The organism is Streptomyces sp. NPDC032745 (genome assembly GCF_055579465.1).
In genome coordinates, this window is the sequence record NZ_JBVING010000018.1 from 69,749 (window position 1) to 126,496 (window position 56,748).

The 56,748-nt window shown below is 69.7% G+C and carries 46 protein-coding genes, 1 tRNA gene and 8 pseudogenes (1 of these 55 running past the window's edge); 24 read left to right on the forward strand and 31 right to left on the reverse strand.

What is annotated here, in order from left to right; translation table 11 throughout:
- Both ACZ5WG_RS34790 and ACZ5WG_RS34795 read left to right on the forward strand, forming a co-directional pair.
- Positions 1–741 (forward strand): tetratricopeptide repeat protein (locus ACZ5WG_RS34790; protein WP_468728472.1); only part of this gene is annotated, 741 nt, incomplete at its 5' end.
- Between the two features lie 929 nt (positions 742–1,670).
- A pseudogene (locus ACZ5WG_RS34795) lies at positions 1,671–1,883 on the forward strand (pentapeptide repeat-containing protein); the annotation flags it as partial.
- Between the two features lie 737 nt (positions 1,884–2,620).
- Here ACZ5WG_RS34795 and ACZ5WG_RS34800 read toward each other — a convergent pair.
- Entirely contained in the window at positions 2,621–4,168 is a 1,548-nt protein-coding gene (locus ACZ5WG_RS34800; RefSeq protein ID WP_468728474.1) for a protein kinase domain-containing protein, read from the reverse strand.
- Positions 4,169–4,439: 271 nt separating this feature from the next.
- Here ACZ5WG_RS34800 and ACZ5WG_RS34805 point away from each other — a divergent pair, with 271 nt between their 5' ends.
- Positions 4,440–4,826: a hypothetical protein gene (locus ACZ5WG_RS34805; protein ID WP_468728476.1), complete on the forward strand. Its 387-nt coding sequence runs from the start codon at positions 4,440–4,442 to the stop codon at positions 4,824–4,826.
- Positions 4,827–4,863: 37 nt separating this feature from the next.
- Here ACZ5WG_RS34805 and ACZ5WG_RS34810 read toward each other — a convergent pair whose 3' ends face one another.
- Positions 4,864–5,160 carry a DUF6247 family protein gene (locus ACZ5WG_RS34810; protein WP_468728478.1) on the reverse strand — a complete coding sequence of 99 codons (297 nt, stop codon included), beginning with the start codon at positions 5,158–5,160 and terminating at the stop codon, positions 4,864–4,866.
- Positions 5,161–5,313: 153 nt separating this feature from the next.
- On the opposite strand from ACZ5WG_RS34810, the pseudogene ACZ5WG_RS34815 reads away from it, so the two are divergent.
- Positions 5,314–5,511: pseudogene (locus ACZ5WG_RS34815) on the forward strand (TIGR03842 family LLM class F420-dependent oxidoreductase); the annotation flags it as partial.
- Positions 5,512–5,521: 10 nt separating this feature from the next.
- On the opposite strand, the gene ACZ5WG_RS34820 reads toward ACZ5WG_RS34815, so the two are convergent.
- Positions 5,522–7,054 (reverse strand): serine/threonine-protein kinase, encoded by a 1,533-nt coding sequence (locus ACZ5WG_RS34820; protein ID WP_468728480.1) that lies wholly within the window; start codon positions 7,052–7,054, stop codon positions 5,522–5,524.
- A 170-nt stretch (positions 7,055–7,224) separates the two neighbouring features.
- Between ACZ5WG_RS34820 and ACZ5WG_RS34825 the strand changes: the two genes are divergently transcribed.
- Positions 7,225–9,123, forward strand: a complete 1,899-nt coding sequence (locus ACZ5WG_RS34825) for an FHA domain-containing protein (protein ID WP_468728481.1) — start codon at positions 7,225–7,227, stop codon at positions 9,121–9,123.
- 242 nt (positions 9,124–9,365) lie between these two features.
- Here the strand turns inward: ACZ5WG_RS34825 and ACZ5WG_RS34830 are convergent, their stop codons facing one another.
- Positions 9,366–9,536, reverse strand: coding sequence for a hypothetical protein (locus ACZ5WG_RS34830; RefSeq protein WP_468728483.1), 171 nt, complete (start codon positions 9,534–9,536; stop codon positions 9,366–9,368).
- Between the two features lie 388 nt (positions 9,537–9,924).
- Here ACZ5WG_RS34830 and ACZ5WG_RS34835 point away from each other — a divergent pair, with 388 nt between their 5' ends.
- Entirely contained in the window at positions 9,925–10,590 is a 666-nt protein-coding gene (locus ACZ5WG_RS34835) for a lysophospholipid acyltransferase family protein (protein WP_468728484.1), read from the forward strand.
- A 23-nt stretch (positions 10,591–10,613) separates the two neighbouring features.
- Here the strand turns inward: ACZ5WG_RS34835 and ACZ5WG_RS34840 are convergent, their stop codons facing one another.
- The 3 genes from ACZ5WG_RS34840 to ACZ5WG_RS34850 all read right to left on the reverse strand — a co-directional run bounded on the left by ACZ5WG_RS34840 (position 10,614) and on the right by ACZ5WG_RS34850 (position 11,822).
- Positions 10,614–10,922: a hypothetical protein gene (locus tag ACZ5WG_RS34840; RefSeq protein WP_468728485.1), complete on the reverse strand. Its 309-nt coding sequence runs from the start codon at positions 10,920–10,922 to the stop codon at positions 10,614–10,616.
- Between the two features lie 169 nt (positions 10,923–11,091).
- A complete protein-coding gene (locus ACZ5WG_RS34845; RefSeq protein ID WP_468728487.1) occupies positions 11,092–11,589 on the reverse strand; it encodes a hypothetical protein in 498 nt (165 codons plus the stop codon).
- The gene (locus ACZ5WG_RS34850; protein ID WP_468728489.1) at positions 11,586–11,822 is read right to left on the reverse strand and encodes a hypothetical protein; all 237 of its coding nucleotides are present in this window, start codon (positions 11,820–11,822) and stop codon (positions 11,586–11,588) included. The genes ACZ5WG_RS34845 and ACZ5WG_RS34850 overlap by 4 nt, the downstream gene beginning before the upstream one ends.
- A 211-nt stretch (positions 11,823–12,033) precedes the next feature.
- Here ACZ5WG_RS34850 and ACZ5WG_RS34855 point away from each other — a divergent pair.
- Positions 12,034–12,107 (forward strand) — tRNA-Met (locus ACZ5WG_RS34855).
- A 286-nt stretch (positions 12,108–12,393) separates the two neighbouring features.
- On the opposite strand, the pseudogene ACZ5WG_RS34860 reads toward ACZ5WG_RS34855, so the two are convergent.
- Positions 12,394–12,485 (reverse strand): annotated as a pseudogene (locus ACZ5WG_RS34860) (IS5/IS1182 family transposase); the annotation flags it as partial.
- A 29-nt stretch (positions 12,486–12,514) separates the two neighbouring features.
- Between ACZ5WG_RS34860 and ACZ5WG_RS34865 the strand changes: the two are divergent.
- Together ACZ5WG_RS34865 and ACZ5WG_RS34870 are read left to right on the forward strand one after the other, a co-directional pair.
- A complete protein-coding gene (locus ACZ5WG_RS34865; RefSeq protein ID WP_468728490.1) occupies positions 12,515–12,649 on the forward strand; it encodes a hypothetical protein in 135 nt (44 codons plus the stop codon).
- Positions 12,650–12,685: 36 nt separating this feature from the next.
- Positions 12,686–12,868 (forward strand): hypothetical protein, encoded by a 183-nt coding sequence (locus tag ACZ5WG_RS34870; protein WP_468728491.1) that lies wholly within the window; start codon positions 12,686–12,688, stop codon positions 12,866–12,868.
- A 269-nt stretch (positions 12,869–13,137) separates the two neighbouring features.
- Here ACZ5WG_RS34870 and ACZ5WG_RS34875 read toward each other — a convergent pair whose 3' ends face one another.
- Positions 13,138–13,365 (reverse strand): hypothetical protein, encoded by a 228-nt coding sequence (locus ACZ5WG_RS34875; protein WP_468728492.1) that lies wholly within the window; start codon positions 13,363–13,365, stop codon positions 13,138–13,140.
- Positions 13,366–13,822: 457 nt separating this feature from the next.
- On the opposite strand from ACZ5WG_RS34875, the pseudogene ACZ5WG_RS34880 reads away from it, so the two are divergent.
- A pseudogene (locus ACZ5WG_RS34880) lies at positions 13,823–13,963 on the forward strand (IS5/IS1182 family transposase); the annotation flags it as partial.
- A gap of 75 nt (positions 13,964–14,038) precedes the next feature.
- Here the strand turns inward: ACZ5WG_RS34880 and ACZ5WG_RS34885 are convergent.
- Positions 14,039–14,776, reverse strand: a complete 738-nt coding sequence (locus ACZ5WG_RS34885; protein ID WP_468728494.1) for a dienelactone hydrolase family protein — start codon at positions 14,774–14,776, stop codon at positions 14,039–14,041.
- A 576-nt stretch (positions 14,777–15,352) separates the two neighbouring features.
- Complete coding sequence (locus tag ACZ5WG_RS34890; RefSeq protein ID WP_468728495.1) at positions 15,353–16,084, reverse strand: SDR family NAD(P)-dependent oxidoreductase; 732 nt, start codon at positions 16,082–16,084, stop codon at positions 15,353–15,355.
- Between the two features lie 96 nt (positions 16,085–16,180).
- Between ACZ5WG_RS34890 and ACZ5WG_RS34895 the strand changes: the two genes are divergently transcribed.
- Complete coding sequence (locus tag ACZ5WG_RS34895; RefSeq protein ID WP_468728497.1) at positions 16,181–17,029, forward strand: LysR family transcriptional regulator; 849 nt, start codon at positions 16,181–16,183, stop codon at positions 17,027–17,029.
- Between the two features lie 382 nt (positions 17,030–17,411).
- On the opposite strand, the pseudogene ACZ5WG_RS34900 reads toward ACZ5WG_RS34895, so the two are convergent.
- The 3 genes and pseudogenes from ACZ5WG_RS34900 to ACZ5WG_RS34910 form a co-directional block, all read right to left on the reverse strand.
- Positions 17,412–17,784, reverse strand: a pseudogene (locus tag ACZ5WG_RS34900) (transposase); the annotation flags it as partial.
- A 169-nt stretch (positions 17,785–17,953) separates the two neighbouring features.
- Positions 17,954–18,988 (reverse strand): transposase, encoded by a 1,035-nt coding sequence (locus ACZ5WG_RS34905; RefSeq protein ID WP_468728499.1) that lies wholly within the window; start codon positions 18,986–18,988, stop codon positions 17,954–17,956.
- Between the two features lie 160 nt (positions 18,989–19,148).
- Complete coding sequence (locus tag ACZ5WG_RS34910) at positions 19,149–19,679, reverse strand: GNAT family N-acetyltransferase (RefSeq protein WP_468728500.1); 531 nt, start codon at positions 19,677–19,679, stop codon at positions 19,149–19,151.
- 266 nt (positions 19,680–19,945) lie between these two features.
- Here ACZ5WG_RS34910 and ACZ5WG_RS34915 point away from each other — a divergent pair, with 266 nt between their 5' ends.
- The gene (locus tag ACZ5WG_RS34915; protein ID WP_468728502.1) at positions 19,946–20,443 is read left to right on the forward strand and encodes a hypothetical protein; all 498 of its coding nucleotides are present in this window, start codon (positions 19,946–19,948) and stop codon (positions 20,441–20,443) included.
- A 741-nt stretch (positions 20,444–21,184) separates the two neighbouring features.
- Positions 21,185–21,817: an NAD(P)-dependent oxidoreductase gene (locus ACZ5WG_RS34920; RefSeq protein WP_468728503.1), complete on the forward strand. Its 633-nt coding sequence runs from the start codon at positions 21,185–21,187 to the stop codon at positions 21,815–21,817.
- A gap of 349 nt (positions 21,818–22,166) precedes the next feature.
- On the opposite strand, the gene ACZ5WG_RS34925 is transcribed toward ACZ5WG_RS34920, so the two are convergent.
- Positions 22,167–23,219, reverse strand: coding sequence for a serine hydrolase domain-containing protein (locus ACZ5WG_RS34925; protein ID WP_468728505.1), 1,053 nt, complete (start codon positions 23,217–23,219; stop codon positions 22,167–22,169).
- Positions 23,220–23,874: 655 nt separating this feature from the next.
- A complete protein-coding gene (locus tag ACZ5WG_RS34930) occupies positions 23,875–25,431 on the reverse strand; it encodes an alpha/beta fold hydrolase (protein ID WP_468728506.1) in 1,557 nt (518 codons plus the stop codon).
- A 352-nt stretch (positions 25,432–25,783) separates the two neighbouring features.
- Between ACZ5WG_RS34930 and ACZ5WG_RS34935 the strand changes: the two genes are divergently transcribed.
- From ACZ5WG_RS34935 to ACZ5WG_RS34945, 3 genes are all read left to right on the forward strand, one after another.
- Positions 25,784–26,599, forward strand: coding sequence for an SDR family NAD(P)-dependent oxidoreductase (locus ACZ5WG_RS34935; protein ID WP_468728507.1), 816 nt, complete (start codon positions 25,784–25,786; stop codon positions 26,597–26,599).
- 128 nt (positions 26,600–26,727) lie between these two features.
- Positions 26,728–27,141, forward strand: coding sequence for an SgcJ/EcaC family oxidoreductase (locus ACZ5WG_RS34940; protein WP_468728509.1), 414 nt, complete (start codon positions 26,728–26,730; stop codon positions 27,139–27,141).
- Between the two features lie 34 nt (positions 27,142–27,175).
- Positions 27,176–27,499 (forward strand): GNAT family N-acetyltransferase, encoded by a 324-nt coding sequence (locus ACZ5WG_RS34945; RefSeq protein WP_468728510.1) that lies wholly within the window; start codon positions 27,176–27,178, stop codon positions 27,497–27,499.
- 119 nt (positions 27,500–27,618) lie between these two features.
- Here ACZ5WG_RS34945 and ACZ5WG_RS34950 read toward each other — a convergent pair whose 3' ends face one another.
- The 6 genes and pseudogenes from ACZ5WG_RS34950 to ACZ5WG_RS34975 form a co-directional block, all read right to left on the reverse strand.
- Positions 27,619–29,256 (reverse strand): flavin monoamine oxidase family protein, encoded by a 1,638-nt coding sequence (locus tag ACZ5WG_RS34950; protein ID WP_468728512.1) that lies wholly within the window; start codon positions 29,254–29,256, stop codon positions 27,619–27,621.
- Between the two features lie 15 nt (positions 29,257–29,271).
- Positions 29,272–30,804 (reverse strand): APC family permease, encoded by a 1,533-nt coding sequence (locus ACZ5WG_RS34955; RefSeq protein ID WP_468728513.1) that lies wholly within the window; start codon positions 30,802–30,804, stop codon positions 29,272–29,274.
- A pseudogene (locus ACZ5WG_RS34960) lies at positions 30,801–31,175 on the reverse strand (hypothetical protein); the annotation flags it as partial. The gene ACZ5WG_RS34955 and the pseudogene ACZ5WG_RS34960, both read right to left, overlap by 4 nt.
- 35 nt (positions 31,176–31,210) lie before the next feature.
- Entirely contained in the window at positions 31,211–31,783 is a 573-nt protein-coding gene (locus ACZ5WG_RS34965) for a (2Fe-2S)-binding protein (protein ID WP_468728515.1), read from the reverse strand.
- Between the two features lie 444 nt (positions 31,784–32,227).
- On the reverse strand, positions 32,228–32,587 hold the full coding sequence (locus ACZ5WG_RS34970; RefSeq protein ID WP_468728516.1) for a nuclear transport factor 2 family protein: 360 nt from the start codon (positions 32,585–32,587) through the stop codon (positions 32,228–32,230).
- Positions 32,588–32,635: 48 nt separating this feature from the next.
- Complete coding sequence (locus tag ACZ5WG_RS34975) at positions 32,636–33,421, reverse strand: SDR family oxidoreductase (protein WP_468728517.1); 786 nt, start codon at positions 33,419–33,421, stop codon at positions 32,636–32,638.
- Positions 33,422–33,515: 94 nt separating this feature from the next.
- Between ACZ5WG_RS34975 and ACZ5WG_RS34980 the strand changes: the two genes are divergently transcribed.
- On the forward strand, positions 33,516–34,049 hold the full coding sequence (locus ACZ5WG_RS34980) for a winged helix-turn-helix transcriptional regulator (RefSeq protein WP_468728519.1): 534 nt from the start codon (positions 33,516–33,518) through the stop codon (positions 34,047–34,049).
- Positions 34,050–34,087: 38 nt separating this feature from the next.
- On the opposite strand, the pseudogene ACZ5WG_RS34985 reads toward ACZ5WG_RS34980, so the two are convergent.
- The 6 genes and pseudogenes from ACZ5WG_RS34985 to ACZ5WG_RS35010 form a co-directional block, all read right to left on the reverse strand.
- Positions 34,088–34,605 (reverse strand): annotated as a pseudogene (locus ACZ5WG_RS34985) (SDR family NAD(P)-dependent oxidoreductase); the annotation flags it as partial.
- Positions 34,606–34,897: 292 nt separating this feature from the next.
- Entirely contained in the window at positions 34,898–35,332 is a 435-nt protein-coding gene (locus ACZ5WG_RS34990) for a MauE/DoxX family redox-associated membrane protein (RefSeq protein WP_468728520.1), read from the reverse strand.
- A 180-nt stretch (positions 35,333–35,512) separates the two neighbouring features.
- Entirely contained in the window at positions 35,513–37,675 is a 2,163-nt protein-coding gene (locus ACZ5WG_RS34995) for a xanthine dehydrogenase family protein molybdopterin-binding subunit (protein ID WP_468728521.1), read from the reverse strand.
- A 29-nt stretch (positions 37,676–37,704) separates the two neighbouring features.
- A complete protein-coding gene (locus tag ACZ5WG_RS35000) occupies positions 37,705–38,715 on the reverse strand; it encodes an FAD binding domain-containing protein (RefSeq protein WP_468728522.1) in 1,011 nt (336 codons plus the stop codon).
- Positions 38,712–39,365, reverse strand: coding sequence for a 2Fe-2S iron-sulfur cluster-binding protein (locus tag ACZ5WG_RS35005; protein WP_468728524.1), 654 nt, complete (start codon positions 39,363–39,365; stop codon positions 38,712–38,714). The genes ACZ5WG_RS35000 and ACZ5WG_RS35005 overlap by 4 nt, the downstream gene beginning before the upstream one ends.
- A gap of 360 nt (positions 39,366–39,725) precedes the next feature.
- A complete protein-coding gene (locus ACZ5WG_RS35010; protein ID WP_468728525.1) occupies positions 39,726–40,388 on the reverse strand; it encodes a ribosome-inactivating family protein in 663 nt (220 codons plus the stop codon).
- A 380-nt stretch (positions 40,389–40,768) separates the two neighbouring features.
- On the opposite strand from ACZ5WG_RS35010, the gene ACZ5WG_RS35015 reads away from it, so the two are divergent.
- From ACZ5WG_RS35015 to ACZ5WG_RS35040, 6 genes are all read left to right on the forward strand, one after another.
- The gene (locus ACZ5WG_RS35015) at positions 40,769–41,032 is read left to right on the forward strand and encodes a hypothetical protein (protein WP_468728526.1); all 264 of its coding nucleotides are present in this window, start codon (positions 40,769–40,771) and stop codon (positions 41,030–41,032) included.
- Positions 41,033–41,464: 432 nt separating this feature from the next.
- Entirely contained in the window at positions 41,465–42,946 is a 1,482-nt protein-coding gene (locus ACZ5WG_RS35020; protein ID WP_468728527.1) for a xanthine dehydrogenase small subunit, read from the forward strand.
- Entirely contained in the window at positions 42,943–45,342 is a 2,400-nt protein-coding gene (xdhB, locus tag ACZ5WG_RS35025) for a xanthine dehydrogenase molybdopterin binding subunit (RefSeq protein WP_468728529.1), read from the forward strand. The genes ACZ5WG_RS35020 and xdhB overlap by 4 nt, the downstream gene beginning before the upstream one ends.
- A gap of 1 nt (position 45,343) precedes the next feature.
- Positions 45,344–46,228: a xanthine dehydrogenase accessory protein XdhC gene (gene xdhC / locus ACZ5WG_RS35030; RefSeq protein ID WP_468728639.1), complete on the forward strand. Its 885-nt coding sequence runs from the start codon at positions 45,344–45,346 to the stop codon at positions 46,226–46,228.
- Positions 46,229–46,400: 172 nt separating this feature from the next.
- The gene (locus ACZ5WG_RS35035; RefSeq protein ID WP_468728531.1) at positions 46,401–46,940 is read left to right on the forward strand and encodes a GNAT family N-acetyltransferase; all 540 of its coding nucleotides are present in this window, start codon (positions 46,401–46,403) and stop codon (positions 46,938–46,940) included.
- Between the two features lie 426 nt (positions 46,941–47,366).
- Positions 47,367–48,053 (forward strand): peptidoglycan recognition protein family protein, encoded by a 687-nt coding sequence (locus ACZ5WG_RS35040; RefSeq protein ID WP_468728533.1) that lies wholly within the window; start codon positions 47,367–47,369, stop codon positions 48,051–48,053.
- Between the two features lie 123 nt (positions 48,054–48,176).
- Here the strand turns inward: ACZ5WG_RS35040 and ACZ5WG_RS35045 are convergent, their stop codons facing one another.
- The 3 genes and pseudogenes from ACZ5WG_RS35045 to ACZ5WG_RS35055 all read right to left on the reverse strand — a co-directional run bounded on the left by ACZ5WG_RS35045 (position 48,177) and on the right by ACZ5WG_RS35055 (position 51,970).
- Complete coding sequence (locus ACZ5WG_RS35045; protein ID WP_468728640.1) at positions 48,177–49,235, reverse strand: CHAT domain-containing protein; 1,059 nt, start codon at positions 49,233–49,235, stop codon at positions 48,177–48,179.
- Positions 49,236–49,862: 627 nt separating this feature from the next.
- Positions 49,863–50,732, reverse strand: a pseudogene (locus ACZ5WG_RS35050) (alpha/beta fold hydrolase); the annotation flags it as partial.
- A 38-nt stretch (positions 50,733–50,770) separates the two neighbouring features.
- Entirely contained in the window at positions 50,771–51,970 is a 1,200-nt protein-coding gene (locus ACZ5WG_RS35055; RefSeq protein WP_468728534.1) for a hypothetical protein, read from the reverse strand.
- 268 nt (positions 51,971–52,238) lie between these two features.
- Between ACZ5WG_RS35055 and ACZ5WG_RS35060 the strand changes: the two genes are divergently transcribed.
- Positions 52,239–56,748, forward strand: partial view of a tetratricopeptide repeat protein gene (locus tag ACZ5WG_RS35060; RefSeq protein ID WP_468728535.1) — the 5' portion only. It continues 824 nt past the right edge of the window; the window shows 4,510 of its 5,334 coding nt (coding positions 1–4,510); the start codon lies at positions 52,239–52,241; its stop codon lies beyond the right edge, outside the window.

A 56,748-nucleotide genomic window follows, 5' to 3' on the forward strand; every position in this document is an offset into this window, starting at 1 on the left:
ATCACCGCCCTTGAGGAACTACTGCCCGACCAGGAGCGGGTGCTGGGGCACGACCACCCCGACACCCTCACCACCCGGAGTTACCTCGCGCAGTGGCGAGGACGGGCGGGTGATGCGGCCGGCGCCGTCACCGCCCTTGAGGAACTACTGCCCGACCAGGAGCGGGTGCTGGGGCCCGACCACCCCGACACCCTCACCACCCGGCACAACCTCGCCCGGTGGCGGGGGGAAACGGGAGATGCGGCCGGCGCCGTCACCGCCCTTGAGGAACTACTGCCCGACCGGAAGCGGGTGCTGGGATACGACCACCCCCACACCCTCACCACCCGGCACAACCTCGCCCGGTGGCGGGGGGAAACGGGAGATGCGGCCGGCGCCGTCACCGCCCTTGAGGAACTACTGGCCGACGAGGAGCGGGTGCTGGGGCACGACCACCCCGACACCCTCCTCACCCGGCACAACCTCGCCCGGTGGCGGGGGGAAGCGGGAGATGTGGCTGGCGCCGTCACCGCCCTTGAGGAACTACTGCCCGACGAGGAGCGGGTGCTGGGGCACGACCGCCCCCACACGCTCACCACCCGGCACGAGCTCGCCCGGTGGCGGGGGGAGGCGGGGGATGCGGCTGGCACCGTCACCGCCCTTGAGGAACTACTGCCCGACGAGGAGCGGGTGCTGGGGCACGACCACCCCGATACCCTCACCACCCGGCACGAGCTCGCCTACTGGCGAGGAATGCCGTAGATGCGGCCAATCATCAAGTCCCAGCGCTCATGCGAACGGCTCGGTATGGCACGAGGCACCCCTTCCCTTCCGGCTCGCCATCCCCGCCGTTATGGTTTTCGTGGCTCCGCAATGGGTGTTGGGCGACGCTGAAAATGCCGACGGGTCGGGCACTGAGGGTGCCGGTGATCGAATACAGGATCGCCCCGCTGGGGTGGTCCCAGCGGGGCGCTTGTCGGCAAGGTGTCACGGCCGTCGGCAAGGTGCCGGGACGTAATCAGATCACTCGGTTACGTCGCACATGCGGACTGTGCTACCCCTAAGGATCTTCGGCTCACCGATCCCCTTCAGGGCTCGCGGTGCGCGTACAGCCTGGTCCAGGCCGTGAAGATCCACCGACAACCGCACCGATCTGAAGACCGGGAAGGTCACCCGACAGACCGTCCGCGCCATCACCGACATGACATCGTCAGAGGCATCACCACAGCTCATCGGCCGCATCGCCAGGCCACAGTAGGGCATCCAGACCGTCCGCCACGTCCGGGACACGACGTTCGCCGAGGACGCCTCCAGGATCCGAACCGGACACGGACCGGAGAACATGGCCACGCTGCGGAACCTCGCGATCAGCACCCTCCGGGACGCCGGCCACCACAGCATCGCAGCGGGCCTCCGATAGCTCTCCTATACGCCATGCATCCGCCCGCTCGACCTGCTCGGACTTCCCCTGACCTGCAACGGGACGTGATCAGCCAGACTATGAACAAGCCCTGCTGGCCAGGGTGAGCCAGTGGCCGTGGTGGGCGGTCTTGCCAACGTCCAGGCCAAGCTGCTGCTCAAGCACGGCGACACCGACGGGGACGGGCAGGTCTCCCGGCAGGAGTTCATCGGCGTGATGGAGGCCAACGCCACCTCTCCTCCACCTCGCCGACGCATGGCTCCACGCAGCAGACCTCACCGGGGCCTGGATGGACGGAGTGAACCCCACCAAGTCCAACCTGGTTGGGGCAGCCCTTGCCGGGGCCGATCTATCTGACGCCGTCGGATTCACGCAGCTGCTCTCAGACGACCAAATCGATGAGAACACCGTCCTACCCGACGGAGGTGTGGAGGCCCGTGGCACGGTCGGCCCGCAAGTAGCCATCGAATCGTCGGGATCCTGAGCGCCCAATCCGCAATGACGGGATACTTGAATCTGGCTCTGGCCACAGTTCCGTGAAGCCGGTTCACCCCGCCGCGCCCACAGCGGATGCCCATTCTGGATCACCGATGCGCTATCCGAGTGCCTTCCGGACGTCCTGCGAGCGAGAGACGCGTGGTGGGGGTATGTCGTTTCGCGCGAGGCGGCCTTGGGATCCGTGAGGAGATCAGCTATGTACGCGGTGGTTCGACGGTATGAAGGGGTGACTGATCCTGCCGAGGCGGGACGCCGAGTGGACGAGGGATTCGTGCCTCTCCTCCGCCAAGTCCCCGGATTCGTAGCCTACTTCTGGATTGACGCGGGGGATGGAGTGATGGTTTCCACCAGCGTCTTTGAAGACCAAGCCGGGGCCGAAGAGTCGGTCAAGAGGGCGGCTGACTTTGTACGGGACAACCTCGCGTCACTGCTACCCGAACCTCCCCAGATCACGGCCGGCCAGGTCGTGGCTGCTGGGTAACGGCCTTCGGAGTGTTCTGGATCCCCGTACCCTCCATTCCGGTGTGCCCGAACGCGGCCAGACGGCCCGCCCGCACACCTGGCGGGGTCCGGCGGCGGATGTCCTGTGCCAGATGATCTTGACCGTTTGCCATGTGGGGTTGACCGCCGCAGCGCTGCTGCCAACAGGTCACATCCTGCTGCCCGGGAATCTCAGCGGCCCAAGCCGTGATGAGTGGCAACACCAACCGCAGGGTCGCAGGCTCAGCTGTCGGCTGCGGCGGACGCGGAGGACCTACGCTCGGCCCGTTCCTGCGTGATGATGCCGGCGGAAGCGATAAGCACTGCCGAGATGTACCCGATCTCTAAGAAACCAGCGGCGACTTGCCCTCTGAATGATGAAAAGACGGTAGCAAATGCCAGCCACAGCAGGCATATCGAGAGAGCAGGGTCGTGTCGGCGACGGACGAGGCTGGCGATAGCGAAGGGCACAAGTGCGAGGAACGGCAGCAAGTCCCAGGCCTGCAGCGCCACCATCCCCGCGTAGTACTCATCGAAGAAGAGCTTGGCGACGAACGCCCAGCTGACCGTGACGCTCAGCCGCGCCGACCAGGGCAGCACTACCAAGGAGAGAGCCACCGCGACCCAGGCAGAAGGAACGAGGGTGACAGGACCGGAGTCGGACAGCGTGACCCTGATCGTGTGCCACAACAGAAACCCCACTCCGAGGGCGGCGATCACCCCCGACTCGGTGACCCGGAAGCGGACCGCCCCCGCGGAACGGGTCCGCACGCCATCAGAGTGCTCGGCTCGGAGAACAGCAGCCGCCTCGGCGGTGTGCGGGCCGGCCTGACCGGGCGGCGCCGTTGCCTCGGCGGCAGCAGCCTGGCCCGGCGCCGGCTCCGAAGCCCCGTCCGGAAAACCCACCGTCGCCGAAACGGTCGGCTGAAAATGAAGGTCACGAGTCTCCGGGCCTCCTGCGCTCAGGAGACGCTGCAGGGATTCCAGCGCCGAACGGAACGCCGCCGCATCCGGGTACCGCTGATCAGGTGACTTGGCGAGCGCGTCCAGCGTGACCGTATCGACCCGGCCCGGCACCTCCCCGCGCACCGCCGACGGCGGCCGCGGGGCTTTGGTCAAATGCTGGTTCATCACCACGAACGGTGAGTCCCCGGTGAACGGCTGCTGCCCGGTGAGCAGTTCGTACAGCAGGCAGCCGAGCGAGTAGACGTCGGTGCGCCCGTCGACCGCCACGCCGTCGATCTGTTCGGGCGACAGGTAGGCGGGGGTGCCGACGATGAGCCCGGTTGCGGTTAGCCGCGTGGTCGTTGCCGCGAGTGCTCTGGCAATACCAAAGTCCAGCACTTTCACCGCGCCGGACTTTGTGACCATGACGTTCGACGGCTTGATGTCCCGGTGAATCAGGCCAAGGCCGTGGCTGTGCACCAGTGTGTCGGCTACGTCGCGGGCTATGGCAACCGCTCGCGCGATGGGCAGCGGCCCCGTCCGTAGAACGTCGGCCAGTGTTCGGCCGTCGATGTACTCCATGACAAGGAACGGGACGGCCTCAGGACCGTCGATGTCCTCGCCGACGTCGTAGAGCGTCGCCACGCCCTGGTGGGAGAGCGCCGCGCTGGTCCGTGCCTCGCGCCGGAACCGCTGTCGGAACTCGTCCTGGCGGGTGAGTTCGATGGGCAGTACCTTCACGGCCACGGTTCGGCCGAGTTCGCGGTCGATGCCCTTCCAGACCTCGCCCATGCCGCCCCTGCCCACTAACTGCAGCAGTTCGTACCGCCCCGCCAAGACGCGCATAACCGAGTGCTCCCCCGCCGATCGCCGCCCTTGCCGTAGCCACGGTACTCGTCTGCCAACCGAGCCGGGAGTGGCGGTCAGGTCCTGCCCGCACCGGGCCCACCTGTGCGCCGTTCTGGAGGCGATCTGGGACATGCAGTAGCGGATCGGTCAACACTGCGGTGGACGCGTCACCCGGGCGCGGGATGACCCCGTCCTGCCCAGGCAGACAGGATGAGACCCGAATCGTATGTACCTATGGAAAGGGGCCTGAATGCCTAGCTCCCGCGCCGTGTCGCGGCACCTGGCCCGTATCGTCGCGACCGCTTGTTGTGCCGCTGTCCTCGCCGTCGCGCAGACCGTGAACGCCTACGCGGCGAGCCGGACGGTCAACTTCAACTTCGAGCATCTGTGGCAGACGCCGGAGTTCAAAACCGGCGGCGATGCCATCAGCTTCAGAGTCGCCAAGTGCAACCGGCCAAAGGAAGACATGACGGTCGTGCTGTGGAACACCGACGGCTGGAACCAGGAGTTGGAGAGGGCGGTCATCAAATGCCGTCCCAATGCGAGTGCCAAGTTGGGGGCAGGGACGAAGCCTGGTCACTTCATGTTCGAGCTCGGCAAGCTCGACGACGGCAAGGCATTCAAGGGCACGGCCACGTACTCGTACCAGGGCTGATCCCGCTAGGACAGGCGCAGCGCCCATGGCTCACCGGTCACCGGCGGGCGCCGAGGATGTCGTCCAGGTCCACGAAGCCGGTCTCGTCGCGGCCGGAGTCCATGTACGTGTCGACGGCCGGGGCCGCGGCGACGCGCAGCTGCCAGGCGCGCACGACGTCGTGCAGCGGGGTGAGGCTGTAGCTGTGGCGGGAGTCCTCCAGGGCCTTGGCCCGGTCCCGGTCGGAGGCCGGCACCCAGGTGTCGGCGCCGCGGTCGGCGCGCAGCTGGGCGAGCAGCTGGGCAGCGGCGGCCGGGGCCGGCGGGGCGGGGGCTTCCTTGGGCCGCCCGCTCACGGGCTCCTGCATTGCAGGTCGTACCGCCACGGTAGCCGCCGCCGGGGTGCGGCGAGAGGGGTTCGGCGCTCACGGCTCCACCACGTGCCCGTCCTACGCACCCTCGTCAGCTGAAGCCGCTGCTCGACGACTACGCCGGCCGACTCCCCCGAGCCGTCGACGCCGGACTTCGGCCGCGACGAGATCGTCGAGCGCTTCTGCCTGCTGGGCCCGGCCCGGGCCCAGATCGCGAAGCTCCGTATCCTCCGCCACCTCGGCGTCGACCGGTTCGCCGTGTGCGACAGGTACGACGCCCGCGAGGCCGTGATCGATGCCTACGGACAGCACGTCATCCCGGCGGTCAAGGGCTGACCGGCCGCGATCAGCCGGTGCAGGTGATCGAGAAGGGGACCGGGTTGGAGGTGGCGCGGGTGGGGCTCTGGAGTTCCACCGCCATCCCTGTTGTCAAGGTGCCGGCCTTCGCATAGGTCGTCAGCCGCACGGTGTCGTGCCCGGTGGGGTTGGCCTTGTCCCCGATGGACATGGTGCGCCAGTGCGGATCCACCACCGAGCCGTCGCCGGACACCCAGCGGTAGGAGATCAGGGTCGGCTCGGAGGCGGTGAAGGTCGCGGTGAACGCCGGGGCCTGGCCCTCGCGGGTCGGGCAGCTGCCGGTGTAGGTGGTGTTCGCGCCCGCCACCGACATCCGTACGCCGCCCGAACCGGCGGCGGAGTCCCCGTCGTTGCCGTTGCCGTTGCCGTTGCCGTTGAGGGCATAGACCAGCCCGGCGGCGATCAGCACGAAGGCGGCCGCGCCCGCTGCGACGAAGGCCGCCGTACGGCGCTTGCGGGGCGGGGCCGCGGGCGCTGCGGCTGTCGGGTGCGCGGGCGGGGCGGGCTCCGAGGTGGTGGTAGACGCCGTCGCCGTGGGGACTGTTGCCGCTGCCGGGGCTTCCGTGGCTGCCGTGGCTGCCGTGGCGGGTTCCGCCGGGGCCGGCAGGACGCGCGCGGCGGTCGTGGTGGCGTCCGGTTCGTGGGCGATGCCCCGCAGGGCCTCGGCGACTTCGGCGGCGGGAGTCCGCTCGGCCGGTTCCTTGCGGAGCAGCCCGGCGATGACCGGGGCGAGCGGGCCGGCCCGGGTCGGCACCGGCGGTTCCTCGTCCACTACGGCCCGCAGGGTGCTCAGCGCGGTGTCCTGCCGGAACGGGGTGATCCCCTCCACGGCTGCGTACAGCATCACGCCGAGGGACCACAGGTCAGACTCGGGGCCCGAGGGGCGGCCCAGCGCCCGCTCCGGCGGCAGGTACTCGGGAGAGCCGACCAGCTCGCCGGTCATGGTCAGCGCGGTGCTGCCCTCGACCATCGCGATGCCGAAGTCGCTGAGCACCACCCGCCCGTCCTCGGCGAGCAGCACGTTCGCCGGCTTCACGTCGCGATGCTCCACCCCGACGGTGTGCGCAGCGCGCAGCGCGCTCAGCACCTCCGCGCCGATGTGCGCGGCGTGCCGGGGTGTGAGCGGCCCCTCGGCACGCAGCAGATCGGCCAGCGACTGGCCGCGGATCAGCTCCATGACGATCCAGGGCCGGTCGTCCTCCATGGCCACGTCGTGGACCGTCACCACATTGCGGTCGGGTATGCGGGCCGCCGCCCACGCCTCCCGCTCCAGCCTGCTGTACATCCGCTCGATGTCGCCGGCCCCCAGATGGGCCGGGGCCCGGACCTCTTTGACTGCGACCTCGCGGTGCAGCGTCTCGTCGCGGGCCCGCCACACGGTGCCCATACCGCCCTCGCCGAGCCGGGACAGCAGCCGGTAGCGGCCGGCGATCAGCCGTTCCCCGCCCGGTGCACCCACCGCCGCCGCGGTAGCGATCGTGAGCGTGCTCTCCGTCACGGTCTCGGATTCCTCGTTGTACATGGGGGCGGTTCTCCTCTGATCGCCTACCGACGCCAACATCACGTACGGACTGGGACCTCCGGTTCAACGAGGTGACCGAAATTTTTCGAAAATGGTTGAACCGAACACGTTCGCGATGGCGTGTTGCTGTCGTACGAGAAGTCAACAGGCGTCTTTTCAAGGAGTGCGAAGTGCCTTCGGTCATCGTTGGACGCACGGGTCCCTTCACCGCGCAGAGCGTGGTTCTGGGCAGCGAGCCCCTCAGCTTCGGGCGCAAGAGCGACAACGGCGTCGTGATCGTCAGCCCCAGCGCCTCCCGGCTGCACGCCGAGATCCTCACGGAGGACGCCGGTTTCGTCCTCTACGACCGGGACAGCCGGAACGGCACGTTCGTCAACGACCAGCGCGTCACGCGGCATGTGCTGCGTCCGAACGACTGCATCCGGATCGGCGATGAAACGTTCCTCTACGAGGCCCAGGACGCCATGGAGACGGTCATGGACCTCTCGCTCCTGGACGTACCCCGGCCGAGCGCCGCGGACCCCGGCACGCTGCGGGTCACCATCACCGGCGGCGGCCCGGTGGGCCTCGCCTTCGCCCTGGCGCTCGACGAGATGCTGCCCGGGCGGACCGCCATCACCCTCTACGACGGCCGCTGGACCAGGAAGGGCTCCTCGGTCGTCTGGAAGGACGAGACCCAGGGGAACTTCCGCCGCCAGCAGGTGGTGACCGTCCAGAGCCGGCAGTACCTCGCCCTGCCCGAGGAGGCGCTCGCCGCCCTCTTCGACGACGGCGCCGCTTACTCCGAGATGTGGCCCGTCGGCCCCGACTCGGTCGACGGCCGCCCGCCCCGCAACATCCGGATCGCCCACATCGAGGACCGGCTGCTGGACCTGGCCAACCGGAGGCCGTCGATCCGCCTGGTTCCCAAGCGTTTCGACGTGGCGGAGGAGCAGAACCGGATCACCCAGGAACACGTCCTGGTGGTCGCCGAGGGCGGCCGCTCCCGCACCCGGGAGCACTACGCAAACCGCTTCGGCGCGGCCGACGCCTCGATCTACTCCCTCGACGGCGAGCACCTCCAGGACATCGTCCTGGGACTGCGCGTCAAGTCGAAGCTGCCGGACCCGATGAGCGTGCTGCTCACCGTGTCGCAGAACCGGTTCCTGCTCAACTCGCTGCGCGGCGAGGGCTTCCTGAACATGCGGCTCACCCGGGAGGAGACCAAGAGCGTCATCGGCATCGACCCGGTCCGCCACGTCTTCGAGGAATGCATCGCCGCCCGCCCCTGCCTGATGAGCCGGCAGGAGGAGGACAACGAGTTCCGCTGCCCCACCCACGGCACCCTCTTCCTGCCCGCCCTGCTGCGCGGTTCCCCGCTGTGGAAGGAGATCCGGCAGGGTCTCAGCCTGTTCGGGGTGGCCGAGGAGGACCTGTCCGCGATCACCTCGTTCCGGCTGGACATGGTGCAGCGCCCGCGATTCACCGCACAGCTGCACCGGCCGACCGCGTCCACCCCCGGCACCTACGGCTTCCTGCTGGGCGACGCGGCCAACGCCATCCACTTCTGGCCGGGCCGTGGCCTCAACAGCGGTCTGGCCTCGGCCACTTCGCTGGCCCGCTCGCTCAGCCGCGCATGGCAGGGCAAGCCGCTGCGGGACGCCGACTTCATCCGGCACGAGGCGGCGATGTCCATGCTCCAGTACCGGCACAAGAGCCGGGCCTGGAACGCCATGGTGACCACCGACGAACAGGGCGTCACCCGCGCCATCAAGGACATCATCGCGCGCAGCGGTGAGGCCGACGCCGGTGCCGCGGACGGGACCGACCTGGACGTACTGCTGGACCGCATGGCCGGGATCCGCGAACGGCTGGCGCCCCGGATGCCCGGCCTACCCGACGACGGGGAACTCCGCTCCCACCTCGCCTCGATCGCCCCCGCCACCCTCCGCACCTTGCGGGAGAGCGGTGCCTGGGACACCCTGATCGTCGGCGGCGAGGAGGCAGACATCGACCTCTTCTACCAGTCGGACTCCCCGGTCTTCGTCCCCCGCCCGACCGATCCCCGGAGCCCCTCCCCGGTCGGCTGACACCCAAAGGGACGGGACCTGGCCGGGGAAGTCAGCCGGTGCCGGGGCGCTGGCTGACCACCTGGGTGAGCAGCTCCATGATCTGGGCCCGGTTCCGGTCGATCTTCTGGTCGAGGGCCTCAAAGCGGCCCTCGAGCCCATCCACCTTCTGATCCGGTCCTGTGAGTTGCTGACGAACCGTGGCCAGACCGCACGCGATGCTCTCGTGGCCGGTCTCCACCGAGGGGGGCGGGCCTGGCTGCTCACGGGGTGAGGTCCAGGATCCGGACCGGCTGGCCCTCCCGGCGCTTCGGCACGGTGGTGGCCACGATCGCGCCTTCGGGCCGGTCCGCAGTCGGCTGTGCTGCGTGCCGGCTGACGGCGGCCGCCCGCCTCTCCTGCTGCGCCACGGCGAGGGCGGCGGGCAGGTCCACTGATACTGGACCGCGATCTGCCGGCGTCGGGCTTCGCGGCGCTGTGGCCGGAGCTCGTCGTGCGGGGTGTGGCCCGTCTCGAGGGCTGCACACGCCGATGGCTCGCCACCGGGACCGCGCGCGCGGACGGCAGCCGGCGGGGCGCCTCCCGGCGGCTGCCCACGGCCGAGCTCGCGGCGCTGCGGGCGGGGTGCGCCCTCGGGTCACGGGCCATGACCTGCGCATACGGGTGGTAGTGCCGCCACACGGCCGCCACGCGACGGCCGGAAAATCGCGGGAGGTCACGGGTACGGCTCCGAGAGGAGTGAGTACGACTACTCATGACGGACGCTCGACAGCGGCCGAGGATGAGCGGTGTCAGCTCAGCGCCATCCGAACGAGGCCGCCCATGCTCAGCCGAATCGCCGCCGCCGTCGTGCCCGTATTCGGGAAACTGACCGTCACCTCCGAGGGCGAGACCGGTCCCGGCGCCGGCAGCATCCTGGTGGCCAACCACTCCTCGCTCGCCGATCCGGCCGTCGTGATCGCGGCGCTGCGGCGGTACGGGGTCGAGCCCGTCGTGATGGCCGCCGCAGGCCTGTGGCGGCTGCCGCTGCTGGGGGCGGCGCTGCGCCGCGAGGGGCACATCGCCGTCCATCGCGGCAGCGCCCGCGCCGCCGAATGCCTGGACGCCGCGGCCGCCGTACTCGCGACCGGGCGCTGCGTCCTGCTCTACGGCGAGGGTCGGCTGCCGGGACGCGCCGACTCGGGCGAGGCCGCGCCCGGGCCCTTCCGCAGCGGACCGGCCCGGCTCGCCGCCATGACCGGGGCGCCGCTCGTGCCGGTGGGCCAGGCGGGCGCGCGCAGGCTGTGCTCCGGCGGGCCGGTCAAGCAGCTCGCCGGCGCCGTGACCGCGCCGCTGAGGCGGCCGGGCCTGCACGTGCACATCGGCGCACCGGTGCACCTCCCCGGCCCGGTGCCGGAAGCGACGCACCGCATCCAGGCCGCCGTCGCCGCCGCATGGGAGAACGCGGTCCGCGCCCAGAGCGGACGACGGCAGGCGGGTCGCGCCTAGGCCGGGTCAGACCCGGATGTGCGTCAGTTGGTGCCCTGCCGGTCGAGGAGGTCGCAGTCGGTGTAGACCGTGGGCCTGGTCATCAGTGCCGACAGCGCCTGAGCCAGCTCGTCGGTCGCGGCCGCGCGGCTGTTGGCCATGGCCGCGTCGTAGGAGTCGAACTCGACCACGGCGAGGTAGCGGTTGGGGTTGGACCTGTCCTTGAGCAAGGTGCGGGCGGAGGGGGTACCGGTCCGGTCTTGCGAGCGGGCCTGTTCCTCGTAGGCGCGCAGGAGGTCGCGCACCTCGTCGATCCGCTCGGTCTCGAAATCGATGATCTGCGCGAACTTCATGACCAACTCCTCCTGGCAGACGGCGGTCTCACGGGTGCGGCCCCTCCCCCAGCAAACACCGCGGTGGGCGTCGCCCCCGTCCGCACACGCTCACGCACGGCGATTCCACCGGCTCGGGTGCACCGCGGGCCTGCGGTTCACCCTCCCGGAGGCACGGCGGGCGGGCCGCTCAGTCGTCGGCGATCTGCAGGGCCAGCGCGAAGTGTTCGCCGTCCGTCCCCGCAAGCAGGCTGTCGAACAGCGGGGTGAGCCCGTTCACGGCGCCGCACCCGGCGTCGTGGTTGGTCCACCAGCTTCCCTCCGGCCCGATCAGGGACACCACCCGGTCCGCCACGCGCTCGGCGGTCTCGGCGGGCATGTGCCGGTGGTCCGGCCATACGAGGTCGACGGCGGCGACCCTTGCCAGGAACGCGGCGGCCTCGTGCGTCTCCAGCGGTTCCAGGGCGGCACAGATCTGCGGGACGGACGGCGGGGCGTACCCGGGGATGAAGCGCTGCCAGGCCTCGTCGGCGGCGGCCTCGGCCAGCAGCGCGCGGATCCGGGCCGCCAGCTCCGGCAGGTCGGGTTCCACCTCGGTGAACCGCCCGGCCGCCACGTACACCCGCGTCGGCGTTGACAGTTCCGCCATGCGCGCTTCCAGCTCGGCCAGAACCCCCGTGGACTTCACAGCGGCATTCTGCCCTGCGCCCCGAGTCGGCGCCTCCGTCGGCGCCAGGAGGGCAGAGACCTGCGTAACTTCTGGCCCTTGGCCGCCTGTGGATCCTCGGCCTTCGGGCTGGCGGGCCGCTCCTTCTGGAACGCAGGGTCCAGGACCTTGCCCGTTGTCAGGAAACGGAGCCAGGTGACCATTTCGCCGGCGGTGGAGAGGGCGCCGCCGGCGCCGGCCGTGTAATTGCTCAACCGGCCCGACTCGGCTCCCGTCGGCCGTGCAGTGGCAACCGCTTGACGAGCGATCGCACCGCCACGCCCCGCGAACACCCGAGAACGCGCACCGCCGCGAAACGCGACCGCTCAAGAGCTCTGCCGTCGCCCCTCAGGAACCTGTGGCCAGCACCCTGCGCGAAATCCGGTCGAACACCGCCAGTCCATGCCGTAAGGTGGGGTTCACCGACGCGGGGTGGAGCAGCTCGGTAGCTCGCTGGGCTCATAACCCAGAGGTCGCAGGTTCAAATCCTGTCCCCGCTACTGCACCGGAAGGGCCCGGATCCTCAAAGGATCCGGGCCCTTCTGCCGTAAGGAGACATATCCGGCCCAGGAGTCACGGGGCCGTCGGCCCCGACCGCGGCGAGGCGGCGCCCCCGGGGGCCCGGCCCGCAGAGTCAGTCCTCCCGGCGGGGCCGCTGCGGTCGCGGGTACCGCGGCAAACCCGGCAACCGGCCCGGGAAACCAAGACGGCCGCCCGCCCCCGAGCCATGACAAAGATGCGTTCGGGGTTGTGCATCCGGGCGATGCCGAGCATGGCGTGGTGGACTCAGTCGCCCTTGAGGCGGCAGTCACGGAGGATCTTCCACGTCTTCATGCGGGCGAAGACGTCTCGACGCGGGCGCGGACCTGCTTGCAGGACGCCTCGGCCTGTAGCCGCCGCCCGCGTCATGCTCGACCAGCTCAACGCTTCCCCGCACGATCCCTTGGTCCGCTATGTGTTCGACCGCGGTTCCCTCCTCCTGAGTGACCTGCTGCCCACCGGCGGGCTGGCCGGCATCCCCACCCTCGTCGGCGTCGGGTAACACGACACCGCCACCACAGTCGAAGACAACCGCGCGGTGGCCGCAACCATCCCCGACTGCACCTTTCCCGTGATGAAGCACGCCGACCACCTGCTCCACCTGGAACGCGACGCGGACTTCGCCGCCGCCAACGCGCGTGAGTCAGGCATCCACGGACCACGGGAGCTGTCCGGCGACGTCCCCCTGCGAGGTGGACCGGACCACGACGCTGATGGCTGACGCGAGCGCACGCATCGCCCCAGTGTCGGTCTGCCTCAGGCCGGGACATCCCGGGCAACGCTCGCAGACGGCCGGCGCCCGCAACGGGGGGCTGGCAGGTCCTCCCCGGGAGCGCGGGGAGCAGACTTGCTGAACTGCCTCTTCAGGGAGGCAGAAAGGCGCAGTCTGGGGTTAGGGCGAACGCCGGATGGGCTCTGCTGAACGACGCCCTCCGCCGGAGCCTGAGGGTCCGATTTTCCCCGAACCCGGTGATCCAAGTAGCGCAAGGCTCAGTCGTCGTTCAGGTACCACGGGGACCAGGGGCCGAAGGTCGTCCCCGCTACGATCTGCCAGCGCACCCTGCTGCCCTTGGACCCCCACTTGTTGGTGCTGGTGTTCTCGTAGAAGTCCTTGTTGCACACTCCCCACTGCCCGGTGCCCAGTTCGTACGCGCTGCAACTACCCAGGCGGTAGGTCTGCCATCGATCGCCGTCCCACAGATCGTTCTCCCACCGCACCTCGAGACCTGTCCTCGGAGAGTCCCAGTTCCGGACCCAGAACTGGTCGCCGTACTTCCTGAAGCATCCGTTTCCGCTCGTAACGGACATGCATATGGCGTCTGAGGGAAAGGATCCCGGTGTGGCGTAATCGAGGGCGGCCGGGGCCGGGGATGCCCCGAGGGCAACGGGCACAAGAGCGGCTGCGGCAATGCAGAGTGCGCGGGATTTCCTCAACGTGTCATCTCCTGTCCGGGGGCGGCCGACCGTGCCAGGTGAGTGTGTCCGCCAGACGCCAGGCTGTCCACGACGAGGAGCCCGTTCCAGCCTCCCAAGACCGAGGGGGAAGGTGCGGAACGGCTCGCACGAGGACGGTGATGCACCGTTGCCCGGGTGTTGCCGACGCGCCTGCCGGTACCGCCTGGGGTGATCCCTGTACACGGCCATGGCCACGGTGCCGCCGCCACAGGGCCTCTCCGATGGCAGCTATCCGGGCACCGGACTCGCGCTCCCCCACCGCCTCGAGCGCGGCCAGGCAGAACTCCCGGCCTGGGAGGAGGAGCACAACAAGTCCCACAAGCAGGTCCGGGCTCACGTCGAACACTTCTTCGTCCGGATGCACAACCTCAGCCTCGCCCCACGGGCGAACGGGCGGCACCGCGGCCAAGCACGCCAGGGGCGACTCGAAGATCGTTTACGGGGCAACTCTTAGCGTGCGGTCGAGGAGGGGGAGCAGGCGGTCCCAGTGGCGCTTCAGTCCGGCGGGGTCGAAGGCGTCGGTGTCGGACATGGTGAAGCCGTGGACGGTGCCGGGGTAGATCTCGGAGGTGTAGCCGACACCCGCGGCATCCAGGGCCTGGTTGAGCTCGCTCAGGGCCTCGGGCGTCAGGTCGCTCTCGGCGTGGCCGAAGTGGACCTGGGCGGTGATCTCGGCGAGGGCGTCGGGCCCGTCCGCGCCCACGGGACCGTGGAATGCGGCGACGGCGGCCACCTGGCCGGGGTGGGCCGCGGCGGTGCGCACCGCCAGAAGGCCGCCGATGCAGTAGCCGGTCACCGCGACCGGTCCAGCGGCGACCTCGGGCTGGGCGGTGAGGAAACCGAGGTAGGCGTCGGCATCGCTCAGGACACGTTCGGCGGTGTGTGCCTCGATCAAGGGCATCAGCTGGGCGAAGACCGCGGGCCGGACCTCTTCTCCGATGTACTCGGGAAGCTCGATCACCGGTGCCGGGCCGTGCCGGTAGAAGAGATTGGGGACGAGCACGTAGTACCCGTGCCCGGCCAGTTCGCGGGCCATCTCCCGCAGCACGGGCCGGACACCGAAGCCGTCCGGGTACATCAGCACCCCCGGGTGCCGCTCGCCACGGTCGGGGAAAGCGGCGAAAGCGTCGGCCTGGCCGTCCGCGGTGGGAATGTGCAGCATCTTGGTGGGCATGAGTTCTCCTGTCGTGGTTGAGGTATCGAGCTGCGATCAACACGACAGGAGGCGGCGCCCGCGCAGCAGCGCCAGATCCTCGATCCAAGAGAGGGCCAGCACCGGCCCGTACGGCGCTCAGAGCAGCGCCGGGTCACCAATCCGTGCGTGGCGCAATGCCGTCCCGGTAGTCATCACCGCATAACGTAGCCCACCGGACAGGATCGATGCCAGTGCTTGAACACCCTTGCAGTCTCCGGCTGTTCGGGCAGATGAAGGACCGGCACATGGGCTCCCGAGTCCAGTTCCAGCCCCGTCCCCGTCACCACGGGCCGAAACCTGACTGGTCGGCCCTTCCGGCCGGCGAGTTCCTCGTCATCGACATGAACCACACCCGATGCGGGCGCACGGGCTTCGACGGGAGTGCGAGACCATCCCACGGGACGCAGCAGGCCGGACAGATGCCCGGCGGCACCTGCCCTTACGGCGGGGAGCGGGTACTCCGCCAGGCTTGCGTCACGCCACGACCAGGACAGGTCCGGCATCGACGCGCGGGCGAAGACACCTCACCTGGGCGGGTGATGGCCGCCGTGCACATCACCAGGGCACTTCGCCGGCGTCCTCGAAGAACTTGCCGGTCGGGCCGTCGTCGGGCAGGGTCGCGAGTTTGATGGCGATCGCCGCGCCCTGTTCGGGGGTGCGTACGCCGCGGAAGCCGTTGAGGTCGGTGGCGACGTAGCCGGGGCAGCCGAGGTTGATCAGGATGTTCGTGCCGCTCAGCTCCCGGGCGTACTGGAGGGTGACGGCGTTCAGGAACGTCTTCGACGGCGAGTACGCCACGGCCACCGGACCCGCCGTCTGCTCAGCAGCGGTTCCTGACTGCCGGGTGAGGGAGCCCACACTGCTGGACATGTTTACGATCCGTGGAGAGGCAGAGCGGCGCAGCAGCGGCATCATCGCGTTGGTGACGCGGATGACGCCGATCACGTTGGTCTCCACGACCGTCCGGATGGTGGCGGGATCGACCTGGGTGGGGTTCTGCGGCATGCCGCCGGCGATGCCGGCGTTGTTGACGAGCACGTCGAGGTGCCCGGCCCGTTCCTCGATCAACCGTGCGGCGGCGCTCGCGCTCGCGTCGTCGGTCACGTCCAGTGGTACGCCGAACGCGTCGACGCCGGCCGCGCGCAGTCGCTCCACCGCCGCCTTACGGCGCTGATCGTCGCGGGCGCCGACGCCGACGCTCCAGCCGAGGGCACCCAGGCCCGCGGCGATCTCGTAGCCGATTCCCTTGTTCGCGCCGGTGACCAGCGCAATCGTTCGTTCGCTCATGGGAATCATGCTGCCTTGGACCCCGACGCGAGGTCCAAGACCGATGGAGTGGGCAGCGATACCGTCCGGGTATTGATCCGGCGTAACGTGGCCCTTATGGAGACCCGGGAACTGCGCTACTTCGTCGCTGTCGCTGAGGAGCTGCACTTCGGGCGCGCCGCGCAGCGGCTCGGCATCGCGCAGCCCCCTTTGTCACGGGCGATCCAGCAGCTCGAACGCCGGCTCGGGGCAGCGCTGCTGGATCGGACCAGCCGCACCGTCGCGCTGACCGAGGCCGGATCGGTGCTGCTGGCCGAGGGCAGGGCGGCCCTCGAGGCGGTCGACGCTGCTGAGCGCCGGACCCGCCGCGCCGCCCTTTCCACGACCGGCCGTCCTGGCCTGGTCCTGGTCACCAAGGCCAGCGCGTCCCGCGAACTACTGGCGAAACTGCTCGACGCGTACGCCGCCGAACCCGACGCGGTCCCCGTCGAAGTCATCCTGTGCGGGCCGGCCGAGCAGGAACGACTCCTGCGCGAGGGCCGGGCCGACGTGGCGCTGCTGCACCGGCCGTTCGACTCGACGGCCGGGTTCGACACCGAGGAACTCGGCACGGAGGGCCAGGTTGTGGTCCTGCCTGCCGGGCATCCGCTCACCGTCCGGGCCCATGTGCACATGGCCGACATCACCGGGCTGCCGGGCCTGCCCCTGCCACGCTGGCCTGCCCCCGACGGCACCTACCCGCCCGGCCCCGGCCCTCAGGTCCGCGACCACGCGCAGTTGTTGCAGCTCGTCGCGCTCGGCCGCGCTTGCGCGGTCTCACCGGAGTCGTGCCGAGCCCAACTGCACGACGACCTCGCCGCCATACCCGTGCTGGACGCGCCGACCGTCACCACCGTGATCGCCTGGCCACCGCACAGCCGGTCCAGAGCCGTCGCCGACCTTGTCCGGACTGCGACACGTCTCTAGTAGTTCCAACACGCCCGGCCAGGTTCCACCTGTTGTGTCCCGGCTCACCACCCTGCGGGCCAGCCGTCACGATCAGGTGCTTCCCCATGGAGAAGTCAACCTCGGTCCGGCTCGTCAGCGCGTCGGGTTCGTCAGCTTGGCGTACTGATCTGTTCTGCTTCGTCGTCGCTCATTGCCGTGTAGACGGTCACGATCGATGCCACGACGTCTACCTCGGCCGGGCCGCTGCGTCCTCTGGCCAGGGGTGTGGCATCACCGGTAGGTGCGTCAGGGAGATCGCGTCGATGAAGCAGCCGGTGAGCGACGCGAGCATCCGCTCGGCGTTCGCGCACCGATTCTTGAAGGCGCTCTCTGTCCCGCTTCTCCCAGTCACAGGCGGAGGTTACGAGCCGAGCCACTGCGCGTCGAGCTGATTTACGGGTCCGGTCATGGCCGCGGTCTGAGGCGGCGCGACGTCGTGGAGACGTGGTCACGGATCAGGGCCCGCAGAGCGTTGACACGGCGGCGGGCGAGGGCGATCACGGGCTGCGTACGGCGTTCCCCTCGGCTCGTTTGCGGCCATAGAAGGTCCGGGAGTTGAGGTCGTAGCGGACGCTGGTCAGGGCGGACACAGAGAAGACGCGCTGGAAGCCGCGGTGGTAGTGGCCGGGGCGGTGGAGGTTGCCGCTCCGCTTCCCTGAGTCATGCGGCGCTGGTGCAAGCCCGGCGAAGGCTGCGAGCCGGTCCGGGGTTGCGAAGAAGGTGAGGTCACTGCCGCTTCCAGGCGGACATGCGGGCAGCGGTGTCCGCAGCCGGCGGCGCCGCACAGCTGTCCGGTGCGTCGACGGCAGCCCCGCAGCGACCGGAACCGGCCGACGGAACCGGGCATCACCGTGTCCCGACCGCAGCCCGGGCCTGCCCTTCAGTCGCTGGAGAGCGGTCTGCTTACGACTTGGTCCGCGATTGAGGTTTGGACGTGCTGGCCTGGGGGTCGGCTGGTGGTTGATCAGCAGGCGGCCTGCCGGGCGCGCACGAGCTCGGTGCTCGGCTTGCGGCGGGTCGGTCGACGAGCCGAACGGTCCGAAACCAATGAAGCGATCGCCGGTGGGTCGCGGCGTAGTCCTCGCGTGGGCCGGTGTAGCGCTGGAGCGGGCACCACTGCCGCAATTCGGCGTTGGCGTGCTCGACGCAGATCCGCTGCGAGGACTGCCGTCGGCGCATCTCCCGCCAGGCATACTGCTCGCCGAGCGGCGCGTCGCCCTTCGGCTTCTTCGGAGGGGCGCTGATTTGGTCAGGGAACTCGTTGGCCAGCCCCCGGTACCCCTCGTCGACTTCGGCCGTCACCTTCGGGTGGAGCCGGAACTGCTCGATACCCTCGGTGCGCATCGCGGTCTGGTCGTGCATGCGGCCTGGGCGGTCCGCACCCGACCACAGCAGACGGCCTTGGCCGTCGCTGATGGTGGTGGTCTTGATGGTGTTCTGCTTCTTCTTGCCGGAGACGAAGGCCCGCCGTCCGGGCCTGCCTGCCTTCGGGCGGCGAACCCGGGTCTCGGCGCCGTCGATCCGCAACCGGATCCCCGCGGCCTCGGCGTAGGCGAACACGTCCGCCAGGGTCCGAAGTCGCACGCCGGAGTGGTCGGGGACTGCGAAGCCACGCATGGCCAGCAACGGGCGGATCTCCCCGATGGCGCGGGAGATCGTGGAGCGGGCGATGCCGTACAGCTCGGCGAGCGCGGCGTGCGGGAGTCCGGTGCGTAGGTGGACCAGGGTGACGAGCAGGCGGTCGGTGAAGACCAGGTCGTGCTTCGGGCCGGCACCGGCCTCCCGCTGCCGCTCGGCACCGCGCCGCTCACGAAGCTCCGACTCGCGCCGGGCGAGCCACAGATCGGCCAACTCTTCGATCACATCGCCGAGATGTGCACGCGAGACGCCGCAGAAGGCAGGATGGGTCAAGGCCGCACGGGCCCACTTCTTGGTCACACTGGAAGAACCCGTGCGGCCACTGCCACGTCACGGCTGCCCGCCGATGATCAATGGGTGTGGCTCTTCAGCTGGAATTGTCCGAGCTGGGAACTTCCCTGCAGAAGGGCAAACGCAGCGCAGAAGGGCAAAGGCAGCCGGCGAAGCATCGGCCCGAGCATCAGGGCCTCAGCAGTCCGCCCACCCACCAGTCGTGTGGCTTGCCATCGTTGGCGATGCTGCGATTGCGCAGTGTCCCTTCGACGGTGAAGCCGAGTTTCTCGGCGACGGCACGCGAGCGGGTGTTCCCGGCCATGGCCCACCACTCGATGCGGTGCACGTCGAGCGTGGCCCAGCCCCAGTTGCACAGGGCCCGAGCGGCCTCAACCGAGTACCCGCGTCCGCGCTGATCTTTGACCGCCCAGTAACCGAGCTCCCAGACGCCGCGGCTGATGAGGGTCAGGCAGTACGAGCCGACCAGGGCGCCGGTGTCCTTGCGGAACGCGCCGAGGGTGTAGTCCTTGTCCTCGGACCACTGGGCGGGCAGCTCCTCGCCGACGAGCTTCTCCGCGTCCGCACGACGGTACGGCACCGGCACCGGGGTGTAGAACTGGATGTCTTCGTCCTGGCAGGCTTCGTACACCGCATCCACGTCGGTAGGTGTGAAGGCCCGCAGCAGCAGACGGTCGGTCTCGAGAGTCACTGGATCCATCGCGGCAGTATGACCACCATCAACAAGCGGCGACCAGCGAATATCCCGACCGAGCACCGCCACCACAACACCCCGGGCTGGTCAACGCTCGTCGCAACACCCCAGATCAGCTGCCCCCGAGACGGAGCTACACCCACCATCAATCGCGGACCGAGCCGTTAGCCGGGTGTCTCCGTGAGCCAGCTGTGCACGCAGACCTCGGGGTACGTCGTTCGCATCCAGGTGCAGAGGCCGAAACGATCACACGCTCGGATCGTTGTCGGAATATGAATCACACCACGCGTGGTCTCGCCTTCATCGTCCTGATGGCCACAGCCGCCCTACTCACAGTTCCCTCCGCGCATGCCATGGATCACATGTCCGGGGGTGCGAGCGTCTCCGACACCTGTGGTGGCACCCTGCTTGCGGATTACCTCGCCACAGCCGACGGCACTGCTGACACTGCATTCGCCGGCACACTGACCGTAGGCGGAGGCGCCTCGCCCATCGCCATGACACTCACTCCGCTGGCCTCCGCAGGGGCGATCCCCAACGGCCTTGTCCGCACGGGGTTCTTCCACCCGGCCATCTCAGCTGACGCGGTAACCTCCGCCCCGAGTCTGCTGGAGGACATCTCCGGGAGGAGCCGGATCCGGTTCGAGACCCCGTGGGGTCCGACACTCGCCACGGCCGGATGCACCGGTGCCACGACCCGGGTCACCACGCTGACCGGCGGCATCACGTTTCGTGGGGTTGCCTACGATTACGTCCTCACCCGCGCGTGAGTACTTGTGCAACAGGCACGTACTCGCACGGTCGGCCGTGACCACGACTGCCGCCACCCGTTGGTCAGCGCACCACCGGCTCCCTCAGCCGCTACGTTCACCGCGTTCAGCCACGTGATCGTTCTGACAGTCCTTTCCGGGCCAAGCGTTTACTCCGCGGCGACGGCCCGTACCGGAGTCCGCGCACTCTGCGGCCTGTTCTGGCCGTCGGAGCGCTCGCCGTGGGCGGCACATCGGCCGCTTCGGCTTACGCTGCCGCACCGGCCTCAGCACGCGGGGCAGGTGGACGTGAAGGCACTCGACCGCGACCTGGTGGCCGGTTTCTCCAAGCCGGTGGGCAGGGACATCGGCAAAGTCCGCTTGCCCTTTGCCGGCTCGCGGGGGATCTCCGGTCGGCGGATTCCGCTCCGCCCATCGCCCAGACCTCCGGGTGTCGCGTGCGCGAAGCCCGCTGCGTGCGGTGCTGCGCCGCTAGGCTCGTGACCGGTCCGGCCCGGTGCGTCTTGCCGAGTCACGCTTCCGGCACGCCGACGGGGCGTTCCCGATGTTGCTCGACATCGTGTGCCGCCTGCCGCGGTCCGTCGCGTACGGGCCCCCCTGCCGCGCCGTACTCCCTGGGCGCGGTGCGCCGAGCATTGCGGGCTCTCGAGTTGATCGCCGTGAGCCCCGCACTCCGGACACCCGGGCTCGGCGTCGCGCCTCGCCCGAAGGGCCAGCCCGCACACAGAAAGAGGCCTGATCATGCAGCTCACCGTCCTCGGCGCCACGGGCCCCATCGGCCAGCAGGTACTCCAGCAGGCCCTCGCAGCCGGGCACCGGGTCACCGCACTGGTCCGTGACGCGGCGCGGCTGCCGCAGCGCGACGAGGAACGCGTCACCGTCGTCATCGGCGACGCCGCCTCCGCCGCGGACGTCGAAGCGGCTGCTCGGGGCAGCCAGGCCCTCATCTGCGCCCTGGGACCGGGCAAGGATTACAAGTCCACTCTCGCCACCCGCACCGCCGGTCCCGTCCTGGAGGCCATGGCCACGGCCGGCGTGGAGCGTCTCGTCTGGCTGTCGGCTCTCGGCTCGGGTGACACCGCCCGGCGCCAGTCCCTCTTCCAGGCCGCGGCGTCGAAACTCGTGATGGGCAAGCTCATGGCGGACAAGGGCATGTCCGATGAGACCATCGCCCGCAGCGACCGCGCCTGGACCATCGCCCTGCCCGTTATGTTCGCCAACGGCCAGACCACGGGCGACTACGAGACGATCCCGCTGGACGGAACCCAAGGACGCGTCGGCGGGAGGATCGACCGTGCCGACGTCGCGGACTTCCTGCTCTCCGCCGCGACCAGCGGCCTATGGGTCCGCCGCCGTGTCATCCTCACTCGCTGAGCCGTCGGGTGGCCGGATCGCCCGGGCCGACGCCTCAGAGGCCGGCGGCACACGCATCCAGGATCGCGCCGAGCAGTTCGCGCGAGGGATGCGCCCCGCTCTGCCGGTCACAGCCGTTCGCTGATGGCCGCGACCGGGACGGTGGCTTCGTACCGGACCGCGAGTTCGTCGAACCGGGTGGCCGCTGCCCGGCCCCGCCGACGGCGGTGGCCGGCCTGGTCGGCCGGCTCCGGGATCAGGCAGCGGATCTCCGACGCCGCAAATACGCACGGTTGGCCCTCGAGGATACGCCTTGTCGCCGCGGACCCACAACGGACGGACACGGGTACGGCAGGACGGCCCCGACGCGTCATTTGGTCCAGATGTCCAGCAGTTGGTTCGCCGCACGGAAATTGTCGGGTGAATCCACGTTGCACACGACGGTGACGGCTGTGTTGCGGTCCGGGCTCACCTTGAAGGTGCTGTGAAACCCCTCCCAGTCGCCGCGATGCACCAGGCTCTTGTCGGGGAGAAGGAGGACTCCGGCCCCGTACCGCCCTTCTTCGATGCCGCGCTGGCGCAGGACGTCGCCCACACTCACCGCTCCCTCCGTGACTCCGGTGAGCAGTTTCGTCCCGCCGATGCGCCCGGTGCGGTAGTTGTCGGCCCAGCGGACGAATTCCCCAGGGGTGGTCTGGACGGACCCGTCTCCGTACTGTTTCCAGGGGGAGGAATTGGGAGTGAAGGAGCCGTCCTTCTCGTCGTACGACTTTGACTTGCCGGGAACGTCCACCGCCGGGGACAACGTCATGCGCAGGTGCAGTGGGGTGAAGAACTCCTGTTGGAGGAAGGTCGGGAACGGCTTGCCGGTGACCCTCTCGACGACATGTGCCAGGAGCACGTAGTTGGAGTTGGAGTAGGAGAAACGCTTGCCTGGCGGATCCTCCGGCTGTGAGGCGAGGATCGCCGCGATCGCTTCCTTCTGGCCGGCGGGATCCGTCAGCTTGATGCCCTTGGCCTCCAGCAGATCCTGGTAGTCGGTGATGCCGCTGGTGTGACGCATCAGGTCGCCCAGTGTGACGTTCCGCGTCCAGGCGGGCGGGTTGTCGAGGAAGTCGGACAAAGGGTCGTTCAGTGCGAGTTGGTGTCGCCCGGCCAACAGAAGGACGGCGTCTGCGGTGAATTGCTTGGAGTTGGATGCCATGTCGAAGACCGTCTTCGCGGTGATGGCGCGCCCGGTCGTGAGATCGGCTTTCCCCCTCCCCGCCTCCCAGACAACGCTTCCCCGTTTGCCGACGGCTGCCGCGCAGCCCGGGCCATCAGGAGAAGGCACCAGCTCCTGGAGAACATCTGCGCTGCGCTTCTCGCGGTCATCGCCGGTCGAGTACGCCTGCGGGCTTGCGATTCCGGCCAGTACGACCACGACCACGGCTCCCCCGGCGGTGCACAACGACGCCATCCGATTCACGGACACCACCTTCTTTCTCTGCCTGGAACGAGGTCGGGTCAGGGGGCGATGTCGAACTCGCCCGACAGGGCGAGGGTGTGGATGTCGCTGCTGGTGACGTCCCGGATCGAGCGCGGGCCGACGGGGACGTCCCAGGCCGCGCCGTAGGCGAGGCCGTGGGAGATCCGGCCGAAGGTCTGCGGTCCTCACGTCCCGGTCGGTTCAGACCGCGGTCGATCGCCATCTTCGCCTCCCCCGCGGCGTCGTCGCCGGGCCCGCCGGCGAGCCACACGATCGGGTCGGGTTTCGGGTTGTCGGCCGCCGCCGGGACGATCGCGAAACCCAGGGTGATCTTCCGGCTGTCCGTCTTGGCTCGGTTCTCGGGCACGGTGAGCGCTGCGCACCGCGCCCCTTTCAGCGCGGCTATCGGTTCCGGCGTCGTCGGCCAGGGGCCCGGCTCGAAGCGGGCGTCGCCCACGGCGCGGGCGACCGTGCCGCTCGCTCCACCCGGCGTCTCCTCCTGCGTGCTCGCGGGTGCCGCGAGCAGGCCGGTGACGAGGATTTCCGTCGCCGCTGCGTCCGGCCTGGTACGCAGCCGTCGTGCGCGTGACCGTGCCATCGGCCCTCCCGGTCACTTCGGGGTGATCGTGAACGGCTCCCACCTCAAGCCCGCCACGCAGCCGGTGTCGGGCGCGGACGGACGGGTGAGGAAGGACGCCAGCACCTTCTGGGCGCACGGCGACTGCGGGACCACCCAGTGCCCGATGCCGGGGATCTGCACGGTGGTCGAGCTGGGCAGCGTACGGGCCGTCTTCTGCGCCCAGCTCGCCCCGGTCTTCATGTCGAACGTCCCGTTGAGGAAGAGCGTCGGCACCGCGCTGACGGGGGCCACCCGCTGCGTGGCGCTGCGGTCCGGGACGTTCCAGACACGGCACACCTGGTCCTGGAACGCCAGCTGAGGCGCCTGGGCCAGGACCGATTCCGGCCAGTCAGGGAACGCGCGGCGGCCCGCGTTCAGTACGTCGGACGCCGAGTGACCCGGCACCCACTCACTGCACACCACCGAATTCGTCAGACCGTGGGCGGTCTGGCCGATGACCTGGACCGAGCCGGCCGCGCGGGCCCGGGCGAAGCGCTCCGGACGTCCGCGGCCGAGTTCCTCGATCGCCGCAGGGACGTCGACGAGCGGAATCGCCTTGGCGACCAGCACGTTCACCAGTGCGCCGCCGTCGAGGACGACCTTCACCGGGTCTCCGCCCTGCGGCGGCCGGACGTTCAGCGTCAGCGGCCGGGCCTCCAGCTTGCGCACCTGCTCGTTCAGGGTGCGCTCGAGGTCCGGGTAGCGGCTCTTGCAACGGGGCTCCGCCGCGCAGGCCTTGTAGAGGTGGTCGAGGCCCTCCTGCGCGCTGGCCCAGGCGAACGGCAGGGAGACGGACTGTGCAGGGGCGGCCGAGTCGAGCGCCACCGCGCGGACCCCCTGGGGGTGCAGGCGCAGGTAGGTCAGGGCCAGGTTGCTGCCGTAGGAGTGGCCGTAGACGTTCCACTGCTTGATGCCGAGTGCCGTGCGCAGGTCGGCGAAGTCGGCGGCGTTCTCGGTGCTGTTGTAGGCGCTCAGGTCGGTCCCGTCAGCTGTCAGGCGGTCCCGGCACTGCTTCACCGCTTCGAGCATGAGCCGCTCCGTCTGCGGTGCGTAGGAGGGGAGCCCCACGGACCGGGCGTAGAAGCGGTCCAGCTCCGGGCAGGCGAGGTTGGGCTTGTCGTAGAGATTGCCGCGCTGGGCCATGACGATCAGTTCGCGGTCCCGGTTCAGGCCGGAGTCGACCAGGAACGGGATGTCGTCGAAGGTCTCGCCACCGGGGCCGCCCGACATGAACACCACGGGGTCCTGGGCGGGCTTCGCCGAGGCGGCCGGGATGACCGCCACCGCCAGCTGGATGGTCCGGCCGCCGGGACGTGCACGGTTCTCCGGGACCTCCAGGACACCGCACCGGGCGGTGGCCAGCGCTTCGATCGGCTCAGGTGTCTTGGGGCAAGGACCCGGCACGAAGCGTGACCCGGCGGCCGTGCCGAGCCCGGTGACATCGGTGTGCGGTGGTGCGGCGCCCGCCTGTGTCGGGCCGAGGGCTGCCAGGAGGGCCAGAGCGGCCCCTGCAGCCGGCGCCCCGATGTGGAAGCTGTGCTCTGCCATGTGATCCCGGTCCTCTGCCGATCGACGGCTCCCCCGCCGGGCGATGCCGTGGCGGTGTGGGCGGAACGCACGAAATCAACGCTACCGGGTGGTCGGAAGACGCGCACGAGGACGGGAGGCGGCAACCGGTCCTCGCGGCCGCCCGGCCGCGGTTCGCTGCTGTCTCCGACCGTCGCCGGATGCAGATGGCTGGTCACCGGGTGTTGCAGTCCAGACACAGTGGTCTTCGTGCGGGCGGGGGCAGCCGTGGCGCACGGTCCGAGACCCGCGACTGCGGAGGTGCGGGCGAGGCCGAGGCGAGCTGGATGTGCTCGCGCTCGCACGACGCGGACCGAGGTGCATCATGATCCACATGACGTACACAGCGCCCTCCCCCGCCACCGAAACCTCCCCTTCCGCACGCGCCTTCCCGCCCACCGGCCGTCGCGTGCTCGTCAGCGGTGCCTCGCGCGGGCTCGGCCGTGCGCTCGCTCAGGCGTTCGCCGCCAATGGCGACCTGGTAGCCGTCCACTTCGGCTCACGGCGCGAGGAAGCCGAGGAAACCCTCGACTCCCTGGTCGGGACGGGGCACGTGCTCGCCGGAGGCGACCTGTCCACCCCGGACGGTGCGCACGCCGTCGCCGAGGCGTCGGTCGCAGGACTCTGCGGGCTGGACGTGCTCGTCAACAACGCCGCCGTGAACCTCCCGCACCCGCTCGCCACCACCTCGTACGAGGACTGGTCGGCCGCCTGGCAGAGTCACGTGTCCGTCAACCTCCTCGCGACGGCGAATCTCAGCCACCTCGCGGCTTGCCGGATGATCGGGCAGGGCGGCGGTGGCCGGATCGTCAATGTCGGCTCGCGCGGGGCCTTCCGTGGCGAGCCCGACCATCCGGCCTACGGGGCGACGAAGGCGGCGGTGCACGCGCTGGGTCAGTCCCTCGCCGTGCACCTCGCCCCCTACGGAATCGGCGTCGCCTCCGTCGCACCCGGGTTCTTCGAGACGGAGCGGGTCGCGCACCGGCTGAGCGGGGCGGAGGGCGAGGCGATCCGCGCCCAGAGCCCGTTCGGGCGGGTGGCATCGGCGGAGGAGATCGCGGCGGCCGTGCTGTGGCTGGCCTCACCGGTGGCCGAATGGGCCTCGGGTACGGTTCTGGACCTCAACGGGGCCTCATACCTGCGTACGTGAGGCAGCCGCCCAGGCGCCGCCGTATTGATGCACGCGACCACAACGCCGGCGCCATGCCGGCGGGCGCGCTGGTCGGGCAGTCCTCCAGTCGTAAAACGCTTGACTTCAACCATGCTTGAGGTCTGACGATGATCCACATGAGCCCAGAATCCACATCCCACGCGGCAGACATCGAAGCGATCAACCGGCTCGTCGCGACCGTCGAGCACTCCCAGCAGAACAAGGACCCCGAGGAGTTCCTCCGCCTCTTCCACCCGGACGCGATCTGGACGACGGCCCACGGCAAGGTCCTCATCGGCCTCGACGCGATCTCGGAGTTCACCCGCAAGGTCCTCCCCGCGGCGAGCTGGGACGGCAAGGTCACCTACGAGGTGGTCCACGTACTCTTCATCCGCCCCGACGTCGCGGCGGTCAAGGTCCGTCAGCGATACCTGGCCCCGGGCGAGGAGAGCGAGGGCGCCCCGCTGTACGTGATCTCGAAGCAAGCCGACGGCCGTTGGCTGCTGACCGCCTGCCAGAACACGGGGGTCGTCCCCGGCTAGGGCGTGCTGGAAGGCCGCCACAGCCTGTTCGGTAATGGTCTTAGCCCTTATGGGCTTCTACGTTCTGGTGCTGGAACCGGCGGAACTGGACCTGGCGTTCGTGTCGGATGAGGCACAGGGGGCGGGGGTCGGCCGGCTCCTCGTGGAGCACGTGATCGACCAGGCGAGGAGAGCGGGCCTGGCCCAAGTGCGTGTCGTGCCGCACCTTCCGGCCGGGCAGTTCCACCGGCGTCTGGGTGCCGAGCCGGTGGGGAAGGTTCCTCCCTCACCGCCGAAGGTGACCTGGGAACGCCCGGAACTGCGATTCGCCATAGTTGACCGCAAGGCCGGACACGCGGACGTCACAGCCACTGGATGACCCGACCGCACCGGTGGGCCGGCCTCGCTCATGTTCACCGCGGGGCCGGCCCGGCCTGAGGTCTCCCGTGCCCACCCCTGCGGGTCTGGCGGAGTGACAGCAGGTCAGGTCAGGTCAGATCAGGTCAGGGCGGCGATCACTTCCTTCGCCGCCCGCTCCCCCTCGGTCGCCCCGCCTTCCATGAAGCCCTGGAAATCGTAGCTGCAGTGCTCGCCACCGATGTGGATCCGGCCCTGCGCGGTGCCCTCGTACTTGGCGTACTTGTGCAGGTATCCGGTCGGCCAGTACGAGTACGCGCCGAGCGAGTACGGGTTGCGGTGCCAGGCAGACAGCTGCGCCCGACCGGTCCAGGCCGTCTTGGTGCCGGGGAAGAAGGAGTCGATCCCGGTGAGCATCCGGTCCGCGAGGGCGCGTACGTAGGGGTCGGAATCGGTGGCGAAAGGGCTGCCCGGGGTGAGCGAGCCGGCCAGGCTGCCGCCGCCGTACTGGAGGAGGATGCCCCCGTTGCCCGGCTGCACCCTGGTGGTGTCCCAGGTCTGCTGGACATCGGTGTCGGTGAAACAGTCGCCCGCGGAGACCCCCGGCCAAGGGCCGGTGCCGCGCCAGGGGCGGCTGGTGAACTGCATGTTGAGCTTGGTGCAGTAGCCCATGCGGGCGTCCCGCAGGAGGTTCTTCATCAACGGGTCGAAGCCGGCCGTGGTGATGTCGATCCGCTGGAGGATCGGCAGCGGCAGGCACAGGACGGTGTGATCGGCCACGACCGTGCGGGTGGCGCCCGCGTCGTTGAAGGTCAGCGTCTGGGTGCCGTCGGCCGAGACACGTACGGCGACCAGCTCGCGGCCCATGACGAGCGATCCGGCGGGCAGGGCCTGGGCCATGGCGTTCGGCAGCTGGTCGTTGCCGCCGGTGATGTGGTAGCGCTCGTTGGACAGGCCCCAGACGTTGAAGTTGCCCGGGTTGGGCTGGTAGCCCATCAGCAGGACGAGCGCCAAGGCCGACTGCTGGTCGGTGTCGGCCCCGTACTCGACGTTGTACGCCACGTCGATGAAGCGGCCGAGCTGCGAGCCGTGCCCGCCGGGGATCCGGGTCTCGATCCACTCGTACAGGGTCATGTTGTCGAGCGCGGTCCCAGCCGGGGTCGATGAGTTCCAGGAGACCTCGCCGGCCGCCTGGAGGTCCCGGTGCAGCGCCTGGTAGACGGCCTTGAAGTCCTCGTCGGCCTGGGTGCGCGGATAGTAGACCCCGTTGAACCGGAGGACTTCCTCGGCGCCGTTCGGCCCGCCGCCGAGGAAGTCCTCGACGGGCAGATTGAAGCGGCGGCACAGTTCCAGGATCTTCTTGTGGCTGGTGTCGATCAGCTCGCCGCCGATCTCGGAGGTCTGCCCGTACGCCCACAGGGAGCGCTGGCTCCACATCCGGCCTCCGACACGGCTCGGATTGGCTTCGTACAGCGTGCAGGCGACGCCCGCGTCCTTGAGGGTGAGGGCTGCGGTCAGCCCCGAGATTCCGGCGCCCACGACGGCCACGCGGGCGGGTGTGACGGGCTTCTTCTCGGGCAGGGCCTCCACAGCGTGGGCACTCGCGGAGGCGCCCGCCGCCGAGGCGACGGCGGCGCCGAGCCCGAGGGCGGCGGCCCGGCCGAGGAGCTGGCGGCGGGTGGAGCCGCGGACCTCGGCGACGGGCAGGCCGAGCCGGCGGGCGGCGGCGTGTTCGGCGGCGAGCCGGCGGAGCTCGTGCATCAGCGGCGTACGGGCCATGGTTGTGGCTCCTCGTCAGATGGTCGCGGCGGAGGGGGTGGGGGTGTCGGTGCGCTCGTCGGTGCGTTCGGCCGCGTCCTCCAGGACGACGCGGCCGATGACCGTGTAGCGCTCGGGGGCCTTGTACTTGAGCCACAGGCCGAGTCCGAGGCCCCCGAAGAAGACGACCCCGACGATCCACGGGATCAGCGTGAAGAAGAACGAGTCGGCGGCCAGCCCGGCTGCCGTCCGCATGTTGACCAGCAGCAGGACGACCACGGCGGCCATGGCGATGCCGCCTGCCAGCGGAGCCGTGAAGGTACGGAACCAGTGGCGGTCCTCGGGGTGGTTCTTGCGGAAGTAGCCGATCACGGCGAAGGAGCACAGGGTCTGGACGATGAGGATCGCCATCGTGCCGAGGATCGCGAGCAGCGTGTACAGGTGGATGTACGGGTCCTGTCCGGTCAGCCAGAACAGTGCGACCAGGCCGGTGGCGATGGCTGTCTGCACCACGGAGGAGACGTACGGGGACCCGTGCTTGGCGTGCGTACGGCCGAGGCCCGGGTGCAGGAAGCCCTCGCGGCCGATGGCGTAGAGGTAGCGGGCGGCGCACTGGTGGAAGGCCATGCCGCAGGCGAAGGAGCCGGTGAGCAGCAGCCACTGGAAGGCGTCCACGGCCCAGCCGCCGATGAAGGTCCGGGTGGGCGCGAAGAACAGGTCGAGCGGGCTCGCGGCGGCGGAGAGCTCCACCGACTCGGCCAGGCCGTTACCCGCGATGGTCATCCAGGAGACGTAGATGTAGAAGAGGCCGACGCCTATCACCGAGATCAGGGTGGCCTTGGGGATGACCCGCTTCGGGTCTCGGGATTCCTCCCCGTACATGGCGGTGGATTCGAAGCCGACCCAGGACCAGAAGGCGAAGAAGAGCCCGAGTCCGGCAGAGGTGCCGGTGAAGGCGTTCTTCGGGTTCACGGGCTCGAGCGGGATCCCGTCCGGGCCGCCGCCCGCGACCAGTACGGCGGTGGCGACGGCGAACAGCACGGCGATCTCGGCGACGAGCATCACCCCCAGCGCCTTGGCGGTGAGGTTGATGTCGAAGTGCGCGAGGACGGCGGTGATCGCCAGCATGGCGGCCGCGTAGACGATCCAGGGCAGGTCGATGCCGAGTTGGTCATGGACGGTGGTCTTGGCGAAGTAGGAGAAGACACCGACGATCGACGCCTCGAAGACGATGTAGGCGAGGACCGCGAGCATGCCGGAGGCCATGCCTGCGATCCGGCCGAGGCCGTGTGAGATGTACCCGTAGAAGGCGCCGGCCGCGGTGATCCGCTTGGCCATGGCGACGTAGCCGACGGCGAAGACGGTCAGCACGGCGGTCGCGAAAAGGTAGCCGGCGGGGGCGCCGGTCCCGTTGCCGAAGCCCACGGCGATGGGGAGGTTCCCGGTCATCGCGGTGATGGGGGCGGCGGTGGCGACGGCCATGAAGACGACGCCCACCAGGCCGACCGAATTGGCTTTGAGCCGCTGCACCTGGGGTGCGCCGCCGCCCGTGCCGGTATCCGTGCTCATAGCTCCTCGTTCCTGTCGTGAGGGCGCTCACTCTCACCCCGCGTGACGTACGCCACAATCGGCAGTCGGCCCGATAATCTCGTTGCAGATACGACGAGTTGTCGAGTCGGACGGGGATGGAGCGATCCCCGTAACCGCCCGGTGATGCGCAGGAAAAACTGATGGGCACGCCAATCGGCCCTCTGGGGAGTGAAGTCGGGCTCCTGGAGGGGAGATTGCCGTCCAGGAACCTCGTTCCGATCAGACACCGATCGGCGTAGGGGTGTTACTCGGGAGCCGGCATCGCCTTCCACGTACCCAGCGGCGTACTCCGGAGTCTGCAACAGGCCGGAAACCGGTTCTGGGCTGTAGGCCACGTACTCACGCGTGGTCCTGACGAGGTCGAGGACAGGTCACCGGCCGCCGCTCAGAGCAGTGCCTCCAGCCTGATGGGCAGGTCTGTCAGGCGTTTGCCGGTGGCGTTGAACACTGCGTTCCCGATGGCGGCCTGCACTCCCACGATGGTGATCTCGCCCAGCCCCTTGACCCCGATGGGATCCGCCAGGGGGTCCACGGTGTCGATGAACGCCTGCTGGAGGGGGTGCAGTCGGCCGCCGTGCGAGAGGCCCTCGATCGTGGTGACGCGCGCGCCGTTGTGCATGACGGCGAAGGTGAGGCAGGAGTTCACCCTGCGGTCGTCGACCAGGACCGTGCACGCCCCGCAGGCTCCCTGGTCGCAGCCCTTCTTCGTGCCGGGCAGCCCCAGGTGCTCCCGCAGGAGGTCGAGGAGCGAGGCTCTGTTGTCCACCACCGCGGACCGCCGCTCCCCGTTCACGGTCAGCCCGACCGTCGACGTGGTGCCGGCCGCCGCCGGGGCCGGGCCCGGGGAACCGCCGTACGCACGCCCGGAAACCGGCAGGGGCAGCCCCACGGCAGCCGTCGACATCACCAGGAATCGCCGTCGGCCCACGGCGGACGCACCGCCGAACCCACCTGGCATGAACCACGCCTTCCGGTGACCGGGACCGCAGGGTCCACGCCGACGACCGCGCACCTCAAGCAGGGCACGGGAGGGCGCACTCGACCGCCCATGTGAACACTCAGAGGGAATGGATGGCCACGCACTGTAGCAGTGGAGGTCGGGGCGTCGTCCCGTGGGCCTCGCCAGAGGTGGCGAAAGCGGCGATGGAGGCCGAATCCGCCAGGTCGAGACAGGCGACGCACAGGTCCCGGTTGCCCGTCGGTGCGCCGAGGTCCCCGGGCGTGCGCGACCTGCCGGTACGAGATGGACCGCAGGAGCAGCAGCGCCTTCCCCTGGCCCGACTCCCCCAACCGCCGACCGCACCCGTCGTGTTGCCTTGGGCCGCGGCCCCCGCCATCACCCCGGGTCCGCGACGAACAGCCGCCGCCCCTCCTGGGGCCGGAAGAAGCACGCCCGGGCGGATCAGGGCTCGATGACCAGACGCTCGATCAGGTCGCCGCAGAGGCTGAACTGATAGCGCAGGTCGACACTGCCTCCGGGGAAGTTGCCTTCGAGGTGATGTGTGGCGACGTAGTGGGTCGGATCGGTCTGCTGCGTTTCGGTGAGTTCGATGGTGTAGGTGAATTCAGTGGCGGAGCGGTTCAGCCACTGTTCGATTGCAGCGGCGCCCTGGTACGTCCTGCCGTCGTCGGTCACGGTGGCGTCGCTCGTGAAGGCGGCGGCAGCAGTCGCGGTGTCGTGGTCGTGGTGGGCCCGCAGGTAGCGGGTGATCGTCTTGGGCAAGTTGCTCGGGGCGATGGTGTGGGGCTGATGGCTCGGCATGACAGTCCTCTTTGCTGTGTGGCTGTGTGGCTGTGTGGCTGTGGGGGCTCAGACGGTGGGGGTGGTGCCGCCGTCGATCACGTGCTCGGCGCCGACGATGGCCGAGGCGCGGTCGGAGACGAGGAACGCGACGAGTTCAGCGACTTCCTCGGGCCGGTTGGGGCGGCCGAGGGGAATGCCGCCGAGCGAGTCCATGAGCCGGTCCAGGGCGGCTTCCCGGGTAACGTCGGCCTCCTGGGCGATCCTGGCGACCAGGTCGTCTGCGGCGCTGGTCTGGATGAATCCCGGCGAGACGGTGTTGACGCGCACGCCGTGCGGGGCGACCTCGTTGGCCAGGCCCTTGCTGTAGGTGGTCAGTGCCGCTTTGGCTGCCGCATAGGCCAGGGTGCCGTTCCACAGTGGCATGCGGCGCTGGATCGAGGTGACGTGCAGGATCACGCCCCTACCGCTCGTGATCATGCCGGGCAGAAGGCCGCGGTCCAAGCGGACCGCGGCCAGCAGATTCACGTTGAGCTCCTTGGCCCAGTCCGCCTCGCCGAGCGCCGCGAATCCGCCGGCCGGCGCCTCGGAGCCGCCGAGGGTGTGGACGATGACGTCGACACCTCCCAGGCGAGCCTCCACTTCGGCGATCGCCCGGTCGACGCCATCGGCGGTCGACAGGTCGGCGGCGATGAAGGTCTCTTCCTCGACCTCCTCGGGGCGGCTGCGGCCGGTGACGAGCACGTCGGCGCCGGCGCCGGCGAGCCGTCGGGCGATGGCGGCTCCGGTGCCCTTGGTGCCGCCGGTGACCAGGGCACGGCGGCCTTCGAGTGATTCGCTGATGGGGCCGGTCATGGCGTCTCCCGATCCTTGGTGCGCGCGTACGGCGCGACGCCCATTACTGCTAAAATAAAAGCCACTAACTTCGACTTTAGCAGTAACCGAGGGGATGGTCACCGTGGCGAGCCGCATCAGGCTGGAGGACCGGGAGTGCCCGCTGTCCACGACGGTGGAACACGTCGGCGAATGGTGGACGCTGCTGATCCTCCACGACGCCTTCGACGGCTACACCCGCTTCGATCAGTTCCAGGAGAACCTGGGCATCTCCTCGAGCATGCTCACGGCCCGCCTGAAGACCCTCGTGACGGACGGCTTGCTGGAGCGTCGCCCCTACCAGACCAACCCGGTCCGCCACGAGTACGTACTGACCGATCTCGGGCGCTCCCTGCGCCCGGTGATCGTCGCCCTGGCCGCGTGGGGCAATTCCCGGCTGGAGCCGCACGCACGCAGCATGATTCTCGTCGACGCGGAAAGCGGCGAAGAGGTCCAGCCCGTAGTCGTCGACGCCGGGACCGGCCGCCGACTCGACGACAGCCGTGCCTACGTCTTCGCAGCGGGCCCGGCGGCCAGCGACGCCATGCGCAGCCGCTACGCCCACAGGCGACCAGTACCAGCGGTCCCGACTACGGAACCTTCCACGTAGCCGTCGGGGCCGGCGCTACATGATCCGATCCCCACTCATCAACGCATCACCAGGCCGCCGTCGACCGTGAGCACCTGGCCCGTCAGCGCCGCCGCGTCCTCGCCGACGAGCATCGCCACCACAGCTGCGGTGTCGTCCGGAGTGAGCGGCCGGCGCAGCGCCTGGCGGGCCACGACCTCCTCGAACTCCTCCGCCGGCACGACGCCGGTAGCCGGAGTGCGCGTCAGCCCCGGGGCCACGGCCATGACTGCGATCCCGTGGCCGCCGAGCCCGATGGCGAGGGCGTGCGTCATGCCGATCAAGGCCCCTTTGGACGCCACGTACGCGAGCATGTGCGCGCCGGGGGGACGCCAGAACGTGTTGGACACGATGAAGACCACCCTGCCGAAGCCCGCTCACGCATCCCCGGTGCGAACGCCTGGGTGAGCAGGAGCGCCGAATCCACATTCACTGCCTGGACCTGACGCCACAGGTCGAGTTCGAAGTCCTCGAACGGTCCGAAGGCGACCATGGCGGCCGAGTGGACCAGAACATCGCACCTGCCGTAGCGGTCCAGCACCAGCTGCGCGGCCCGGCGCACATCGGCCGGATCGCCCAGATCGACCGGGACATCGCCCGTGCGGTCGAGCACGACCACGGTGTGATCGACCGCAAGCCGCGCGGCGATCGCGCCGCCGATGGCACCAGCGCCGCCGGTCACGACCGCGACCCGCTGGCTCCCGAAGGCCTCAGTAGACGCGGTAGACACTGCTCAGCACTCCTCTCGATCGCGTCGGCCGTCGCCTCGACACTCGCCTTCTCCGGCTCGTCGGGATCGACCTCCGGAAGGCCGACGTGCTCGTGGTGCGTCACCGGTGTTCGTTCAGGCCCTCGGCGATGAGGGAGACGCCGATACCCAGCATCCAGATGTCCTTGGCCAGGACGGTTCCCTGCTCGGTCGGGCGCAGGCTGCCTTCCTGCCGCATCCCCGGTGTACGCAGGTAAAGCCCGAGGGTGCCAACGGTGAATGCGGTGAGCGCGACCCCGGCGACAGCGGCAGGGACGACCGGCAGGAGCAGTGTGGTGGCAATGGCAAGCTCCCCGGCAGAGAGCAGCCGTACGAACTTCTGGGCGTTGTACTTGCCCAGGAACGGGTAGGTCGTGGCGGCGAACTGCTGCAACCTCTCGGCGCCGGCCTCGTCCGATCCAAGTTTCGCAAGTCCGGAGTTCAGGAAGAAGGCGCCAACCGTGAGCCTGAGCGGAAGTTGCCGTGCCGCGGAACATCGTGCCCAACCGCATGCCATGCCGAGCCTCCCAACATTGGCCCCGGATACCACCCTGCCATCCGTTCGAAGCATGTCAAACGGGGGCCGTTTCTCCCGCAACCGGTCCCGGAGCCCCGGACCAGGTCAGTGCAGGTGAAGCTGCCCCGGGTGGCGCGGACGCGGGACCGGCCCCCGCCATGGCCGGGGCGCGTCCGGCTGTCATCCGGCGCGGCCCGCGGCCTCCGGCCCGGCGTCGAGTGCGGCCAGGACCCGGTCGGGGGTCAAGGGCAGTTCCCGCAGCCGCCGGCCGGTGGCCTGGCAGACGGCGTTGCCGATCGCCGCGGCGGTGCCGACGATGCCGATCTCCCCGATGCCCTTGCTGCCCATCGGGTTGAGGTGCTTGTCGTGCTCGTCGATCCAGTGGGCCTCGACGGCGGGGACGTCGGCGTTCACCGGCACGTGGTAGGCGGCCAGGTCCCGCTCCGCGAAGTCGCCGAACGCCGGGTCCAGACCGCTGTGCTCGGTCAGCGCCATGCCCAGACCCATCACCATCGCCCCGATGAACTGGCTGCGGGCGGTGCGCGGGTTGAGAATGCGGCCGGCGGCGAAGACGCCGAGCAGCCTGCGGACGCGCACCTCACCCGTGACGGTGTCGGCCTGGACCTCGGCGAAGAGTGCCCCGAACGAGTGGCGCGCGTACGGGGACTTCTGCTTCGCCGACTGGGTGGTGTCGGCGGACGCGGAGAGCCCGGCGGCGGGCAGCGGCCCCTGGTGCCCGGCCAGCCGGGCGGTCAACGCGGTGCACGCGTCGTGCACCGCCCAGCCCCAGGACGCCGTTCCGGTGGAGCCGCCGGCGACGGGGCCGGGGGGCAGCGCGCTGTTGCCGATGGCCAGTGAGACGGAGTCGAGCGGGACGTGCAGGGCGTCGGCGGCGATCTGCGCCAGGACCGTCCGGGCACCGGTGCCGATGTCGGTGGCGTTGACCTCGACCAGGTAGCTCCCGTCGGGGCGGGCGTGGGCTCGGGCGCCCGAAGGAGCGATGTAGACGGGGTAGGTGGCGGCGGCCACACCGGTCCCGATGAGGAGCGGCCCCTCGCGGCGTGCCGGCCGGCGGCCGGCCCAGCCGAACCGGCGTGCGCCGTCGCGCAGGCACTCCACGAGGTGGCGGCTGCTGAACGGGCGGCCGCTGTCGGGCTCGGTGGCCGGGTCGTTGCGCACGCGCAGCTCTACGGGGTCCATGCCGAGGGCGTCGGCCAGCTCGTCCATCGCCGACTCCAGGGCGTACATGCCGGGAGTTTCGCCGGGGGCACGCATCCAGGAGGGCGTGGGCACGTCGAGCGCAGTGACGCGGTGGGTGGTGCGGCTGTTCTGGACGGCGTACATCACCCGGGCGGGCACGGCGGCCTGTTCGACGAACTCGCGGATCTGCGAGGTGTGCGTGGTGACCTCGTGGGTGAGGGCGGTGAGGGTGCCGTCGGGGCGGGCGCCGAGCCGGAGGTGGTGCAGGGTGGGCGCGCGGTGTCCGACTGTGGCGGCCATGTGCTGTCGGGGCAGGGACAGCGTGACGGGGCGTCCGCAGTGCCGACTGGCCATCACGGCGAGGACGACGTGGGGGCGCGGTGTGCCCTTGGAGCCGAATCCGCCGCCCACGTGCTCGGCCAAGACGGTGATCTGGTCCTCCGGCAGCCGGAACAGCCCTGCCAGGACGTTGCGCACCAGCGTGGTGCCCTGGCAGGAGTCGTACACGGTGAGGTGGCCGCGTTCGGCGTCCCAGTCGGCGGTGGCGGCGTGCGGCTCCATGGCGTGGTTGTGCAGCGGCGGAACCGCGTAGCGGACGTCGACGCGTACGGGCGCGTCGGCGAACGCCGCGTCGGGGTCGCCCTGTTCGCGGTGCGCGGGGTAGCCGCCGTTGACCTCGTCGGGGGTGTACAGGCCCGGGTGGCCTTCGCGCAGGGTGACGTCGTGCGGCTCGCTTTCGTACGTGACGCGCACGGCGTCGGCGGCGGCCCGCGCCCCCTCGAGGCTGTCGGCGATGGCCAGCGCCACGTACCAGCCGCGGTGCGGCACCCGCAGGTCCTGCAGGAGTTGCAGGGTGGGGTCGTCGGAGGGGCCCAGGCGGGGGGCGTCGTAGGGGGTGAGGACGCTCAGTACGCCGGGCAGGGCCAGGGCCTCGGCGGTGTCGACGGCGGTGATCCGGCCGCGGGCAACGGTCGCGGGCACCGGCCAGGCGTAGGCCCGCAGGGGCAGGTGCTGTTCGGCGGCGTAGCGGGCGGCGCCGGTCACCTTCTCCCGGCCTTCGCGCCGCGGGACGGAGGCGCCGAGAGCGGCGGCGGAGGAGGCGGTGGCGGTGGCGGATGCGAGGGTGGCGGAGGTCGGGCTCATCGTGGTCCTGTTCCTGGTCGGTGGCGCCGCTACGGCGTGGCGGGGGAACCGGGGTGCGTGCCGGCCAGCTCGGCGATGGCGTCGCAGGCGAGGTTGCGGGCGAGCGGGATCTTGTACGCGTTGTCGCGCAGGGACCTCGCCTGGGCGAGTTCGGCGTCGACGGCCGCGCGGACGGCGTCGGGGTGCGGTACGGCGCCGGTCAGCCGGGCCTCGGCGGTGGTCGCACGCCAGGGCCGGTGGGCGAGGCCGCCGAAGGCGAGGGCGACCCGGCGCACGCGGCCGTCGTCGAGGTCGAGGACGACGGCGACCGAAGCGAGGGCGAAGGCGTACGAGGCGCGTTCGCGGGCTTTGCGGTAGAGGGAGACGGCGCCCGGCGCGCCGGCGGGCAGGATCACCGCCGTGATGATCTCCCCCGGGCGGATGACGGTGTCCTGCTCGGGCCGGTCCGCGGGCAGCCGGTGGAACTCGGCGGCCGCGACGGTCCGGGTGGTGCCCGCCTCGCCGTACAGCTCGACTTCGGCGTCCAGCGCGGCGAGGGCCACGGCCATGTCGGAGGGGTGGGTGGCGATGCAGTGCTCGGAGTGTCCGAGTACCGCGTGGTCGCGGTGGACGCCGTCGCGGGCCCCGCAGCCGCTGCCGGGTTCGCGCTTGTTGCAGGGCTTGGAGAGGTCCTGGAAGTAGCCGCAGCGGGTGCGCTGGAGCAGGTTTCCGCCGGTGGTGGCGACGTTGCGCAGCTGGCCGGAGGCGCCGGAGAGCAGCGCCCGGCTGAGGAGCGGGTAGCGGGTGCGCACCAGCGGGTCGGCGGCCAGGTCGCTGTTGCGGACCGTGGCGCCGACGCGCAAGCCGCCGTCGGGGAGTTCGCGGATCTCATCCAGCGGGAGACGGGAGACGTCGATGAGGGCGCTGGGGGTCTCGACGCCCAGTTTCATCAGGTCCACGAGGTTGGTGCCGCCACCGAGATAGCGGGAGCCGGGGTGGGCGGCGTAGGCGTCTGCCGCCTCCTGGAGGCTGGTGGCGCGTACGTAGGCGAAGGGTTTCATGCGGTCACCTCCGCACCGGTAGCGGTGGCCGCGGCGTCGGCTCCCGCGTCGGCGACGGCTCGGACGATCGCGGGGTAGGCGCCGCAGCGGCAGAGGTTCCCGCTGAGCCGTTCCCTGATCTCCTCGGCGGTCAGCACGGCGGCGCCGGACGCCGCCGGGGCCGAGGCGGCGGTGACGTGCGAGGGGTGGCCGGCGGCGGCTTCCCGGAGCGCACCGACCGCGGAGCAGAGCTGGCCGGGGGTGCAGTAGCCGCACTGGAAGGCGTCGTGCTCCATGAAGGCGCGCTGGAGCGGGTGGAGGGCGCCTTCGGGGCCGGCCAGGCCCTCGACGGTGGTGATCTCACCGCCGTCGAGGGCCACGGCGAGGAGCAGGCAGCTGTTGGCGCGCCGGCCGTCCACCAGGACGGTGCAGGCACCGCACTGCCCGTGGTCGCAGCCCTTCTTGGCGCCGGTCAGGTCCAGGTGCTCGCGCAGGGCGTCGAGCAGCGTGACCCGGTGGTCCAGGTCGAGGTCGTGGTGCACACCGTTGACGCGGAGGGTCACACGGGAGCGGGCGGTCCCGGCGGGCGCTTGGTCCGGCGGGCGCGGCGCCGGTCCGGGGCCGCCATCGGGTGCACGCCGGTGGGTGGGCGGGTCGGTTGCGTGAGCCACAACGAGCTCCCTTGACGTCCGTTTGGGGAGGGAATATCCCTTCGAGTGCCCAGCCTGGCCCCTCGCACGCCCGAGCGCGCCGCACGCCCCCGCCGGCCTCCCCCGTACGGCGCACGGCCGGGTGTCCACGGCACAGCGCGGCAGGACGCGCCCCATGGTGCGAATCGGGTACACGATGACGTACGGGCATGAGCCAGAATCGCTGCCGGGAACGGCAAGAGGCCGCCCCTTATCTCCGGGGGCGGCCGCCTGCTCCAACGAGTCAATGCGCCTGCGTCAGGCACTCATGATGGGTCTGTCTATAGGATGCCTCCCGTTGCGGTCATGCTGATGAAAGTTCCGTTGCCCGGGTAGGGAATCTCAGGCGGGTGCCGCGACCGACAGCCGTCCGCCGGTCATCCAGATGCGCGACATCGCATCTGCCAGGGCGGGAAATCGGGCGGCCTCGCAGATCATTTCCGAGAGCACGAGCATTCCGTGTGCGGTGCACTTCGGATCGCGGTTCCGGTGCAGCCAGATCACCGCGTTGCCCAGGGGCTTGCGCCCCAGGAAGATGCCCAGACGCCGCACGGCGGCGGCCGTCTCCAGGTCGGAGCGGCCTCCACCGAACGGCAGGACTTCGGTTCGGCGGATCCCCGGTGGCGCGACGGAGTCCTGCACATGGCGGACGCATGCTTCCGGCGGGGCTTGTCCGTTCTCGAAAGTATTACGGAATCCGACGATGCGCATGCCCGTGTTGTGTAGGTGGAGCTCGATGTAGAGCTCGATGGACAGGCCTCTCAGCTGAATGTGCAGCGGCAGGTGAGCTATTTCTCCCGGCCGTCGCGAGGCCCCGCCGAAAAAGCCCTGAGCATCCTCTGCCCTCGACCGGATGGTCGACGTCAGGAGCCGATACTCATCCGCTGATGCGTGCGCCGGAGAAAACGACACGGGTTTCAGCATGGCCGCCCGCATCAGGGGAGGCCGCCGGAGATCGGCCTTCCGTGAAGTAATCTGACCGCGATCGGTTCGATCCTGCTGCATTCACGCATGCGTATCCACCGCCTTCGACGTCATCCCCATCGCAGGGTCCGGATCGGTCCCGTCCTTTGTAGTCGCCTTGATGGCGGCCGGGTAAATAGTTGGCCTCTGATGCTAAGAATTGAGCACGTGATTCCGGTAGCCGGACCCGCCCCGGACACGAAGCTGCCCGATGTCCGCTCCGGAGACCCGGGACCGCTGCCAGGTCGCAGGTGAGCCGGGCTGCCGGGCTGCCGGGCCACAGGGCAGGAACAGCGGGCTCGGTGTCGAGGTTGTCTGAGACTACGGCCAGCGGCCTGCCCGCCTCAGGCCAAACGTCACTCCATGTCAATACAGTCATCCCTACGAGCAAGAGAACGTCGACCGACCGCATCGGAGAAGCCATGGCGATCACCCTGCTCAGCATCGCCATAGTGGTGGCCGCCCTCGTCATCAGGACGGCAGTCGCCGAAGTCCGCCAGCCCGGCAGCGGACGCAAGCAGTGGAGGTTCCTCACCGACCCACGAGCCCTCGCCACCGGAGCCCTCACCGCCCTGCTGCTCGGCCTCCTCGCCTGGACCACAGCGGGACCCGTCGCAGCGGCCTGGGCCGTGCTCGCCGGCGCGCTCGTCGCCTACGTAGTCGGTACCGACGAACGTGACGACTGACCAACGGATCAGGTCCGGACACGACTGGTTTCGCGTACGAATATCCGCCACCCGAAGTGGCCTGCGTTCATGGAATCGACCTACATCCGCTTGACCGATGAACCTGCGGCAACGTAGCTTCGACCGCACCGACTCGCGGGCTGCTACTGGAAGGAGGCGAAGCCGGATGTCAACCATCTCCGAACTGCTTCGCCTCGCACACCAGATCGCCTGGGCTCCCGGTCGTGTAGCACACGGCTGCTGAGCAGCCCCCTTCCCGGCGTGCCCGATTGCGGCCCCGGCACCTTCCCATCTCTGTCACCATCTGCGGCACGTCGTTGCGTGCCGATTTGTTGCGCTCGGGGTTAACGAGCTGCGACCACCGAAAGAGAAAGCTCCTCAAATGGCGACTTGGACAGTCACATCGACCGCGCGCCGAAATGCGAGTGCGTCATGGTAGCGGCGCGGATCACGGTCAACGGGAAAGAAACACCGATCTCACCGGCTGCACCCCACACCACAGTGCTGGATTTTCTGCGCGAGCGTGGCCTCACCGGCACCAAGGAGGGCTGCGCCGAGGGTGAATGCGGCGCCTGTTCGGTCCTGGTGGCCCGCCCCGGGGTGAACAAGCCCACTGACTGGGTGGCGGTCAACGCCTGCCTGGTCCCGGTCGCGGCGCTCGACGGTCAGGAGGTCATCACCTCCGAAGGTCTCGCCACCGCCGGCGAGTCCGGCATGCCGGCCGCGTTGCACCCCGTGCAGGAGGAGATGGCCGTCCGCGGCGGTTCCCAATGTGGTTACTGCACACCGGGATTCATCTGCAGCATGGCCTCCGAGTACTACCGACCCGACCGCTGCGCGCACCCGGACTCGGCCGACGGCACGGGCACCAGCACCAGCACCAGCACCGAGCACGGTCCGAACGGTTTCGATCTGCACGCGCTGAGCGGAAACCTGTGCCGCTGCACCGGCTACCGCCCGATTCGCGATGCCGCGTTCGCCGTCGGCACGCCCACCGAGAACGACCCCCTGGCGCAGCGTCGCGAGCAGTCCCCGCCCGAACCGGTCTCCACCGAATACACCGGGGACGACGGCGTGTTCCTGCGGCCGAGCACCCTGGCCGATGCGCTGCAGCTACTGCGCGAGCGGACCGACGCGGTGGTCGTCGCCGGCAGCACCGACTGGGGGGTGGAGGTGAACATCCGTTCCCGCCGGGCGAATTGCGTGGTCGCGGTCGACCGTCTGCCCGAACTGCGGGAGATGCGAGTCGAATCCGACCACATCGAGATCGGGGCGGCGCAGACGCTCACAGAGATCGAACGCCGCCTCGACGGCAGCGTCCCGCTGCTGGCAGAGCTGTTCCCGCAGTTCGCATCCCGGCTCATCCGCAACAGTGCGACCCTCGGTGGCAATCTGGGTACCGGCTCCCCCATCGGTGACAGCCCGCCGGTGCTGCTCGCGCTGGAGGCATCGGTGGTACTCGCCGACGCCGACGGTGAGCGCGAGGTCCCGCTGTCCGACTACTTCACCGGCTACCGGCAGAGCGTGCGCCGTCCCGGGGAGCTGATCCGCGCGGTACGCATCCCGCTGCCGCTGTCGCCGGTCACGGCCTTCCACAAGATTGCCAAACGGCGGTTCGACGACATCTCCAGCGTGGCGGTCGCCTTCGCCCTCGACATCGAGGACGGGATCGTACGAAAGGCACGCATCGGCCTGGGCGGCGTGGCCGCCACCCCGATCCGCGCCCTCGACACCGAGGCGGCCCTGGAGGGCAAGCCGTGGGCGGCGGAGACCGTCGAGGCCGCGTCCCAGGTGCTGCAGGCCCAGGGCACACCCATGGACGATCACCGCGCCAGCGCCGGATACCGCTCCGCGATGCTCGGCCAGAGCCTGCTGAAGCTGTACGCGCAAACCACCGAGGCGGTGTCGTCATGAGTCATTTGTCCGAGCGCCCCGAAAAGCCCGTCGTCGGCGTTTCCATGCCGCACGAGAGCGCCAGCCTGCACGTCACCGGCGCCGCGCTCTACACCGACGACCTGGTCCATCGCACCAAGGACGTACTGCACGCCTACCCGGTCCAGGTCATGAAGGCCCATGGCAGGATCACCGCGCTGCGCACCGGGCCCGCGCTCGCCGTGCCCGGTGTGGTCCGCGTACTGACCGGTGCCGACGTTCCCGGCGTCAACGATGCCGGTATGAAGCACGACGAACCGCTGTTCCCCGATGAGGTCATGTTCCACGGCCACGCCGTCGCTTGGGTGCTCGCCGAGACCCTGGAGGCGGGCCGGCTCGGTGCGGCGGCCGTCGAGGTGGAACTCGACGAACAGCCCTCCGTCATCACGTTGCAGGAAGCGATCGCGGCGAACAGTTTTCACGGCGCCCGGCCCTTGATGGTGACCGGCGACGTCGAAGCCGGCTTCGACGACTCCGCGCACGTGTTCACCGGCGAGTTCCAGTTCTCCGATCAGGAACACTTCTATCTCGAGACGCACGCGGCGCTGGCCCACGTCGACGAGGGCGGGCAGATGTTCGTCCAGAGCAGCACCCAGCATCCCTCGGAGACGCAGGAGATCGTCGCGCACGTACTCGGCCTGCACAGCCACGAGGTGACCGTGCAGTGCCTGCGGATGGGTGGCGGCTTCGGCGGCAAGGAGATGCAGCCGCACGGGTTCGCGGCCGTCGCCGCGCTCGGCGCCAGGCTGACCGGTAGGCCGGTTCGGGTGCGGCTCAACCGGACCCAGGATCTGACCATGTCCGGCAAGCGCCACGGCTTCCACGCCACATGGAAGATCGGCTTCGACGCCGAGGGCCGCATCCAGGCCCTGGACGCCACCTTGACTGCGGACGGCGGCTGGAGCCTGGACCTGTCCGAGCCCGTCGTGGCCCGCGCGCTGTGCCACATCGACAACACCTACTGGATTCCCCACGCGCGCATCGCCGGTCGCATCGCCAAGACCAACAAGGTCTCCAACACCGCCTTCCGCGGCTTCGGCGGACCGCAGGGCATGCTGGTGATCGAGGACATCATGGGCCGGTGCGCGCCGCTGCTCGGCCTGGATCCGATGGAGTTGCGCGAACGCAACTTCTACCGGCAGGGCCAATCAACGCCGTACGGACAGCCGGTCACCCACCCCGAACGGATCTACACCGTCTGGCAGCAGGTTCGAAGCGACGCCGGCATCGCCGATCGCAAGCGCAAGATCGCGGCCTTCAATAGCGCGCACCCGAACACCAAGCGGGCGCTCGCGATCACCGGTATCAAGTTCGGCATCTCGTTCAACCTCACCGCCTTCAACCAGGCCGGCGCGCTGGTGCTGATCTACAAGGACGGCTCGGTCCTGATCAACCACGGCGGCACCGAGATGGGGCAGGGCCTGCACACCAAGATGCTGCAGGTGGCCGCGACCACGCTGGGCATCCCGCTGCACAAGGTGCGGCTGGCCCCGACGCGTACCGACAAGGTGCCCAACACCTCCGCGACCGCCGCCAGTGCCGGGGCGGACCTCAACGGTGCGGCGGTGAAGAACGCCTGCGAGCAGTTGCGCGGGCGGCTGCTGCAGGTGGCCGGAACCCAGCTGGGTGCGAACGCCTCGGACGTGCGCATCGTCGAGGGCGTCGCACGCGTCCTCGGCAACGACAAGGCACTGGCCTGGGACGACCTGGTGCGCACCGCGTACTTCCAGCGGGTCCAGTTGTCGGCGGCCGGTTTCTACCGGACCGAGGGTCTGCACTGGGACGCGAAGGCGTTCCACGGCTCGCCGTTCAAGTACTTCTCCTACGGCGCCGCCGCGACCGAGGTGGAGGTGGACGGCTTCACCGGCGCGTACCGGATCCGGCGGGTGGACATCGTGCACGACGTCGGCGACAGCCTCTCCCCGATGATCGACATCGGCCAGGTCGAGGGCGGTTTCGTGCAAGGCGCGGGCTGGCTCACGCTCGAGGACCTGCGGTGGGACGCCGGCGACGGGCCGAACCGCGGTCGGCTGCTGACCCAGGCCGCGAGCACCTACAAGCTGCCGAGCTTCTCGGAGATGCCCGAGGAGTTCAACGTCAGGCTGCTGGAGAACGCCACCGAGGAGGGTGCGGTGTACGGGTCCAAGGCGGTGGGTGAGCCTCCGCTGATGCTGGCCTTCTCGGTGCGGGAAGCGCTGCGGCAGGCGGCCGGGGAGTTCGGGCCGTCCGGAGTCAGCGTGGAGCTCGCCTCCCCCGCGACACCGGAGGCGGTGTACTGGGCGATCGAAGCAGCCCGCAAGGGCGGCGTGCGGCACGACGGTCGCGTCCCCGACGGCAGCGAAGTCCCCGCCGACGCAAGCGCTTTGAGCAATGCCTGACATGAACTGGGTGGCCGCGGTCGCGCGGTTGCGGGCACGCCGGGAACCCGGCGTGCTCGTGACCGTCGCGACCGTGCGCGGCCACGCACCCCGCCGGGCCGGTGCCAAACTCGTCGTGGGACGGACCGAGACCTGGGGTTCGATCGGCGGCGGCAACATCGAGGCCGTGGCCATCGACCGGGCGCGCGAGCTGAACAGCGCGGCCGGTCCGGAGCCGGAGCCGGAGGTGATGGAATTCGCCCTCAACGACAAGGTCACCGGCCGGCACGGCGTGCAGTGCTGCGGCGGAGCCGTCACCGTACTGCTCGAACCGCTGCCGGTGGTCCAGGCGGTGGCCGTCTTCGGTGTCGGGCACGTCGGACTGGAACTGGCCCGCATCCTGGCCCGACACCACCTCGACCTGCACCTGATCGACACCCGCCCCGACATGCTCGCCGACGAACGACTCGGCGTGCTCGCGGATGCGGTGGCGCAGATCCACGTGCACCACACCCCACTGCTTCCGGAGGAGGTGCTCGCGGAGCTGCCACCCGGCACCCACGTCCTGATCATGACCCACGATCACGCCGAGGACGCCGCACTGTGCGACGCCGCCCTGCGCACCGACGGTCTCGGCTCGATCGGGTTGATCGGCTCGTCGGCCAAATGGGCGCGGTTCCGGCAACGCCTGGCCACCGAGGGCGGCCACGACGCCGCCACCATCGACCGGATCAAGACCCCGGTCGGAATCGCCGGGATCACCGGCAAGGAACCCGCCACGATCGCGGTGAGCGTCGCGGCAGACCTGCTCCGGTCCTTCGAACAGGACCGCCACCGGGCAGCGCCGAACCCGGATGGAGCCACCCCGGCACCGGAGAATCGGCCATCGTTGAGCGAGTCGATGTAATAATCACCCTGCGAGTTAGTCTATTACCTACTCGGGGGGAACCTTGCCTTTCGCGCGCACGGCCGAGGCCGCACGAGCATGGGTCCATGGCTGGACCGTTTCGCGCGGCGCAGCCGAACCTGTGCCCCGTACCTGGGGTTTCACCATCGACGTCGGCCTACCCGGACACGTCATGCGCCACGTCCTGCACTCCGCAGACGAAGCGACCGTCCACAAGGTCACCGAGCACGCCACCGCGCCCGGCGTCTGGTTGAAGGCATTCGTCCCACCGGAAGCACTCGAACCCTGGCTGGCACCTGGCTGGCACCTCGCCGGCGGAGCCGGCTACCTGATGTCCGCCTCGCTCTCCGTCCCCCACGCCCGAGCCCTGCCCGAAACACCCGACGGTTACCGGCTGGATACCTGGACTCGTGCCGGCGTCACCCGCGTCCTGGTCCGCACCGCCGACGGCGCTTTCGCCGCGCGCGGCCAGATCGCCGTCACCGGCCCCAGCGCCGTCGTCGACCAGGTGGAGACCGACCCGGCCCACCAGCGTCGCGGCCTGGGACGCCTGGTGATGCACAGGCTCACGGCCGCCGCCGCAGGGCAGGGCGCCACGGCAGGTGTGCTGGGCGCGACGCCGGAAGGCCGAGCCCTGTACGAGACGATGGGTTGGCGCGCACTGGCTCCGCTGACAGGAGCCATGCGGGGTCCGGGCTCGTCCGGGATCTGAGCAAGGATCAAAAACCGCACCGCCGCCATGAGGTGATCGCGAGCTCGGCAAGAGACGACGCCCGTTCTCGCGCAGACTGCTGACATCCCGCAGCCACCTGGACCCGCTGCTCCAACACCGCTTCCCCGCACTCAGGGCCCGCCGGATGAGCACGTTCGACCACAAGGTGGTGGACGTCCTCACCCCGACCATCGAGCGCAATGGAGTCGGCCTCGCGTTCGCCGCGGTCACACGTCGAGTGGCGCGCGCACCCGTTCGGCCGTCACGAAACGGTCATCGTCCGGTCCCATTCCGACACCAAAGGTCGGCAAGTATTCCGGCAGAGAACGTTCAGCCCGGCACTGCCGAGCCGTACCGACCGGCGATCGCATCCGGGCCTCGCGGCGGGACCTCCGATCCCTGCCCTGTACGTACGGAGCCGTTCGGGTGACCCACCGCAAACCGAAGCCGCGACTGGTGTCGCGCCGCACCGCCATGGCCTGCACCGGCGGCGGACTCATCGCCACCGCTCTCGGCGTCGTCGTCGACCCCAGCGGGGACCCCGTGCCCGGCCGAGCGGAGACGCAGGACGTCGGTGGGGCAGGGCCACCCGCCGAAACGACTCCCGAACGGGGGCAGGCGTGGATGCCGGACGTCACCCACAAACCGCTGGCGGTGAACTTCACTCCGGGCGGGATCAGGGAGATGCGGGGTCTGGTCCTGCATGTGCAGGAGGGCGAGAACTCGCTCCACGATCGCTTCAGCGACCCGGCAGTGGAGTGCTCCGCGCACTTCTGGGTCTCGCAGTCCGGCGAGATCGAACAGTACGTCTCCGCGCACGACCGGGCCTGGGCGCAGTCCGCCGGGAACCCGTCGTGGCTCTCGGTGGAGACCTCGGGATTCGCGAGTCGGCCGCTCACCGCGCAGCAGGTGGACTCCGTCGCCCGGATCTACGCCTGGGGCATGGCGCAGCACAGGTGGCCCCTCGAGGCCGCCTCCACACCGCTGGGCCAGGGGTTCGGCATCCACAGCATGGGCGGCCAGGACTGGGGCGGCCACGCATGCCCCGGCCCTCTCCGGTCCGCCCAGACGGGGGCGATACTCAGCGCGGCCCGTGTGAGGTACCCCCGGTAGGCGTCGCAGTGTTGGCGGCGGATCCAGTCCGACCCTCGAGCAACATCACGAGCAGGGCTGGTGTCGGGCCGAGTTCGGTGACCAGCGGACGGGAGCAGGAAGCCATTCCGTCCTGCGGTGGCTTCAGGATCCGGCCCGTGCGGCAGCGTTTCCGTACACGGCATAGGCCAGCCTCGTCGGATCGCCGGCGTTCTCCCGGATGGCGCTGCGCGCGGCGAGCGAGGCCTCTCCGAGTGTCTGCTGACCGGATGCGAAACCCTCGTAGAACGCCTTCGCGAACGTCAGTGCGGAGTCCGAGCGCACCGGCCAGAGCGTGCCCACGAACGCTCCCGCCCCGGCCCGCAGGAACTGCGGGGCCCAGCCAAGGGTGTTCCCGAACCAGTCGATCTCGCCCGCGCTCCGGCAGGCATTGAAGAAGATCAGGGGACGCCCATCCCTTAGGGACCCGGACTCCGCCGCCTTCGCCAGGTCGATCGGGTCGAATGGAGCGTCCGCCATGGTGATGTGGGAGCCCTGCGCGTTGAACGTGTTATGGCACGCGAAGTGGATGAGCCCGGTGTGTCCGAGGTCTATCAGGTCGGCGAGCTCCCGGTGGGTGGTGATGGCCCTGGCGCCGCCCGTGTCCTTCCCGGCGCCTCCTGTGAGACAGGCGTGTACCGCCTCCATCTCGGACACGGCTTCGGGCGGCGAGCCCGGCGGTACCACGAAGGTGGCGTGGTTGAGGGGAAGCCGGCCAACGTGCTTCTGGTGGTAGACCCGGCGGACCAGCGGAAGCCACTCGGAGAGGAAGCCTGGACCCTCTTGCTGACCGTTGACGGGATACAGTAATTCCCAGGGCACGACGTCCTGTTCGCCTATGACGGTGAAGGAGTTCATGCGCGCTGCCTGGTCCCAGAACTGCCGCTGGACGGCAGTCGGGACGGCCGACGTCCACAGCGTGGACCCGAGGTTCACCAGCCGCCGGTAGCGGTACTGTGCGTCGGAAGCCCCACTCGGACCCGCGGCCTTGGCCATGGCACACAGCTCCCGGTAGATCTGTTCGCCGGCCCGGCGAGGGTCGTTCCCGCGGAAGTGGAAGATCTCTTCCTCGTGCCAGGTCGCTCCGACCAGCCGGAATTTGTACGTACCGGCCGTCTCGTCCTTGTCCACCACCAAGGTCGTCTCGCCCGGGTCGTACGCCATGCTTTCCAACGGGGCGTGGCGCGGCAGCCCGTCGCGGGTTACGCTCCCGGGTTCCACGGTGACCGCGCAGCGGACCTCGCCCAGGCACGTCGGTCCGCGGAACGCCCGGACGGTCACCGTGTGCGTACCGGGCACGGAGGTCCGCAGTCCGAAGAGCAGCACGGTCGAGCTCTTGTGGGGGAAAACCGTCAGCTTCTGCTGAAGATCGTCCAGGGCGACGAGCCCCGGTGCGTGGACCGTGATCGTCAGACGCGCTCCGCCGGGCGGCAGGGCGACCAGCCCGGCCAGCGGGCTGCCGCGCTCCTCCCCGGAAACGACCTGGACCTGCAGCGGGATCGTCCGGCCCGGTGCGGCCTGCTCGGCGAAATCGACGACGATGCGGTGTGGTTCGGCGCCCTCGGCGAGGAGGTGGTCCGCGGAGCCGGGGCCACCAGGGTCCCCGGCACGGCGGGGCGAGGAGGGTTCGGCGTCTGCGTATCCACCCTGCCGGTCGGCCCTGGACACCTCGGGGCCGTGGCCGGCATAGGGCAGTCGCGCCGTCCCTGCCCGTGCGGCACGGTCGCTCCTCGCGGAGAGCTCCCGCTCCCGTGCAGCTAACCCAACGGTGACGCTTTGAGGTTCTGGCCTCGGGGGCTCGCTCCCTTCGCGGACGAGCCACGTGAGGATCTGCGGCATGGCCTGGAGCACTGCGGCATGCACGGGCTCTGCAGCCGGAGCGGCCACCGCGCCGGGAATCCGCTCGGCCAGCCAGCGGGTTCGGTTGCGGTCTTTGGCCTCGGCATGCCACAACAGAACCGGAGCGGTGATCGCCGCCGGGTCGAAACCCCAGGGCCTGCTGAACGCGAGGATGTCGTCGATCCAGCCGTATGCCGACGTCCGCAGCCCTTCGCGGTAGTTGCGCAGAAGCATCGACCGCAGACCAGCATCGGCTACGCCCATCCGGTCGTGGGCGGTCAGCTCACGCCGGAGTTCGTCGAGCAGACTCCCCGGGTCGCGACGCAGTTCCGTGGCGGGAGCCAGCAGATGGCCGGCATCCCCCTGCGGGTCGTGGCCGGCCGCCCCTCGATGGCCGTGCACCGGCTCATCCATCCCGTCGAACGAGTCCAGTCCGTCCGCACCCCACGGCGCTGTCCCCATCATGACCGCGACGCGGGTCACGCGATCGGGCATCAAGGCTGCGCAGGCAAGGGCGTGCGGGGCTCCGCCCGACCTGCCCACGATGGCGAATCGCTCGAAGCCGAGCTCGTCGGCGATCGCGGCGACATCACTCGACCCATCTGCCACGCTGCGCCCCGGATACCGGTCCGACCCGCCGTAGCCGGGACGGTCGTACGAGATGAGTTGCGTGCGCCGTTGGTAAAGCACCATGCCGCGCGGCATCGCACCCAGCCGGCTCCCCGGTGTGCCATGCAGGAGGAAAACGGGTTGGCCCTGGGGGTCCCCCAAACGCTCGACCGAAATACGCCTGCCGTCCTCTGTCCGCACCAAGTTGCGCACGATGGATTCCTCTGGGATGACGGGGCTTGATCTTGGGCTTACAGTGCCGCCGTCATGGCCTTGTTGATCTCCGCTGCCACGGCTGGCATCGACCAGTAGGCGGAGTGGGTCCATAGCCCGGAGCTCGCCGCATGCGGTACGGGCACGTCCAAGGGGTGTCCGCCGTGGTGGTGCCGGAAGACCCTCGAAGCGCAGAAGGCGAGCACGTCGAGAGGCTCCCACAGGTTCACCCAGTGCGCGAGTGACGCGGGCAGCTCGACGTTCTTCTCGCCGTCGTAGGAGCCGAGCTGACCGCCCCGTGGATCGCAGACGTGGAAGAACGCCGCCTGCGAGCCGAAGGTGAGTAGCCTCGCCGTCCACAGCGGCGAAGCGGCCGTCGCCATGTCGACGGCGATCACGCCCCCGAGGCTGTGGGCGACGATCCTGACAGGATGCTCCGGTGTGCGGCCAAGACGCGGATCGACGGACCCGATGACCTCACGGACCCGTTCGTGAATGGCCCTCTGGTGTCGCTGATAGACGAGTACATCGCCCAGGAAAGCCGTCGCGCCCGGGCCTACCCGCGTACGCAGAGCATGGTTGGCGCGCCCGGCAACGGCCTGGACTGCGGCTCCCGCAACACGGTCCAGGTCAGCCAGGCGCCGCTGAAGCACGGCGCGCCATCCCGAGGGGTCCCTCGGTTCCTTGCCGGCCCGCAGCTCGCCGTAGGGGTCCTCTTCTTGAAAGGAATCGAGGTCGACAAGGACCCCGGCGAGGGCGCGGCCGGTCTCGCGCAGGAGGGCTGGGTCATCCAGGGTGCTCAACCAGCGCGTCTGGGGCCAGTCGGCCTCCAGGACGTCCAATCCGTCCTGAAGACCTGAACTTCGAACCGGGTCTGCACGCAAGCCGGATCCGTCCCCGTCCGGCGCGACGTCGAGGCAGTCGGCGATTTCCTGTGCGACCTGGGGCCAGTTGTCAGGGTTGCCGCGTCCGAGCCCCGGTCGAGCCGGGCCGTTCAGGGCCCACGGGAGCCCGGAATCGTCCCCGGCTCCATCCCGTAGGCCGGAGCCGGCATTCTCGGCGGCCGCCTTGGCCGTAGGGATGGTTCTTTCGATGAAGTCGCTCTGGGCGCCGAGGTCTCCCCAGTACACCGGGACCAGCTCAAGCCCCGTTGCTGCTTGCAGTGCAATCACCGAAGCGGTGAAGGCGCTCGGATCGCGCTGTGCGACGCCGTGGATCACGAATACCGGTTCACCCACGCCGAATCCCCCCGTCCCGCACCCGCGCGCGTTCGCGGACTGGGGACAGCATGGCGGGCCGGACGCAGCCTGCGCCAGAGTCCCGGCGGTAACTGCAAGCCGCACGGATGGTCAACGTAGCCTGCGTGCGTGCGAGAAGTGGGCGTGCCGGCTCAGGCTCCACGCCGAGCTCTGCACACCGTTCCAGATCTCCTGTTCGGATGCGTCGCTCCATACGGCCCGGGTAGTCATAGGAAATCGTGACGATCGGACTGCAAGGAGTGATCTCGTGTCACTGGTACTGCGGGCGGTGGACATCATGGGCCCGACGTCGTGGCGCTGGCTCATGCAGGACGAGCGGGGGCGGCTGCTGGCCGATCACCAGGTCCAGCTGGACTCCAAGACGTCCGAGTACGAGGCGTTCTGCGACCTGTACGGGTACGTGAGTCGCAACGCCGTGCCGGATCGGCGGGCCGCCAGTGAGGCGGCGCTGACGGCCCGGGTGGGAGAGCGGCTCGGGTCGGCCGTGTTCGGGAAGGAGATCAGTGCGGTACTGGCTCGCAAACGCCCCGTCACGGTCGAGGTGCGCCTGTCAGAAGAGGCGGCATTTCTCCTGGACCGCCCACTGGAGCTGCTGCACATCGACGGCCGGCCTTTGGCCCGCTGCGGGGTCAGCCTGGTGCACGTGCTTGAGGCGGTTAAGGATGCCCGGGACTCGGAGGGCCCGGAGCACAAGACGCCGGTGGGTGACCAGTTGCGCGTCCTCGCGATGTTCTCGATGCCGTCGTCGACCACGGTGCTGTCGCTGCGTCGAGAGCGGTACGAACTGGTCCGGATGGTCCGGCAGATCAGCAGTCGGTACCGGCGGTCGATCGAACTGAGGGTACTCCAGTACGGCGTGACGAGAGATCGACTGGCCGAGGCCGTCGGTAGCCATCCCGGCTGGGATGTGCTGCATGTCAGCGGGCACGGGCTGCGAGGCGGCGTGCTGTTCGAGAAGCCGGACGGTACGCCCGACTGGGTGTCGACCGGTGAACTCGTGGAACTGCTGCGCCCGGCACGGCACCGTCTCAAGCTGGCCGTCCTGGGGGCCTGCCAGTCCGGCGCCGCCACGGCCGCGGAGACGCTCCGATGGCTGGGGCTCGATGTTCAGGCCGAGATGCTCGAACAGCAGGCCGAGGCGGAGACCCGTGGTTCCGGTTCGCCCGGCGGGGCGGCGATGGGTCTGGCCCGGGGACTGGTCAGCGAACTGGACGTCGCCGTGCTGGCGATGCGCTATCCGGTGGCGGACGACTTCGCGATCGCCCTCACACGTGAGCTGTACCCGAGGCTGCTGCACCGGGGCCAGCCCGTGGATGTCGCCGTCCGGGACGCGGTTCCCCGCGCGGCCGGGGACCGGCCCTCTCCGGGGCGGCCCGCGCTGTCTGCAGCCACTCCGGCCCTCTTCGGCGGTGGCACTGTCGGGCTCACCGTCGCTCCTCCGCACGGGGAGCCGGTACTCGACCCGTATGCGCAGCGCATGGCGTGGTTCCCGCCGGAGCCGGAGCGGTTCGTCGGCCGGACACCCACTCTCGTCGACACGAGCAGGGCTTTGGCATCGGACAGCGGACGTAGCGGCGTACTTTTCCTGGGGATGGCCGGGGCGGGCAAGACCTCATGCGCACTGGAGGCCGCGTACCAGCACCGCGACCAGTTCGGCGCCTTCGCGTGGTGGCAGGCCCCGACCTCTCCATCGGACACGAGTCACGCTCTGTCCGGGTTGGCGCACGCCTGGGAGGAGCAGCTCGGCCTGCCGATGATGCATGCCGTCGAGGGTGCACGGGAACTGGAGAGGTTTCTGCCCCGACTGACGGCGCTCCTACGTGAGCAGGCGGTGCTGCTGGTACTCGACAATGTGGACACCCTGCTCACACCGGCGGGACAGTGGCGCGACCCCATGTGGGCGTCGCTGTTCGGGGCACTGACGGGCCACGACGGTGAGTCGCGTGTGCTTCTGACCAGCCGGATCGCACCTGCCGGGCTACCTGGGTCCGTTTTGTCCTGCCCGACCCACGCGCTCACCCTGGCCGAGTCGATCCTTCTGGCCCGGGAGTTGCCCAATCTCAGCCGATTGCTGCGCATGGAACACTCCGCGGAGCGGGTGGCCGAGCACGTCGAGCCCGATCCGGAACTTGCCCGGCAGGTCCTCGACGTGGTGCAGGGACATCCGAAACTGCTCGAACTCGCCGAGGCAGCCACGGCCAACACCGTTCAGCTTCGCGCCAGGCTGGCAGCCGCGCAGCAGGCCGCCCAGGGACGAAGCGCCGGGCTGGGCGCGTTCTTCGGAACGGGGTCGAGTGACCTGGACGCGCAGCAGTTCCTGGCCGTCCTGGGTGCTTGGACCGGCACCGCCCTGGCGGATCTTTCGGAGCCGGCCAGGGTCCTGGCGGCGTTGCTCGCGTGTGCTCGGGACGACGATCGCGACTCCCATGTCGTCGGAGTGGTGTGGCCGTCGCTGTGGCGCGACGTCGACGGCGGTGAGACGCCGGATCTGCAGGCCTCGCTCGCTCCACTCGTCGCGGCCAACCTCGTCGAGGTCACGCGCGAGCACCAGGGTCACCGCAACCTCGAGATCGAGCGGTATCGGATGCACCCGGGCGTGGCCGAGGCTGTGCTCGGCGCCGTCGAGGACGAGTTGCAGGCGGCAGCCGACGGCGCTCTCGGCAGGTTCTGGGGTGCGGCCGTGTACGTCGGTCTGGACCAGGAGTCCACCGGAGGCCGCACCAGCGAGTTCATCGTTCGCGCGGCACTGTCGGCGGCGCCCTATCTGCTGAGGGAAGGCCGTTGGGGCGACACGGTGTTCATGCTGCAACAGGCGGACCGGCGTAGCGGGTCGACGAGTACGGCCGGACGGATGGCGGTCTACGTCCGCCGTGCGATCGACGGCGAAACGGACCCTGACCAGCAGGCATGGTACCGGCGCTTCCTGCTGGAATTGCTTCTGCGTTTCGATCAGGCCGAGGCCGAGGCCATGCTGTCGGAAGGCGGTGACGCGGCCGACAGCGACAGCTCGGAGGACGCCCGGGTACGAAAGTTCGCATCCGTGCAGATGCTCCGCTCAAGGGGTGATCTCGGCGCGGCACTGGAGGCCGCCGACGGCCTGGTCGCCTTGAGCGGGAATGCCTGGGAGGAGGCCCGAGCACAGGCGGAACGGCTGCTCGTGCTCCTTCACATCGGACGCGTGGACGAGGTGACGGAGGGCGCGTCGGCTCTGCTGGAACGCCTCGGCACGCTGCCGGAACCCGAGGCGCACGGCGGTATCACCTCCTGGGATCTCCGGGAACGCGTCCTGGCCCTCGCCGTGCGAGCGGCCGCCCAACGAAATGACTGGGTCGACGCGTTGGAGTTCAACCGGCGCATCCAGCTCAGCGAGCGGGAGCGGGGGGCACCTGCCATCTGGCAGGCACGGACATGGCTCAACAGCCACGGCCCGCTGCTCCACCTCGGTCGCTACGACGAAGCGGAGGTCGTCCTACGCCAGTGCCAGCAGGTATTCGAGGACGAGGACGAATTCGCCTTGCTGGGTGGTGTCTTCATCGCCCGTGCGCTGTTGCAGGTCGCGCGCGGCCGACTCGACGAAGCGATCACGCTCCAGTACACGGCACTGCGCTACACCTACCGGCAAGCCGATGTCGAGCCCATCGCCGCCGGCCACCACAACCTCGCGGGATATCTACGGCACGAGCACCGCGACGCGGAAGCGGTGGCGCACGCCACCGCAGCAGCCCTGCTGCGCAGGGCGACCGGACGCATCGGCACCCTCGACGACACCATGACACGGCTGGCGGCACAGCTCCGCCGCAGCGGCGAGCCGCACGCCGGCGACCTCGATGCGCTGGTGACCGAACTGGGTCGGTTCGACGGCGTGGGCTTCGGCGTGCTCTTCGCCAAGGTGCTCCCCGATCCACAGGAACGGGAGAAGCAGTTCGCGGCCGTGATCGGCGCCGTGCACCGGCCCGCCGAGCCCGAACTGCAGCGGTGGGCCCCGGTGGTGAGAGACGTTGTAGCGGCAGCGCGTGGCGACGAAGAGACCGCTCGGGGCGTGGCGCTCTTCCTCGACCAGTTGGACCGGGACGAGCAATGGACGGCCCTCGCCACGGCCTTGCGTGAGACGCTCGCACGACCGGACGCCCATGAGACGGCCTCCGGCCTGGACAGTCTCGATGACATCGCAATCCTCGTCGTGGCTCTCGTCTGGGTCGAACTGAGCCGGGACGACGGGTCGGCCAAGGCGCTCGCCCGCACTCGGGCAGCGGTGCGGCTGCTACGTCGAACCCGGTCGAGCTACGACATCCACACGGCCTACGCCCTTTCGGTCCTCGGGGTACAGCTGTGGCTGTCCGGATCGCGCGAGGAAGCCCTCGGCGTGCTGAAGGAAGCCGAGGCCAAACTGCGGCACCGAACTCAGGACCGTCCCACGGCTTATGAGCCCGAACGGGCGGAGGCACTGGACAACGTGGCTGCCGTGCTGGCGCGGACCGGGCGGCCCGCTGAGGCACTCGAGCCGGCACAGGAGGCAGTCGCACTGCAGCGGCGGCTCGTGCGGGCAGACCCGGCCATGCACCTGTCTCGTCTCGGACGCTGCCTGGACAACCTCGGGGTGTGCCTGTCGGCACTGGACCGACACGATGAGGCCATCGAGGTCCTCGAAGAGGCCCTTTCCCTGAGGCGGGGCCTCGCGGCCGGCGATGCAGCGACTCACTGGGCCGACTTGGCCGACTCTCTCGGAAACCTTGCCATCGCCCTCGCCACGAGCAGTC

Excerpts from the sequence above, each read along its gene's own strand:
- ACZ5WG_RS34940 (WP_468728509.1), top strand. The coding sequence starts at position 26,728 with ATGATCCACATGAGCCCAGAATCCACATCCCACGCGGCAGACATCGAA.
- ACZ5WG_RS34945 (WP_468728510.1), top strand. The coding sequence starts at position 27,176 with ATGGTCTTAGCCCTTATGGGCTTCTACGTTCTGGTGCTGGAACCGGCG.
- ACZ5WG_RS35000 (WP_468728522.1), bottom strand. The coding sequence starts at position 38,715 with ATGAAACCCTTCGCCTACGTACGCGCCACCAGCCTCCAGGAGGCGGCA.
- xdhC (WP_468728639.1), top strand. The coding sequence starts at position 45,344 with ATGAACTGGGTGGCCGCGGTCGCGCGGTTGCGGGCACGCCGGGAACCC.
- ACZ5WG_RS34890 (WP_468728495.1), bottom strand. The coding sequence starts at position 16,084 with ATGAGCGAACGAACGATTGCGCTGGTCACCGGCGCGAACAAGGGAATC.
- ACZ5WG_RS34910 (WP_468728500.1), bottom strand. The coding sequence starts at position 19,679 with ATGGATCCAGTGACTCTCGAGACCGACCGTCTGCTGCTGCGGGCCTTC.
- ACZ5WG_RS34980 (WP_468728519.1), top strand. The coding sequence starts at position 33,516 with ATGGTCACCGTGGCGAGCCGCATCAGGCTGGAGGACCGGGAGTGCCCG.
- ACZ5WG_RS34820 (WP_468728480.1), bottom strand. The coding sequence starts at position 7,054 with ATGTACAACGAGGAATCCGAGACCGTGACGGAGAGCACGCTCACGATC.
- ACZ5WG_RS34895 (WP_468728497.1), top strand. The coding sequence starts at position 16,181 with ATGGAGACCCGGGAACTGCGCTACTTCGTCGCTGTCGCTGAGGAGCTG.
- ACZ5WG_RS34965 (WP_468728515.1), bottom strand. The coding sequence starts at position 31,783 with ATGCCAGGTGGGTTCGGCGGTGCGTCCGCCGTGGGCCGACGGCGATTC.
- ACZ5WG_RS35015 (WP_468728526.1), top strand. The coding sequence starts at position 40,769 with ATGGCGATCACCCTGCTCAGCATCGCCATAGTGGTGGCCGCCCTCGTC.
- ACZ5WG_RS34955 (WP_468728513.1), bottom strand. The coding sequence starts at position 30,804 with ATGAGCACGGATACCGGCACGGGCGGCGGCGCACCCCAGGTGCAGCGG.
- ACZ5WG_RS34800 (WP_468728474.1), bottom strand. The coding sequence starts at position 4,168 with ATGCGCGTCTTGGCGGGGCGGTACGAACTGCTGCAGTTAGTGGGCAGG.
- ACZ5WG_RS34935 (WP_468728507.1), top strand. The coding sequence starts at position 25,784 with ATGACGTACACAGCGCCCTCCCCCGCCACCGAAACCTCCCCTTCCGCA.
- ACZ5WG_RS34970 (WP_468728516.1), bottom strand. The coding sequence starts at position 32,587 with ATGCCGAGCCATCAGCCCCACACCATCGCCCCGAGCAACTTGCCCAAG.
- ACZ5WG_RS34915 (WP_468728502.1), top strand. The coding sequence starts at position 19,946 with ATGAATCACACCACGCGTGGTCTCGCCTTCATCGTCCTGATGGCCACA.
- ACZ5WG_RS34835 (WP_468728484.1), top strand. The coding sequence starts at position 9,925 with ATGCTCAGCCGAATCGCCGCCGCCGTCGTGCCCGTATTCGGGAAACTG.
- ACZ5WG_RS35045 (WP_468728640.1), bottom strand. The coding sequence starts at position 49,235 with ATGGCGTACGACCCGGGCGAGACGACCTTGGTGGTGGACAAGGACGAG.
- ACZ5WG_RS34865 (WP_468728490.1), top strand. The coding sequence starts at position 12,515 with ATGCTCGACCAGCTCAACGCTTCCCCGCACGATCCCTTGGTCCGCTAT.
- xdhB (WP_468728529.1), top strand. The coding sequence starts at position 42,943 with ATGAGTCATTTGTCCGAGCGCCCCGAAAAGCCCGTCGTCGGCGTTTCC.
- ACZ5WG_RS34950 (WP_468728512.1), bottom strand. The coding sequence starts at position 29,256 with ATGGCCCGTACGCCGCTGATGCACGAGCTCCGCCGGCTCGCCGCCGAA.
- ACZ5WG_RS35020 (WP_468728527.1), top strand. The coding sequence starts at position 41,465 with ATGGTAGCGGCGCGGATCACGGTCAACGGGAAAGAAACACCGATCTCA.
- ACZ5WG_RS34885 (WP_468728494.1), bottom strand. The coding sequence starts at position 14,776 with ATGCCCACCAAGATGCTGCACATTCCCACCGCGGACGGCCAGGCCGAC.
- ACZ5WG_RS34920 (WP_468728503.1), top strand. The coding sequence starts at position 21,185 with ATGCAGCTCACCGTCCTCGGCGCCACGGGCCCCATCGGCCAGCAGGTA.
- ACZ5WG_RS34995 (WP_468728521.1), bottom strand. The coding sequence starts at position 37,675 with ATGAGCCCGACCTCCGCCACCCTCGCATCCGCCACCGCCACCGCCTCC.
- ACZ5WG_RS34975 (WP_468728517.1), bottom strand. The coding sequence starts at position 33,421 with ATGACCGGCCCCATCAGCGAATCACTCGAAGGCCGCCGTGCCCTGGTC.
- ACZ5WG_RS35035 (WP_468728531.1), top strand. The coding sequence starts at position 46,401 with ATGCGCCACGTCCTGCACTCCGCAGACGAAGCGACCGTCCACAAGGTC.
- ACZ5WG_RS34840 (WP_468728485.1), bottom strand. The coding sequence starts at position 10,922 with ATGAAGTTCGCGCAGATCATCGATTTCGAGACCGAGCGGATCGACGAG.
- ACZ5WG_RS35010 (WP_468728525.1), bottom strand. The coding sequence starts at position 40,388 with ATGCAGCAGGATCGAACCGATCGCGGTCAGATTACTTCACGGAAGGCC.
- ACZ5WG_RS34990 (WP_468728520.1), bottom strand. The coding sequence starts at position 35,332 with ATGGCATGCGGTTGGGCACGATGTTCCGCGGCACGGCAACTTCCGCTC.
- ACZ5WG_RS34930 (WP_468728506.1), bottom strand. The coding sequence starts at position 25,431 with ATGGCAGAGCACAGCTTCCACATCGGGGCGCCGGCTGCAGGGGCCGCT.